The sequence below is a fragment of the uncultured Cohaesibacter sp. genome (genome assembly GCF_963556055.3).
Lineage (GTDB): Bacteria > Pseudomonadota > Alphaproteobacteria > Rhizobiales > Cohaesibacteraceae > Cohaesibacter.
This window is the reverse complement of the sequence record NZ_CAUVYE020000005.1, coordinates 1-55,061: the sequence shown is the minus strand read 5'-3', so window position 1 is coordinate 55,061 and position 55,061 is coordinate 1. Positions and strand designations below refer to the sequence as shown.

The following is a 55,061-nucleotide window of genomic DNA, read 5'->3' as shown; positions in this document are numbered from 1 at the left end:
AGGCAGTGTTTCCTTGGCGTCCCGCGCTTTGAATGCTGTCTCGACCATGGCTGGCAGGCGAGGATTGCAAACGGGCACATGTCATTCACTTGAGGTTCATGCCAAAGCCGATATTGCTTCTGTGAAACGACGGGATGCCGGGTGAGCTTAATGCAAAAGACAAACGCTCTTTTTACTTTACATGCGGCTGACCTTGAGAGGGTGGCATGATCATGGCAAAGACTGACACTTATCGAGGATAATCCCGAAAATGGGGCAGTATGCTCTTGCAAAGATGGCGTTTGCCTTTCAGGTGTAACAGGAACGCCAACGCAAAGGACCAGGACCAGCAAAGGTAAACGGGTCGGGAGACGAAAAATGGAACAAATCATCGCACGCATTGCTTCGGCAGCCGGGATTTCTGAAGAATTGGCACAGACCGCTGTCAAGGTCATCATGAATTTTCTGGCCAAGGAAGCCCCTTCGGACAAGATGAAAATGTTGATCGAAGCCTTGGGCGCAGAACATTTGATGGAAGAGGGCGCAGACAGCTCGGACAATTCCGGTGGCGGCCTTCTGGGCGGCCTTATGGGAGCAATCGGTGGCATGGGCGGCATGGGCGGCGCAATGGCTGCACTCAACGAATTGACAAGCTCCGGTCTCAGCATCGACGAAGTCAAAACGGTCGCAACCGAGTTTGTTTCCGCCGCCAAAGAGAATGCTGATGAATCGGTTGTGGATGAGCTTCTCGAATCTGTCCCGGGCCTGAGCCAAATCTTGTAACTTCTGCAAAGCTATACTTGCAGCATTGTTATTTTTATTACAAGCTACTGGTGGCGAAAAACAACTTGCTCGCCACCTGTGGTGGGGGCAACTGACGCCATGCAGAGCATGTCTGAGGCAGAGGTCGCAGATATTCAATAAAGGAGGCAAATCATGTCATCATATCCAATTGCAAAGATTGAAGGCATTGGACCGGTTTATGCTGAAAAGCTCAAAGCAGTCGGCATTTCCAATACCAAACAATATCTCGAACGCGCCAAGGATGCTGCGGGCCGCAAGCTGCTTGAGCAGGAAACCGGCATCGACCATGCTCGCATTTTGAAATGGGCCAACATGGCAGACCTGATGCGCATCAAGGGCGTTGGCGAAGAATATTCCGAGCTGCTGGAAGCTGCTGGTGTGGATACCGTCAAGGAGCTGCGCAACCGCAACGCCGCCAATCTGACCAAGGCGATGAAGGAAGCCAACGAAGAAAAGAAACTTGTTCGTCAGGCACCTGCGTTGAGCAACGTCGAAAAATGGGTTGTGCAGGCAAAAGAACTGCCTCCAATGATGACCTACTGACAGATGGCCTACTGACAAGGCATTTGAAGCGTCCTCACGGTGAGTGCGGTTTTTCACTTTCGGTTTTTCCATTTCGAAAAACCGAAAGGGGCGTGTCGTTGACTCCCGTGACCATGATGACGATTTGAAAATGACCACAAATTGAAAAAACCAGTCGACCCTGCGACTGGTTTTTTGTTTGCTCCAATGTCGATCCTGCTGCTGATTGCAATGGAGCCGTCCAAGGCAAGGCAAGTCGGATCAACTCTGTTGTTGCATCCATCTCATGCCGCCGCCCATGCCGCGACCATTGCCCCGGCCCATACCGCGACCCTGGCCATATCCACGATTTCCATTCATCTGAGCCTGACGTGGCCCAAAGTCGGCATCGGATACCTGGCCATCACCATTGCGGTCCATTCCATTTAGCCACAACTGGGTTTGCTTGATGAACTCGGCCTTCTCAACCTTGCCATCCTTGTTGATGTCATTGAAGGCGAGGGACATGCCAGACAGACCGCGCTGGCCATTGGTTGCGTCTTCTGGTGCCATTCTTTGATTGTTGAGGAATTCGGTGAATTCAGCCGCTACAAGGATGCCGTCTTCATTGTCATCAAGGGAGTCGAAATAGTCGCCGCGCCGTTCCTGAGCTTCCGCAAGGCTCACGATGCCATCTTCATTTTCGTCCCAGCTATCGACAAAGACAGGCTCGCCGGTCCGGTTGCCACCACGAGGTTGACCAAGAAGTCCGACGCCATTCGCCACCGGTTGACCTGATGGATTGGGGCGCACAAATTGACGCCCCATACCGCGGCCCCAACCTTGAGTGGTGTTGGTCTGTGCCTGTGTCTGTGCTTGTGTCTGTGTGTTGCTGATCCAGCGTCCCTGGCCCATGCCATAGCCATTCCCGAAAGCCATGGCGGTCGATGAAAGGGCGAGGGCTGCTATAAGAGTGCCTGCTGCAAGATATTTCATTGTGATCTCCCGTTGCATTTGAATATATTCGCATTTTAGCAACAAGGAGACCGGTTGACTTCAACCCGGCTCGAAATCTCGAACGTTAAGCCCACCTTTCGGGTATTGAAATGTAATGAAACACCCGACTACGACAGACAGTTACAAATGCTTCTAAAAAGCCTTCTTTGTGTCTGTGTGTTTCTGTGCGGAGCCGCAAATAGATGAGAGATGAAAATCTCTCATTCATATTTGTAAGTGTGCCAGCATCACCGAGATTAGCGCAGTTGGATCTGTCCGTAACGCATTGCCTCAACGACAGTCTGCGTTTTGTTGGATGCCTGCATTTTTTCGGAAGCATTCTGCAAGTGGGCATGAACCGTCCGCTGAGAAATCTGCAATTCCTCGGCAATGTCCCCGGCGGTCTTGCCCTCTGCCGTCAAACTCAGAACCAGTTTTTCCCGGCTGGAGAGTTCTCCTGGACGACTGGACAGAATTGGATGCACCGAATGCATTTCTGCGAGTTCGTGCTGGATTGTTGTCGAAAGGGCAGACAACTCGCGTTTGGAAACCGAAAGCTCCGCGCCAGCCACACAGATCGCCACCTGCATCACGTTGAAATGATGCACATGGATGCCAACAAACGACCGATAGGATCGAGGATTGACACCGCTTCTTTGCAGCAGGCTGATCAGAGAGGATTCCAGAATCCAGCTATTCTCACGATCATCCAGATTCCAATATGTCGGCTTGTCAAGAACTGCGATACGGCGCAGAAGAACGTCACTTCCGCGGACTTGAGCCAGATGGGCGCTCGACAAGACAATGTCGCCCCAATTTTGATAAAGCACAAGTTTGCCGAGATCTCTGCCGGGTAGAGGCAGACCTGTTATGAGCAGATGCTCGGCACCAAAGGAGCGAAAGCGATTGACAACGCTTTCGAAGAAGGCTTGAGGGGTTCGACCCTGTTGTCCGATGGATATCGGGTTTTCGCTGGGGCCCCAACGGGAATCAGTCATGTACAGCCACAGATATTTGTATGTTGAACCAGGCCAGACAAAGTTGCCTGACATTTTTACTTGGAATGATAAAAAGACCAATCGATCCGTGCCGATTCAGGCTTCCTCTCACTCTTCCCACTTTGACCCACTGCAAGATTGGACTATTGTCCAAGTTTGGGCAAGGAAAAAAATCAATAAGGAAAATGATTGATCTCTTTTTATTGTTTGCCATACAAAATCGGGTAAATTTCCCCACACTTACCCAGTGGAAATACGTAATTTCGAATTTTGGGAATATTTTGGGAAAAATCGCAGAGTAATTTTATTAAGGCGTTGAAATAAAAGATTATTTAATGAGTGGGTGCGTAAAATTGTCCGAGGTTGTCAAAAAAAATCGTTAAATTAACGAATGGAAAGAATCGCGATTAACAGCACCATTTGAACAGCTTGCGGCGAGCCTCGCTGAGGCATTAGTTTAGGCCTGAAGACTCTGCATGACTAAGCCTTAAGGATGGTTGCTCTGTTCGATCTTTGATCGACAAATTTAACAGATCTCAATGATTTGGCAGAAGAATGCACAATGTTCAAAAATTGGGGGGCAACTGCCCGAAGACATGAGATAAGACAAAGCGTGTTGGCATAAAGTCTATATCATTTCATCAGGGCGCTCGTTGAGGACGGTTTCATGGACTCGTGAACATGAAACGATGCGCTAAGGATTCAAGAGAAAAGAGTTGCGGTAAGGTTACCTGAAACTTTGCACTCTTCTTCTAAAAAGGGAGCGAAAAGAATGAGTGAAGCGCTCAGAATAGCCGAAACATTTGAAGGCTATTCCCGGGAAGACTGGGTCGCAGTCGCCGAAAAGGCACTGAAAGGAAGACCCGTCGATCGAATTACAACCAAGACTGTCGATGGTATTGAAATAAACCCGATATTCGAAAGAGCGACAGGCAAGGCCCCTCTGGCGATGCGGCCCGCTGATCATCCCTGGCTCGTGTGCCAGCGGATGGATCATCCGGATCCCGAAAAGGCCAATGAGCAATTGCTGACCGACCTTGTCAACGGTGTCAATATGGTGTCCATTCCCTTTGCGGGAAGCACTCTGGCGCGCGGTTACGGTCTTGCTGCCGACAAGGAAACCCTTGCAAAGGCCCTGAATGACGTTCTGCTTGATCTTGTCTGTTTCCGCCTTGAAGGCGGCGTTACCGGACGGGCTGCCGCAGCTTCCTTTGCTGAACTGGTTGCAGACAGAGGTATCGACCCTTCGACGCTGACCGTTGCGTTCGGCCTTGATCCTCTGGGAGCCTTCGCAACGACAGGTTCGATGGCCCCGGACTGGGCAGGTCGCTCCGCAGCCATGATCGACACGATCAAGGATCTGAAAGCCAAAGGCTTCAAGGGACCCTTCATCACGGCAGACGGACGCCCCTACCACGATGCCGGTGCAACCGACGCCGAGGAATTGGGCGCAGTGGTCGCGACCATCGTTGCCTATTGGAAAGCACTGGTCGATGCCGGTTTCGAAACGGCCGAAGCGATTGCCATGATCGACGTGACCCTTGCAGTCGAAGCGGATCAGTTTGCGTCCCTTTCGAAAGTTCGCGCGATGCGCCATCTCTGGGCAAATCTGCTGGACGCTGCCGGTGTTGACTTTGTTCCGCTGGCCATTCATGCCGAGACATCATGGTCCATGATGACCCGTCTCGATCCTTATGTGAATGTGCTGCGCGAGACAACAGCCTGCTTTGCTGCCGGTGTTGGTGGCGCAAACAGCCTTTGCATCCTGCCACATACATTGGCCATCGGCTTGCCGAATTCCCATGACCGCCGCATTTCCCGCAATCTGCAAACCATGCTGATTGAAGAAAGCAACCTTTATCGCGTGACCGATCCGTCCGCCGGTTCCGGTTATGTCGAAAGCCTGACCTTGGAAATCGGTGCTAAAGCCTGGGGTTTGTTCCAGGATGTTGAACAGGCCGGTGGCATCGTCGAAGCACTCAAGAAGGGCATGATCGCCGACGTCATCGCGCAGTCCAACGAAGCGCGCAACAAGTTGCTTGCCACCCGCAAGGCAGCGCTTACCGGGGCATCCGCTTTCCCGAACATTTCCGAGGCTGATGTCGCTACGCTGGATGTGGCTCCGATCCCTGTTGCCACGACGGCCAAGGGCGAAAGCTGCACACCGCTCAAGCCTCTCCGTTTCTCCGAAGCCTATGAAGCGCTTCGCGATGCGGCAAAGGCAGCTGGCAATCCGCCGGTCTTCTTCGCAAATATCGGCAAGATCGCCGATTTCACCGCGCGTTCGACCTGGGCGAAAAACTTCTTCGAAGCCGGTGGCATTAAAGCCATCTCGGAAACCGGTTATTTCGAAGCAGCAGAAGCTGTTGCCGCTTTCAAGGCATCCGGTGCAAGCATTGCCGCAATCGTCGGTCCTGACGGCCTTTATGAAGAAAAGGGCGAAGCCTTTGCCAAGGCCCTGAAAGAGGCCGGTGCCAAAATGGTTTATATCGCAGGGCGACCCAAGGAAATCATGGACGCCCTTTCGGCAGCCGGAGTTGATGCCTTCGCCTTTGAGGGCTGCGATGTCCTTGCCGAACTGACCAAAATTCACGCTGAACTGGGGATCGCCCCGGTCGCGACAGCTTGACGAATAAGGAGCTGGATAGATGAGCAAAATTCCAAGCTTTGCAGACATCCCCTTCAAGGCGGCCAGCCCTTCGGTGACCGCTGGCGATGCCATCTGGCATACGCCAGAAGGAATTGATGTCAAAGATGCCTATAGCGAAAGTGAAATCGCCAATTACGACTTCCTGAACAGTTGGCCGGGTCTTGCCCCGTTCATCCGTGGCCCATACCCGACCATGTATGCGCAGCGCCCCTGGACGATCCGCCAATATGCTGGTTTCTCGACCGCTGAGGATTCCAACGCCTTTTATCGGCGCAACCTTGCTGCTGGTCAGAAAGGCCTCTCCATTGCCTTCGACCTTGCCACGCACCGCGGCTACGACTCCGATCATCCCCGCGTTCCTGGCGACGTCGGCATGGCTGGTGTGGCAATTGACAGCATCTACGACATGCGCACCCTGTTTGACGGTATTCCGCTCGACAAGATGTCCGTGTCCATGACCATGAACGGCGCTGTTCTGCCGGTGATGGCTCTTTACATCATCGCCGCCGAAGAGCAGGGCGTGAAACAGGAGCAGCTGGCCGGGACCATTCAGAATGACATTCTGAAGGAATTCATGGTGCGTAACACCTATATTTACCCACCAACTCCGTCCATGCGCATCATTTCCGATATCTTTGCCTACACATCGCAGAATATGCCGAAATTCAACTCCATCTCGATTTCTGGCTATCACATGCAGGAAGCCGGTGCGACGGCCGATCTGGAACTGGCCTACACCATCGCCGATGGCCTTGAATATATCGGTGCCGGGGTTGAGACGGGCCTCGACGTGGATGCCTTTGCTCCGCGCCTTTCCTTCTTCTGGTCGATCGGCATGAACTTCTTCATGGAAGTCGCCAAAATGCGTGCAGGTCGTCTGGTCTGGGCCAAATTGGTGAAAGAGAAATTCGGGCCGAAAAATCCGAAATCCTATTCTCTGCGTACCCACTCCCAGACCTCTGGCTGGTCGCTGACCGCTCAGGACGTCTATAACAATATCGGACGGACTGCGATTGAAGCCATGGGCGCAACGCAAGGCCACACCCAGTCGCTTCATACCAACGCTCTTGATGAGGCTCTGGCACTGCCGACCGACTTCTCTGCCCGCATTGCTCGTAACACCCAGCTCTTCTTGCAGCAGGAAAGCGGCACATGCAAGGTTATCGATCCTTGGGGCGGATCCCATTATGTCGAGAAACTGACGGCAGAGCTGGCTGAAAAAGTTCTCGAACATATCAAGGAAGTGGAAAGCCTTGGTGGCATGGCAAAAGCCATCGAAGCCGGTATTCCGAAATTGCGCATCGAGGAAGCCGCTGCAAAAACCCAGGCGCGCATCGATGGCGGCAGCCAGACCGTGGTCGGGGTCAACAAATACAAACCCGATTTCGAAGAACAGATCGACGTTCTTCAGGTCGACAACACCGCCGTGCGTCAGCAGCAGCTCGACAAACTCAAACGCCTCAGAGAAGAACGCGATCAGTCAGAAGTCGATGCCGCTCTTGATGCATTGACCAAAGCTGCGGAAAGCGGTGAGGGCAACCTGCTTGACCTTTCCGTCAAGGCGGCTCGCGTCAAGGCAACCGTTGGCGAAATCAGCTACGCCATGGAAAAAGTCTTTGGCCGTCACCGCGCCGAGATCAAATCCATTTCCGGTGTCTATCGCAAGGAGGTCGGTGCCATGTCTGAGGCTGTCCAGAAAGTTCAGAAACTGGTTGAGGAATTTGAAGCCAATGACGGTCGTCGTCCTCGTATCCTGATCGCCAAAATGGGTCAGGATGGTCATGACCGTGGCCAGAAGGTGATCGCCTCTGCCTTCGCTGACCTCGGCTTCGACGTGGATATCGGCCCTCTGTTCCAGACCCCAGAAGAAGCAGGCCGTCAGGCCGTTGAGAACGACGTCCATGTCGTCGCCGCGTCTTCACTTGCTGCCGGTCACCTGACCCTCGTTCCTGCCTTGAAAAAGGTTCTCGAAGACGAGGGACGACCTGACATCATGATCGTTGCCGGTGGGGTCATTCCTCCGCAGGATTATGACGCGCTCTATGCCGCCGGTGCCTATGCGATCTATCCTCCGGGAACCGTGATTGCAGATGCCGCAGTTGATCTGATCGGTCAGCTCAACAAGCATCTGGGCTACACTCAGGAAGCAGCCGAGTAGGATATCGTCCGATATTCGCTTTCTGAAATTCAGAACAAGATAAGGAAAACCGGGCCTCGTGTCCGGTTTTTTGTTTGTGGCCGGTTTCTGGGTAGGTAGTATTCCAGCGTGGCAGGTTGCCAACTTTTGATGAAACGCACTTCCGTGCAAAAATGAGCCGAGTTATTTCATATTTTTGAGAAGAGAAGCTGTTATCTCTCTGAAATCTTTCGAGGAATATTGTCATGAAAAAGGCTCGTACTCATTTTGTTTTTTGGTTCATTGCCATTTTTTGCTCTTTGACCTTTCAAACATCTGCCGGAAGTATGCACTGGAGATTCACGAAACAGTACAGCGGGGCAATCGACATAAAGCTTTTTCCGATTGATCGTCCCGCTTATTCCTGGCCTGGAAAAGGCAAAGTTTATACCATGAGCAGTCCTGAGGAGTGGTATTTGGATATCTCCTGTCGGACAGGTGAAAAAATCTGCTATGGAGCATCGCCCCGGAATGGCCGTAAGATCTATTGGGGTGTGGGACTTAAAAACGAATATGGGTGCAAAGGCTGTTGCTACTTTTGCAATGGTGGAAAGACGCGCCTGATCGAACTGAGATAGAGATCGCTGCTTGAGCATACGACGGCATGAGACAGGCAGCCATCGAGCCGTAAAATTCCAGATCTCAAAATTGGTCGTCAGGGCTTGAACCGGAAGCAATCCTTCCCACGTTTGACACTGACAAGAAACTGATTTGAGAGGAAACCATCATGCTCATCACAAGCACGCCAAATGTCGAGGGTCATGCCATTGTCGACTATAAGGGTCTGGTCAATGGCGAGGCCATTCTCGGGGCCAACATCTTCAAGGATCTTTTTGCCGGTATCAGGGATATCGTCGGCGGCAGGTCCGGGGCCTATGAGGAAGAATTGCAACGGGCCCGCGAAATCGCGCTTGAAGAAATGACCATTCAGGCGCAACGCCTGGGTGCCAACGCGGTTGTCGGCGTCGATGTCGATTACGAAACGGTTGGACAGAATGGGTCCATGCTGATGGTCGCAGCATCAGGCACGGCTGTCGTCATCAAGTAACGAATCATGGATACTCTGGCAGGATGAATGTCAGACATGAGAATTTCCGATGAAAAATATCTGTGTTTTCTGCGGTTCTAGCTGGGGCCGCAGAAAAGAATTTGAAGATGCTGCGGTTGCCCTGTCGAAAGAAATCGCACGGCGCGGCATGGGCTTGGTGTATGGTGGCTCTTCTGCCGGGCTGATGGGGGCCTGTGCTGATGCCGCGCTTGCGGAAGGTGGCAAGGTTATTGGCATTCTCCCCCATTCTCTCAAGGCCAGGGAAATCGACCACAAGGGGCTTTCAGAGCTGCATCTGGTTGACAGCATGCATGAGCGCAAAGCCATGCTTGAAGACCTGTCGGATGGCTTCATCTCGCTTCCCGGTGGGATCGGGACCATGGATGAAATGTTCGAGATTTGGACGTCGGGCATGCTCAACTGGCATGAAAAGCCTTCGGCCTTGTTCAATGTTGCGGGCTATTACGACGACCTCATCAAATTCCTCGACAAAATTGCAGAGGAACAATTTGCCAAACAGGCCCATCGCGACATGCTGATTGTCGATACCGACGTCACCTCAATTCTGGATCGCATGGAAAGCTATGAAGCACCTCGAAATGTCGCCAAATGGATACCGAAGGAAGGCATGAAACAATGAGCCAGAACAGCGAGGCATATGAATTGGTCCGCCTGTCCGATTGTCCCGAGTTGGTCCCTCTGTGTGCAGGTTTTCATGCCAGACTGTCTGGTGATGACAGCGAAGAGGGACTGGCCATGAGACAGGCCGCCTTTCAGAGGCTTGCCCTTGATGGCGAAGAGGAAGACGGTCTCGTCGCACTGGTCAAAGATGCAGAACGGGCAGGGCAGGTGGCCGGAATGGGCGTTCTTGTGCGCACGGATATGGAAGCCTTTGAGGACCTGGGTCCCTGGCTGACCGGGCTGGCTGTTGGCAATGATGATGCGAATGAGACCCTGCGAGCGAGCTTGTGCAGGGAAATGGAACTGATCGCCGGGGAACTCGGCTATGAACATATTTTCGTGCAAACCGAAGATGCCCCCTTTTTCATGGCTCGAGGCTATGAAGAGGTCGAGCCCTTTGAAAAGGACGGAATGTCACGCTGGGTCTTGGTCAAAGCCCTCGCTTGAGACGGGCACCTGACGCGGGTTTTCGATTGGCGCTGCGGCCTGTCAGGAAAGAATGCCTGGCAGGCAGCAGAGAGAGTGTCTGAAGACCCTTATCTGGCCGTTCCCTTTCGGGGTCCTTTAGGCGTTTTGCACATGCAGGGGCTTCCAAAAGGAGCTTGATTGGGCAAAGCGCACTGGTCATGCGGAGCAGGGCCGAACTTGCAGAATCTCGCCATCGCCTTGTGAGGCTTTGCATTGGGAGCCGGTTTTTCAAACGGCTTCGGAGCTGGTCCGGGGCCTGAGTCCATGTTGTCATTGGGCGCAGGCATGGGAGCGGGGCCGGCTGCCATTGAAGCGGTCGATGTGCCTGCGAAGGCCGCAACGCAAAGCGCCGCGATCATCAGTTTGTATTTCATGATACGTCCTCAAGCTGGAAACAGAAAATGTCATAGGACAGGGTTTCTGATGACATGTGCTGCGACATTTATGGGCAAAATTGCCTATGAACACGCGCAATGAAGAGTTTCATTCGGAAGAGAAGCGGTCAAGCAGAGGAAAGGGATTGTTCCCCAGTATCGATGGCAAGATGTGTCTCTGTAAATACTGGGAAACCGAATTTATGTAAACGCGTCAAAAATGAGGCTGCTCTCGGTCGCCAGGTCTCCGGATCTGTTCGCAGCAGAATTTGCAGCAAAACTCGCAATAGAAAGAGAGCCGAGGCCCGGACATATGGCCAGGCCTTGCGCTACAGGAGAATGGAGTGTCCTCAATCAAGGGAATATATCGGCATTGTCCGATGCACACTCTCGGGAAAGCTTACAAGGTCAGCAAGCCGTTGAGGTCCTTGAACTGGGCAACCGGAGAGAGATCGCGATATTCGTCAAGGTCACCCGTTCGGTTGATCCAGACAGTGCGGAAGCCATAAGCCGTGGCTCCGGCGACATCCCATCGGTTGGACGACTGGAAGGAAATGGCTTCGGGGAAACAACGGAATGCTGTCATGGCCAAATCATAAACCACTGACTGGGTCTTGTAGGAGCGAACCTCGTCTGCCGACAGGATGTGGTCAAACATGCCGTCAAGATCATTTTTCGATACCGCAGCCTGAAGCATGTCCGGTGTGCCATTTGAAAGAATGGCAAGCTGAGCACCATTTTCCTTGAGGGCCTTGAGGACCGAGCGAACCTCTTCAAAGGCGTCAAGCTCATGATAGGCCCCCAGCAGGATTTCCCGTTTCGAACGATCCGCTCCGGGCACTCTTTCAAAGGCAAAATCAAGCGCGCGCTCTGTTAACGTCCAGAAATCCACATACCGCCCGGTCAAGGCACGAATCCAACTATATTCAAGCTGCTTGTAGCGCCAGATCTGGGAGAGTTTTTCAGCATCAGGACCCAAAGCTTCCGAATGACGGCGAACCGCTGAATGAACATCAAACAGGGTTCCGTATGCGTCAAATACATAAATAGAGCATGTGTCTGCACCAGCCATGCCTTGTCTCCTTGAAATGTCTTAAGATTGAGCCTCGAATTGGAAAGCCGAGGAAGCGTAAGAAGAATGAAGCCACTCTTGTTTTTAATTCGCACAAGACGCGCAGAAATGCAATGAAAGGAATAATAATAAAGATTGATGCGTATATGGAAAATATTGATGAAGAATTGCCAGAATTTAAGTCGCTTTTTGCATATTCTGGCGTTATAAGAGTGAAATTGATCGTTTCGATCATGAGATTTGGAACAGCTCGATCTTGTGCCATAGACTGACTTCCATCTTGGCGCAATCAGCATCGCTCCTTCCAACCTGTCCCTTTAGAATAACCAGCTTGTCAATTGCATAAAGACGGTTAGATAGTCGATTTGGCCAAAAGGGACGCTTTGTATCAAAGGCAGGCGGGGAAGGAAAAGTAACGGAATAAAAAGCAAGGAATATTGCTATGGCAGAATTTTCACAGACCTGGACCTGGTATAAAGGGGAATGGCTCGAAGGCAACCCGCCGATCCTGGGGCCACGCGCTCATGCATTTTGGCAAGCATCAACGGTATTTGATGGTGCCCGCTATTTCGAAGGCGTCATGCCCGACCTTGATCGCCATTGCGAACGCATCAACCGCTCTTGCAAGGCGCTTGCCATGAACCCGACCATGAAAGTCGGCGAAATCATGGAGCTGGCTGCCGAGGGCGTCAAGAAATTCGGTGGTAACGCAGTTTATATCCGGCCTACCTACTGGGGCCTTGGGAGCCTCAATACCGTTATCAATGTCGACCCGGAAGATGTTGAATTCGGCCTCACCCTGTTTGATGCTCCGATGCCAGCACCCGATGCAGGCTTCACGGTGACAACAACGAGCTTCCGGCGTCCGTCCTTTGAAACCATGCCAACCAATGCAAAAGCCTCCGGCCTTTATATCAACAATGCTCGCTGCCTCAAGGAAGCGGCGGCCAAAGGCTTTGACAATGCCATCGTTTGCGACATGATGGGCAACGTTGCCGAGCTGGCAACGGCAAACTTCTTCATCGTCAAGGATGGCATCGTCAAGACGTCTGTTCCAAATGGCAGCTTCCTCAATGGCATCACCCGCCAGCGCGTTATCCAGTTGTTGCGCGATGCTGGCGAAACCGTGGTTGAATGCACTCTGACCCTCGATGACTGCCGCGAAGCCGATGAGATGTTCTCAACCGGCAACTACTCCAAGGTCGTTCCGATCACCGCATTTGATGATCGTGAATATGGTCATGGACCATTCGCCAAAAAGGCACGCGATCTCTATTGGGATTTTGCCTTCAAGAAATAGCCCGAGAGGCACCGGCCACGTGAAATGGCCAGACAATTTGATGTGACAGAAAGGAGGGACGTGTCTCTCCTTTTTTTTATTTGGCTTTTGTGCGAGGGTGACAAAACAATCTTTCAAAAGTGAGCTCTGCCCTGCTTTTGACATTTTGCTCATTTACTTATTGTGTCTATTGTCCTGTTCCAGAGCAATGGCTCGGTATTGTGCGGTAGATCATGACAGGGATTTGCCACGAGGGTCGAAAGAACAGAACATTTGGCAATTAACATCATTTGCCTACCAACAAGGAGCGGACTTATGCTTCCGCCGTCAGATGACCTCAAAAAGACTATCAAAATCAGGAGCATGATAATGGCAAGTCAACGTCCGTTTTCGTTTCTGATCATCGCTAGTTTGTCAGCCCTCATTTGGGTGGCCGCCATTCCGACAGGGCATGCGGCTCCTCCGCGCGGCTTCGGTCCACCGGGCACGAATGATTCTCAACGCCCGCCAGAAGCTGCAATGCAAGCGCCAAGTCTGCCGCCTGAACAAATGGTGATGGCACAAAACAAGAATAGCGGGCCAAGCGCGGGCAATGCTGCCAGTATCCGTCCCAAGCCAAAACCCTCCAAATGCCTTGCTCTGGCGCGCGAAATCGGAGCATCTCGGGTATGGTGGGGACGCCATGTCGGAGCCAAGGAAGTCGAAAGCGATGACCTGTTTTTCACTTTCCGTGCCCGCAAAGTCGAATTTGACGATATCGGTTGTTTTCGCAGCAGAAAAGACTGTGAAAACTGGCTTTACTGGAAGCGTACCGAATATCCGCTTTTCAGTTCGATCAGCCCCTGCCGCAAAGGCCTGTAGGCCGTCTGAATGCTCTTGGGCATGAGCCGAACCGGCATGAAGGCAAGCGTTGATCAAAAGAAAACCCCGCCTCGATGAGACGGGGTTTCTTTATGGCTGCCAAAGGGATGCTCGCGCCTCCTCAAGGCACGCAAATCAGGATGCGGCTTCGAGCAGTTCGGCCACATATTCCCAGTTGACCAGATTGTCGAACCAGGTTTCGAGATATTTAGGACGCGCATTGCGGTAGTCGATATAGTAGGAATGCTCCCACACGTCGCAGCCAAGCAGCGGAGTGCCGCCATGTACAAGCGGGTTTTCGCCATTTGGTGTCTTGGTGACAACCAGTTTGCCATCGACCAGAGCAAGCCAGCACCAGCCGGAGCCGAACTGGGTGATGCCTGCATTGATGAAGTCGGCGCGGAATTTGTCGAAACCGCCAAGGTCTTCTTCAATTTTCGCAGCCAGAGCACCGGGAATACCGGCTTTCTGAGAAACAGGTTTCATCCATTTCCAGAAATGGACATGGTTGAAATGCTGGGCAGAGTTGTTGAAAAGACCTGCATTCTTGCCGAAGCTTTCCTTTACGACATCTTCAAGGCTCTTGCCTTCAAGGCCGGAATCCTTCAGCAGGTTGTTGCCGTTGGTAACGTAGGCAAGATGGTGCTTGTCATGGTGAAACTCAAGCGTTTCCGCAGACATGAAGTCGCCAAGTGCATCATAGGCATAAGGGAGTTCGGGTAGTTCAAAAGCCATTGAAATATCTCCATATTATTCAGGAATTGGCACCGGCGAATGAGTCGGTGAATTTTTTTGATCTGCATCAAAAATAAGTGCAAACCGTTTTGACAACAAGGGGATTGGGGCAAAGTTTCTTTAAAATAGTTCCAAATACACAAGCTTTCTTGTGTTCTTGCCTCACTCCCGGGTTCGGACTGGTCTGAAAGGCTAACATTTTAACTTGTCAAGTTCGAGGCGGTCTTTGGTTTCATCAAGAGAAGCTTGATGAGTCTGCTTTCGAAGATATCGGCACTGAAGTCCTCCTCGCGGATGCGTTCGAAACAGGATTTCTTGATCCGGGCGATCTGGCTCCTGTCTTCGATAAGCTCCTGAAGCTTGACGGCGAGCAAAAAGGCATCACTGATCGGCACTAGCGGCGCAACCATGCCGCCCTTGAGAATATCCATCGGACCACTGGCGCATGTCGAAAGGCAGGCGAGGCCTGCATCCATCACCTGGCATAGGGCAAAGGAGAAGGGGGCATGATGAGCCGGCAGGCAGAACAGATCGACTTGCTCGGCCATTTCCTCGGCATCAAGTGGGCCGACAAAATCGATGAAGGGGGCGATGTGGTCTGAAAGCTCCTTGAGGTCATGTTCAAGCGGGCCCTTGCCCGCGATAACGAATTTCACTTCCGGATGGCCTTCATGCACGAGTTGTGCGGCATGAATGAAGGTGCCAAGGCCATCCTCTTCCATGAAAGGGCCGCTCGCCCCGATGGTCAGTGCCTTGTCTGGATCGTCGTCAAGCGGTGTGATGTCACTGAACTGGCTGACATAAGGGTATGGCAGAATATCGACAGGGATTTCCTCCTCGTAGAACTCTTCGGCCAACTCGGCAGTGCTGGAATTGAGAATCAGAATCCGGTTTGCTGCGGCAAAGCCCTCGAAATTGTCATCATGGCACACACCAACCACCCGGCGGGCAATCTGGCTGAGACCACGGCAGGCATAGCCTTCATGGCTGAGCGCAATGTCAAAGCGATAGCGGCGCGTGGCTGTCAGAATTGGCCAGAGTTGCGGGGTGCGCTGCAAGAGTTTGCGAGCAAAGTCTGACATCGGATACATCCTGTATCCCATGCTTTTGGCTTCAGCAGCAAAAGGCGAGCCATTTGGCGCCATGATCGTGATGTCGAAAAGGTCGCTATGGGTGAGGTGATGCAAATAGATGTCATACGCTTCGAGAATTTGCAGATTGCTCCGTTCCGGGGCAAAAAACAGCAGTGATTTACGCTTCTTTTCCGATGAGGCGTCGCTATCCATTGTCAGTCTCAGTCCATTCGTGCAGTATTTTTTAAAGGGGAAAAACGTTAGCGAAGCCCTTTTTTGTGCGATTCTGCCCTATCGCCATGACTAGATTCTATGACAGGTTTCTGCCACTTCTGCAACATGGCACCACGAATATAGGCATCTGAGGCCAACAGGGGCACAAACGCTCAAAGCTTGCCTGATTTAACGAGCCATCTATCCTGAAATAGATCGCCGCGACAGCCATATTCGTCCCTCGTGTCCTCTTGCACAAAACCAGTCTTCCCGATCCCGACGGGAGAAGCCAAACAGGAAAAAACATGAGAACAACACTCAATTGGCATGCAGCCGAGCAAGCGGCAAAATCCATCACAGACAAATGGAAAGCGAATGAACCGGGAGGCGTCATTCTTGGCTTTGATGCAGCAGGGGTCCGGTTCAGCGTGGCCGGTGGGCTTGAAAGCCTGAATGGCGATGTCGCCTTCTCATCAACAAGCGTTGGACGCTTTGCCTCGGTAACCAAGCATTTTTTCTGCTCTTTGGTGCTTCGGCATCTCGATCTGATCAGCCTTGATGATCGTCTTGGACAGCATTTGCCTCAACTGCAAAAGCCTTTGGCCGATGTCACCGTGGAACAGGCGCTCAGCATGACAGGTGGTTTGCCCGACAACCGTGAATGCCTGACGCTCGTCGGGCTGTCTGTCTATTCGGAAACGAGTTCCAGGGGCAATCTTGACATGACAGCGCGTCAGACGCGGCTCAACTTCGCTCCGGGAACCGAAACCTCCTATTCCAACACCGGCTATCGACTGGTAGAGCATATCCTCGAGAAAAAGGGCGTTTATCTTAAGGATTTTCTTGAAGCGGAAATCAACAAGGATCTGGGCACTCATTTTGACGCGCCTCATGTTTGGGCCGATCCGGTAAGGGGGCTCGTTCCCGGTTACTGGTTCAACGGTCAGAAATGGCTACAAAGCGCGGCAGGTCTTCAGATTTCGGCAGCAGGCAGCGTGACAGCCAGCGTCACGGACATGAGCCTTTGGCTGCGTACTCTGATGGCAGGTGAAGGGAAATGGCTGGGGATCCTGGATCAGCTTGCGACGTCTCGCACACTTAACGATGGCACGCGCACCGGGTATGGCCTGGGCATGACCGACACGATTTTGGGAGATCGTACCTTTATCGGACATGGGGGCAGCCATCCCGGATACAAATCCTATATCATGATGGACAGGGATAACGGGCTCGGCTTGATTTTCCTCTCGAACCGCGAGGACACAGATGCCCGCGGCTCTGTGTCAAAGGTCATGGCAACGCTGCATGATCTGGCTTTGCCCAAGCCATCGGCAGATCGCTTGCCCGATGGGCTCTATGTCGCGGATTCCGGTTCTCTGTGGCTGGAAATCGAAGGCGAGACCGCAACCTGGCTCAGCGACAGTGGCGTTCTTTACGAGCAGGGAGAGAACGAAGTATCCACGCGCTCATCGACCTCTCAACTCAATTTGAAGCGAGAAGGCGACAGGCTTGTCGGCAAGATCGGTTTTGCAGATTGTGCGCTCTCTCCGGTCGGGCATGTGGATGTGCCTGCGAGCCTTGATGGCCTCTGGTATAACGAGGAGGGCGCCTTTGTGACCATCAAGAACGGCACCCTCACCATGGGTGCAGGCCCCAACCGCAAGGACATGGCTCTTCGTGCCTTGGGGAACGGTCGTTATCTCTTCACGCTGATCGATAGTCTCTGGACCAAGCGCGTTTGCCTCAATCAGCTTGATGAGGGCCGCTTCGAACTGGTCACAAGCCGGGCACGCATGATGGAATATTGCCGCGTCAAGCCATAAGTCGGGTAAAGTGGCAAAGCTGTCAGTGCCACAGAAAATGAAAAAGGCCGTCTTGCATCAAGGCGGCCTTTGTCTTTGATTTATGCTTGCTGCCAATGGCTCAGAGCTTGCCGCTGACCTTCAGCGCAAAGGCATATTCAAGAGCGGTTTCCTTGAGGCGATCAAAGCGTCCAGATGCGCCGCCATGTCCGCTCTCCATATTGATCTTGAGCAGCAGCAGATTGTCATCAAGACGCTTCTCGCGCAATCTTGCCACCCATTTGGCGGGCTCCCAATAGGTGACGCGCGGATCGGCAAGGCCTCCCACCGCCAGAATGGCCGGATAGCTTTGCGCACTGATCTGATCATAGGGGCTATAGGAGGCTATGGTCTGATAATCCTGCATGGATGCAATCGGATTGCCCCATTCAGGCCATTCCGGTGGCGTCAGAGGCAGACTGTCATCAAGCATGGTATTGAGGACATCGACAAAGGGAACAATGGCCAGAATGCCGGAGAACAGGGTAGGGGCCATATTGGCAACGGCGCCCATCAACATCCCGCCGGCAGAGCCGCCCTCTGCTACGATCTGGCCTTCAGACGTATAATTCTCGGCCACCAGAAAGTCCGCTGCTGAAATGAAGTCCTTGAAAGTGTTGGTCTTCTTCTCACGTTTGCCGTTTTTGTACCACGCAAAGCCCTTTTCCTTGCCGCCACGAATATGGGCAATCGCATAGACAAAGCCGCGATCAACAAGTGACAGTGCCGTGGTGGAGAAGCTTGCAGGAATGGCGATGCCATAGGAGCCATAGCCATAGAGCAGGCAAGGGGCCGAGCCGTCAAGCGCTGTATCCTTGTGATAAAGCAGGGTAACCGGCACCGTCTCGCCATCATGAGCCGGGGCCATCAGTCGCCGGGTCACATAGTCTGCCGCGTCATGGCCCGATGGAACCTCCTGTTCCTTGCGCAAGGTGCGGGAGCGATTGGCCATGTTATAGTCAAACACCCTGTTCGGGGTTGTCATGGATGAATAGGTGAAGCGCACGATCTCGGTGTCAAACTCAAGCGAGCCGTGAAAGCCGAGAGAGTAGGCTTCCTCTTCAAAGGCAATCGCATGCTGTTCCCCATTGGTGATGTTGCGAATCTGGATGCGCGGCAGGCCGTTTTCCCGTTCCATCCAGACAAGATAGTCCTTGAAAATGGAGTGGCTGAGAAGGAGCCGCCCTGTCTCATGCGGGACGAGGCCCTGCCAGTGATCCCGGCCCGGCTGATCAGGAGAGGTGGTTACCAACTTGAAGTCTTCGGCACCATCGGCATTGGTCAGAATATAGAAAATGCCACAGCCTTCATCGACGCTGTATTCGATACCTTCCTCGCGCCTTGCGATCAGGATCGGCTCAGAAGAGTTGTCACGGGCATCAAGGAAATAGCATTCGCTGGTCTCATGATCATGGCAGTCGATGAAAATCACTTCGCCTGACTGGCTCTTGCCAAGTCCGACGAAGAAACCGGCATCTTTCTCCTCATAGATCAGCTCATCCTCTTCTTGCGATGTGCCAAGCTTGTGGCGGAAAACCCGACATGGGCGATGGTTGTCATCAAGACATGTATAGTAGAGATGCGTGCTGTCTTCACTCCATATCGCGCCGCCAGTGGTGCGCTCCAGATGGTCGGACAGCTCCTTGCCGCTTTCTATGTCGCGCACACGAACCGTAAAAAATTCGGAGCCCTTGGTGTCGACCGCCCAGGCCAGTTTGCTGTGATCAGGGCTGTGAGCGGTTGAGGCGAGACGAAAGAAACTTTCGCCCTCCGCTTCCAGATTGCCATCAAGCAGGATGGTCTCTTGTCCGCCATCGCGAGGGGTGCGAACGACCAGCGGATATTGTCCTCCCGCCACGAAACGCGAGCTATAGGCATAAGGGCCATCGACGGCAGGAACCGTGCTGTCATCTTCCTTGATGCGTCCCTTCATCTCGTCAAAAAGCGTGCTTTGCAAGGCCTCGGTGTCTGCCATTTCCCTGGTCGTGTAGGCGTTTTCGGCATCAAGATAGGCTTCGATGGCATCGTCAAGCACCGCGCGGCCTTCATGCATCACCTCTTGCCAGTTATCCGCCCGCAACCAGGCATAATCATCAGATAGCTCAAGGCCGTGGTGGCTTGCTTGATGTCTGCGTTTCTCTGCGCGGGGAGCCTCTGACGGGAAAGCGGCTTTGATATGAGAAGAGGGGGAATTCTGGTTTGACATAAAAGTACCTTGTCACATGGCTTCAAATTTCCCTACAGGTATGACTTTCCGGCCAGATCTGCAAGACTATTCGGAATTCTCCTGATTGAAATAATGTTCACTTTATGTTCCTTCTTAACACGAACCAGAAAAGAGGAACGCCAAATGCTTCAATATCTGCCCACGCCCTATAGCTATTCCGCAGCCGTCAAGGCTGGTGATTTTGTTTTTCTTGGCTTGCATCGAGGCAAGGGAGACACTTTCGACACTCAGTTGAAAGACGCGACCAAGGCAATGAAGAAATCTCTGCAAGAGTTTGATTGTGATCTCGACATGTTGGTCAAAATCGAAGTCTATCTCAAGAACATTGGGGATCTCGGCGCAATGGAGATATTCTTCAAGGACCTGTTTGCCGAAGGCCGCTATCCGGCAAGGATGACCACCACCACTGAGTTTCACGACTCGGACTGTCTGGTTATGCTGTGCGGCATAGCATGCGCAGACAAAGACAAGTGACGTCGGCAGTGACAGGCTCGTTGCTTCAGGGTTTCGGGTGGCGGAAAACCAGATCCTCGGGCACATTGCGTTGAGCCTCAGGATCCAGCACCGCGCCTAGCCGCTCGGCCAATGCAATCGAACGCTCGTTTCGCGGCTCTATATAACTGACAAGGGTCTCAAGACCAAGCGTTCTGAAGGCCCAGTCGCGAAAGCAGAGGGCGGCTTCGAAGGCGTAGCCCTTGCCTTCGGCCTCTTCATAGACATACCAGCCCAATTCCTTTTCCATGTAGGAAGGACCGCCATTGATACCGACTTGCCCCAGACATGAGCCGGTTTCTTTGTCCTCAATCATCAAGGCACCATGGCCGAACAGATGCCACAGGGCGACATCATGGCAGAACATGCCCCAGGCAGCGCTTTTGCTGTGGGGGCCATTCATATATTGCGCGCGCTTGGAGGCCATCAAGTCGAAATATCGAGGCCAGTCCTCGAATGTCATGGACCTGAGCAGAAGGCGCTCTGTTTCAAGAGTTGGAATGTCAGCCATGATATGATCCTGTCCTTGACCTTTCTACTCCAAAGAGCAACACGGTATGAAATCGGTGGCCATGAAACCGATTGCAAAATGGTGCGGGAATGTTAGCAATAATGAAACCAACCAGCAAATGATGACGCAAAGGATTGAATGCATGCCGCATCTAGTCATTTCCTACGCTAAAACGCTTGAGAGCGAAATGGAAATCAAACCCCTTGTTCAAACCGTTTGGCAGGCCGCGGAAAAATCCGGTCTGTTCACGCCGAAAGCCATCAAGGCTCGGGCGCTGCCCTTTGATGACTATGTAACGGGGGGAACCGACCAGACTTTCATTCACGTCGAGGTGAGGCTGTTTGCAGGTCGAACCGAAGAACAGAAAGCCGCGCTGGTAAAGGGCATCTATGATGCGATGAAGGCGGCTGTGTCGCCAGATATCTCACTGAGCGTTGAAGCTCGAGACATGAACAAGGCCACCTATATCAAGGATTGAGAGAGCAACAAGGCCGGACATTGCTTTGCCCGGCCGTTTCTCATGCAGAAAAAATGGCAAGTAAAAGCTTCCTTGCGTCAGGTCGTGGTCTCTGCCTGATCAGGCTCCCTGCGGCGCAAGGAAATAAAGAACAACGCAAGGCATGTAAGGCCTATCACGAGGCCGACAGAAATAGCCTGCACGGGGCCGATCGTATCTGCCTTGCGCAGAACCGCATTGTCCGGCTTTTGCGGGTCATAATGAACCGTGACCACATCGCCTTGCTTTATGTCTTCAATTTCGGTTTCCGCCACCCCGCGCAAGGTGCGTTCGAGGTGGTGAAGGCTTAGCTGGGTGCCCTCATAGGTCTGTCCGGAAACCTCATAATGATATTTGACGCGCGGCTGATAGGTCTCTGCGCCTTCGCCCTTTTTGTCCGGATGGGAAATAACCTCTATCCCGCGCTCAACGATGGTGCCACTGGTTTCTCGCCACTGAGCCGGAATTTGCGCTTCGCTATAGCCGATCCATCCCAGAGCGGCATAAACAAAACCCCCAAGAGAAATGAAAAGCATCATGTAGGCCATCATGCGGGATGGGCGTTTGCGGTCGGAATCGGCTTGAGGCATCAGGCTGCTCCACAGTCAACAGGATTGCACGGACCATAATTGCAAACGGGCAAATTGCAAGCGTCAATGTCGGTCAGGTCCTTGCCCTTCCGACTTTCTTCTCGCATCGACGTTGCAACAGGCATGGTCAGGTTTCGTCATTCATTTTCGTCTGGTTCAAAGTGCAACGCCACCCCATTCATGCAATATCGCAAGCCTGTTGGTGCCGGGCCATCTTCAAATACATGCCCCAGATGTGATCCACAGGAAGAACAGCAGACTTCCGTCCTTTTCATGAAGAAAGACCTGTCGGAATGTTCGGAGACGGAATCCGTTCTGGCTGGCTGGAAAAAACTTGGCCAGCCACTTCCTGACTCATATTTTGTATCCGACGTATAGAGCAGATTTCCGCAAGCAACACAGAAATATTGTCCCTTGCGTTTTTCTTCGTTGAGGGGCGATGTGCCTGCCCGTTCCGTGCCCTTTTCGCGCAAAACGCGATATTCTTCATTTTTTAACAGTGCTTTCCACTGTTCTTCACTTTTTATTACCTTGGTCATACCTAATCTCTCACAAACTGGTTCGGTGAAGATTTGCAACTAAAGTTTGATTTTTACGTCTTGCTTGTTAATCCGGATTACTCGGTCTGGTTATTTCGGATGGAATCGGATAGATATGCAAAAACTTATCCTTAAGGCTAATATGGATGCTGGGGTGGCATTTCACAACAAGTACTTACGGGTATCTACGGCTCAAGACTTTCAGATAATTTCAATCGCTATCACGGTGTGCATAATGTGGTGCAGCTGGTCCACATCGTGGTGCGCGATGGTAATAAAGGCAAAGATGTCAGGCCTTTTACGCACGAAATATGGACCAACGGAAGGAATTTAAGATCATTTAGGCAAAAAAGCCTTGCTTGATGGTCGGATTTCAACAAAGAGATGAAGGCAATGGACAGGCCACGGGATGGACGGGGTCTTCATTTTATGTGTAGGTTTGCGGCGATAATCGGTCGTCGCAAGCTCGGTTAACATGCTGAATGAGGATTGGCGCATGGCGTTTGAATTCAGTGACGGTCTCCCTTGGGCAATGGCGTCTCCCTTTGCTGCTGCATTGGTTGCTCCTTATGCCAAGCGGATCATGGGGCACAATGCGGCTTGGCTGCTGGCTCTGGTTCCTGCCGGGATCTTCGTCTATTTATGCGGATTTATCGGAGCGGTTGCCTCCGGTCATGGTGTTCACTCAACCCCGATTGAATGGTTGCCGCAATATGGCATCCAATATTCTCTTTTTGCTGATGGTCTGGGGTTGGTCTTTGCGCTGCTGATTTCAGGCATCGGGACCTGTATCATCCTTTATTCGGGCGGCTACATGAAAGGGCATGGCGAGCAGGGGCGCTTCCTCAGCTTCATGTTCCTGTTCATGGGCTCGATGATCGGTGTGGTGCTTGCCGACAACCTGATCACTCTGTTTATCTACTGGGAGTTGACCTCGATCACGTCCTTCCTACTCATCGGCTTCAACCATCGTCACGAACGGTCCCGACGCGCAGCCTTGCAGGCGTTGATCGTGACCGGCGGCGGCGGTCTCGCCTTGTTGGCGGGTCTTATTCTGATGTCCCATGCTGGCGGATCGATGGAAATGAGCGAGCTGCTTGGCAAGGGCGATGCGATGCGCGACAACGGGGCCTATATGGCCATGCTTTTGTTGCTGCTCGGAGGGGCCTTCACCAAGTCCGCCCAGTTCCCGTTCCATTACTGGCTGCGCAACGCAATGGAAGCGCCGACCCCGGTCTCGGCCTATCTGCATTCGGCGACCATGGTCAAGGCGGGCGTCTATCTGCTGATGCGCGTCCAGCCGATTATGGGCGATACCACGCTCTGGATGACGATCCTGCCCATCTTCGGTGGTTTCACCCTGCTGATGGGCACCTGGATGAGCTTGCGTCAGACAGATCTCAAGCTGACCCTTGCATACACCACGGTAGCCTCTCTGGGCTTGCTGGTCATGTTGGTGGGAACCTCAAATGAGGTGGCAATCACGGGGGCAGTGCTTTATCTCTTTGCTCATGCCCTTTTCAAGGGTGGCCTCTTCATGATTGTCGGTACCGTCGACCATGAAGCCGGTACCCGAGATGTGACCCGGCTTGGAGGTCTGCGCAAACTGATGCCGGTTTCCTTCTATGCCGCAGTTGCCTGCGCGCTCTCCATGGGCGGCATCTGGCCATTCATCGGCTTCATCGCCAAGGAAGAAATCTATGGCGGCCTGATTGGTACGGATTTCTCGAACATCCTGTTGACCGTGACCGCTGTCGTCGGCAACGCAATGATGTTCGGTGCTGCCTTTGTCGTGGCGCTTAAACCGTTCCTTGGAGAAGAGGCCAGCACGCCCAAACATGCCCATGAAGGGCCGCTTCTGATGATTACCGGGCCGGTTCTTCTGTCGAGCCTCGGTTTCATTGCCATGTTGTTCGGCGGTTTCTTCGCCCATGGCCTGCTTTCGCCGATGGCCAATGCCGTCACCGGTCATCACGGGCATCTGGAAGTTGGTCTCGGGGCGGTGCACTTCAATTTTGCCTTCCTGCTCTCGTTGATCACCATTGCCGGGGGTGTTCTCTTCTTCCGCAAATATGAAACAATCCGGGAAGCCAGAGGCACCTTCATCCGCCTGATGGGTGAGGGACCTGACACTTTCTTCGATACCTTCATCGCAGGTCTGGTTCGTCTCGCGACGCTGATAACCCGCCGCATTCAGAGTGGCAATCTGGAACTCTATCTGACTGCAACCTTCATCGTCACGGCACTTGCCTTGCTGGTTCCGATGATCATGTTTGATGAACTGCCGAACTGGCCCGGCATCCCCGAAATGCATTTCTATGAATGGGGTGTGCTTGGTTTGGCTCTTGTTGGTCTGTTTGCCCTGCTCATTGCCAAAACACGCCTGACGGCGATTGTCTCCCTTGGCATTCAGGGGTTTTCCGTTGCCCTGATCTTCCTGCTGTTCGGTGCACCTGACTTGAGCTTCACCCAGTTCATGGTTGAAACCCTGTCGGTCGTCATCATTGCTCTGGTCATGACCCGGCTCTCTCTTGCCGAGCGCGACAAGCGTCCGTGGGGGCAGGTCATTGGTGATGCAACGGTCGCCATCCTGGTGGGTGCCGGCTTCGGTCTTCTGCTGATGTCGGTGACGCAAGGCCAGTTCAATGCGCATCTCAGTGATTTCTTTACCGACTATAGTCGTGTGATTGCCCATGGGCGCAACATCGTCAATGTGATCATCGTAGACTTCCGAGGCTTTGATACCTTGGGAGAAATCTCGGTTGTTACCATCACTGCACTTGCGGTTTTCACTCTTACGCGCGGCACGGCTCAAAGATACAAGGAGCATGCCGAGGGGATGAATGAACCAACCAATGGCAAGGACGCAACCGCAGCCAAGAAAGGAGCCGAGTCATGAGGACCCTTATTTTCCGAAGCACGGCCCCGTTTCTGGCGGCCCTTATGATCCTCTTCTCGGTTTTTGTGACGTTACGCGGCCACAATGATCCGGGTGGTGGCTTCATTGGTGGTCTGATCGCAGCCTCGGCCTTCATGATGTATGGTATTGCTGCGGGCGTGAAATATGTTCGCCGTGCGCTGCATTTCCATCCCCTGACAATCGCAGGCTTCGGGCTCACCCTGTCCGCCTGCTCAGGCCTGCTTTCGCTGCCCTTCGCCGAGCCTTTCATGACCAGCCAATGGGCGTTTCCGTCCATTCTGGGCGTCGAAATTGCCCTTTCGACCCCGATGTTCTTCGACATCGGTGTCTATTTCGTGGTGCTGGGTGGACTGTCATCCATCGCGCTCAAGCTAGAGGAGGAGTGATCGGTCATGGAAAACATGTTGTCCATACTCGTCGGGATCTTCTTTGCCGTCAGCGTTTATCTGATGATGTCCCGCTATACCATCCGGATCATCCTCGGCATTGCGGTGTTGGGGAACGCTGTGAACCTGTTGATCTTTGTCTGCGGTCGCCTGATGCGTGAAGTTCCGCCGATCATCGCACCGGGTGCTTCGGTCCCCGATGGACCAACTGCCAACCCTCTGCCTCAGGCGCTCATTCTGACGGCAATTGTGATTTCCTTTTCATTCCTGGCCTTCCTGCTCGTTCTGGCCTATCGGGCCTATCAGGAGCTTGGCACGGACGATACCGTTCAAATGCGCGTGGCTGAACCGGCTGATGAAGCCCTGCCGCCAGTAAGCTATTAAGGAGAGACTGCTATGGCTGGAAATGCTGAACATGCGGTCGATTTTGCCGCTGGCATGCTGGTCGCGCCAACGGCGCTGGCCGACTGGCTGATCATTGCGCCCTCGATCCTCACGATCATGGGGGGCGCATCCATACTGATGGTCCGGGAGCGGGCAAAGCTGCATGGCTATATGGCCTGCACCTATCTCACGCTGTTGGTCATCATTGACCTTCTTCTGCTGCGCCGAGTCAGTCTTGAAGGTCCGATCACCATGACAATGGGGCGCTGGTTGCCGCCCTTCGGAATTTCGCTCACCGTTGATGCCTTCGGAGCGCTGATGGCGACCATTGCCGCGATCGTTGCCCTTGCGGTCTGCGTCTATTCGCTGGTTGATATCACGGTTGCCGGGCGGCGGTTCGGTTTCTATCCGTTCCTGATGTTGCTGATGACCGGCGTTACCGGCTCGTTCCTCACCGGTGATATCTTCAACATGTATGTCTGGTTCGAGGTGATGCTGATTTCCTCCTTCGGTCTGCTGATCCTTGGAGGCGAGCGCATTCAGATTGATGGCGCGATGAAATATGCCATTCTCAACCTGATGGCGACGACATTGTTCCTCATCGCAACCGGCTTCCTTTACGGTGCAATCGGATCGTTGAACATGGCTGATATCGCCGTGACCTTGCGCAAAATGCCAAAGGGCGAGGCTCCGATGGCAACGATTGCCGCGCTCTATTTCCTGGCATTTGCCATGAAGGCCGCCGCTTTCCCGGTCAATTTTTGGTTGCCGGCGTCTTATCACACTCCGAAAATCGTCGTATCCGCCATTTTTGCAGGGCTTCTGACCAAGGTGGGTGTCTATGCGCTGATCCGCACGATGGTGCTTTTGATGCCTGAAAGCCGGGCCATGCTGAGCGACATCATTGCCTGGGTTGCTGCGTTGACAATGCTTCTTGGTGCCCTTGGCGCATTGGCACAGAATGATGTGAGACGCCTGTTCGGCTATCTGGTCATTGGCGGTATCGGCTCCGTTCTGGTCGGTGTCGCTGTGGGAACAGAAAATGCGATCACCGGTGCGATCCTGTATGCGGTCAATTCCATTCTCGTCATGACGGCCCTCTATCTCGCTCTTGGTATCCTGATGCGCATGAATGGCGGGAAATACAATCTTGCAGAACTTGGGGGCGGATACAAAGCCTCCAGTTGGCTGTCGATTCTGTTCCTGGTGCTGACTTTTGCCGCCTGCGGTTTGCCGCCCTTTTCAGGCTTCTGGCCAAAATTCATGCTGGTTGAAGCAAGTCTGAAAGAAAATTATGGCTGGCTTGCCATGGCTGTTCTGGTGTCCGGTTTCATCACGACCGTTGCCATGGGGCGTGTCTGGGCTCATGCATTTTGGCGGGGTGGGCCAATCGGAACCGAAGACGGCAAGGAAGCCGCTCCGCTCTACCAACTGGCAGGTTCGGTGCGTGCGCGCGTGTTCGCCCCTGTCTCTGTTCTGGTCTTGCTCATTACGGCGATTGGGGTTTTCCCGTTGCCTGTCGTCTCGATCGCTCAGTCCGGTGCAACGACACTGATCAATCCGGATCGTTATGTCGAGGCGGTTTTTGGCGCTGCGCGTGCTCAGCAGGAGATGCGGGCCAAAGAGCATGGCTCGACCGAGCCGGGCGGAGACCATGGCGAACAAGCCGAGCCAGCAGCACATAAGGAAGGAACCCACTGATGAAGAACTTGTTTCTGGTCAATATTCTTCTCGCCCTTGCCTGGGCGGCGGTGAGTGGATCTTTCACCGTTCCAAACCTGCTGTTCGGCTTTGTGCTGGGCATGGTGGTGCTGTTTATCATCAGGGAGCAGGTTGGCACCCTGAGCTATCTGAGCAAGGTCAGGCGGTTTGTTTCTCTGGTTTTGCTGTTTTTGGTTGAACTGGCAAAGTCCGCATTCAAAGTTGCCATGTTGGCGATCAGTCCCAAGCTCGATCTCAAACCCGGTATCTTCGCTTACGAGTTGAAGACGGACAGGGACGGAGAAATCACGCTTTTGGCAAATCTGATTACCCTGACGCCGGGCACCCTGTCTGTGGATGTGGCGGATGACAAGAAATATCTCTATGTTCACGCGGTGACCATTGATGACGTTGACGAGATGCGCGCCGACATTGAGAACGGTTTTGAGCGCAAGATCATGGAGGCCTTTCGGTAATGGTAATTGAAACCTTCTTGGATGTCGCCATCCTCATCACTTTGGCGATTCTCTCGATATCCTTTCTTCTCACTGCGGTGCGAATCATCAAGGGGCCGAGCCTTGCCGACCGGGTGATCGGTCTGGACATGCTGGTCGCTGTCGGTATCGGCTTCATCGCGGTGATCGGCGTGAAAACCGACTATTTTCTCTATATCGACATAGCCATTGCCCTTGGGCTGGTTGGCTTCCTGTCAACCGTGGCCTTTGCGAGATTTGTACTCAGGCACGGCGACGATTCGGAATTTGTTGATGAGGCAGCCGCAGCCAAGGCGACAGCCGAGGCGCAAAAGGCACTGAAAGGAGCAGATTGATGGTTGAATTTGTGTCAGATATCATCGTAGGACTCTTGTTGCTTGTGAGCGCCTGTTTCGTGCTGACGGCCTCCCTGGGATTGCTCCGTTTTCCCGATGTTTTCACGCGTATGCACTCCGCATCCAAGGCCGGAACGCTGGGATCTGGCGTTGCTTTGCTGGCCTTGGCGGTGCATTCGGCTGAATTGGACGTGGCAACGCGGGCACTTGCGGGCATTGTCTTCTTCTTGCTGACGGCGCCTGTCTCTGCCCATCTGGTCGCTCGGGCTGCCTATCTGTCGGGTACAAAACCGTGGAAGGGGACAGTAATTGACGAATATGGGGGCGATGAACAGAAGAAATAGCCCGCCGCGGCTTTCTCGTCTGTTTGAATGCCTAGTGAATTCTCATGAGGGAGTGCACAATTTGTGTGCTCCCTTTTCTTGTGTTTGTTACAATCTGAATAAAAATGCGTGTTACTACCAATTTTTTTACCTGAAAATAGGTTTCCCACAAGGATTCTAAGAAAACAGCATTAGTCCTTGAAGTAAAAACACACATATATTACGAATGGATAAAAAGGTTTTAAAAGCCAGCTGCTCTTGTTCGCATCAGTGAGTGTTGGTTTGCTCAGGTTGGTCCCCGTCATCTTGAGTGTCAATTAGAAAGAAAATCCGGATTATGTCAGATAACTCAGAAAATAACGTATTGATTGAGCTTACGGCCGATATTGTATCGGCCTATGTTAGCAATAATGCAGTTCCCGTCAACGATCTCTCAGGATTGATTGGCGATATCTACAAAGCACTGGAAGATACCAGAACTCCAGTGTCAGAAGAAGTGATTGAAGCGCCGAAACCAGCAATATCGGTCAAAAAATCCATCACGCCTGACTATATTGTCTGTCTCGAAGATGGCAAGAAGTTCAAATCCCTCAAGCGCCACCTGCGCACTCACTACAATCTTTCCCCTGAGGAATATCGTGAAAAGTGGGGCCTTGCCGCAGACTATCCCATGGTTGCTCCAAGCTATGCGGAAGCGCGCTCCAGCCTCGCCAAGAAAATGGGCCTTGGACAGCAGCGTCGCAAGAAATAGCAATATTCCGATTGAAAAGTGCGGGCAGCCTTCATGGCTGCCTTTTTGAGTCTTGCCCTCTTTCTTCCTCTGGTGCCTGAAATCGAAGTCTTTCTGCCGCCAGAGCCTGCCTGAGACCAATATGGCGCGTGAGCGAATAGCGCCAATGACCTGATCGCCCTCTGATCCTCTCGGCACGTATCGCGCGCGTGAGGGACTGAAATATGGCGAAAGGGCTGCGTCTTTCCATTGCCTCGATCTCGCCGGGAAACAAATGCAGAAGCCCCGGTAAATCGCGCTTGCGGACATAGTCTCGTTCTCCCGAGCGGATGGCATGGTACAGGATGCTGCTACCCGTGGCCGATCCTTTCCGTTTCCTGAAATCACATGGTCTTTGTTGAGAAGAGCCCTCAGCAGGCCTCTCCCGTGACAGTTCGTCATCTTCGCCAAGCGCAGAAGACACCGAAGCAGAATTGCCCAAAGGGCGTTTTGCCGGATGTTCCATGCCTCCCAGTCTCGACCAGATAAGCAGGGCGGGCATAAGGAGGATTAGGGGAATGCGTTCCAAACGAGGGTTCTACGCTGTTCGCATGGCAAAATCGCAGAATTTGGTCATGTCTGAATAGATCGAGATGTCATCTTTAAAAGAGGTCCAGATTTTTTATCTGGAATTTATTCCTATGCAACCAATGAGTTGTATAAGTTGTATGTGCAATCAAAAAGCAACTTTAGCGACTAAGCATAGGAGTGGGCGATGAAAGTAGAAGCACTAGACCTCAAAAACCTTGATGATCCGCAGCAAGAATGGCTGATGGAAACACAGCGTATGGGCGAAAACCGGCGTGTCGCCCTGTCCCTTGTCGATGAGTTGGTAGCCCGCACATTCAGGATGCCACGAACCGCATTACATGCGGGCACGCGTTGCCGCAAGAGTGTTGCCTTCGCACGTCAGGTTGCGATGTATCTCTCCCACGTCTGCCTGAGCTATCCTCTGAAGGACATCGCAGAGCACTATCGAAGGGATCGGACCACGGTTGCCTACGCGTGTCGTGTTGTTGAAGACAAGCGCGAGCAGGAAGAGACCGAGCTGTTGATCAACAGTCTTGAAAGCGCGTTGGAAACAATGATGCTCGTAACCCCTCTCACCAGCATGAAGAGGTAAGGGACCATGCCAAAGGGGACATCGGACAAGGAAATGGGGGGCAAAATGATCCGGCAATCTTACATGACCAGTCAGGAGGCGGCTTTGTTACGCCAGATCGCGCGAGGAAAATTCGACGCAAAGCCACAAGACGCTGACACACTGACCTTGCTGATACGTCGGGGTGCGATCATCTCGAAAGACGGCATGCATTACATCACGCCCGAAGGGCGTCAGGCTATGCGCCGTCACTTGCTCCGCAAAGAAGAAGACCAGATCTACGCCGCGCAACATCAATGGCAGGAGATCTGTCAAACGGGCAAGGATGATCAGTCGATCAGGGCAGATGATGTGCCGCGCCCGGACAAGTCGGCAGGGCAGGCTGCTGCAAAGGTTCAGCTGAGGTCGTCGGTCAGGGTCAAACGTGCAGAAAGCCCGCTTCAACAACTGGCGTCACGCACGCGTACCGACGGAAGCCGATACCTGACCGTGAGCCAGATACAGGCCGGAGAACGGTTGCGATCCGACTTCGAAAGAGGGCAGCTTGCAGGCAAGACGGGAATCAACTGGGACCGACTTGGAGAAACCGCTGGTGCCACGTCCAGAAATGCCCGCGTACAGAACAGCTCGGAATGTTTGAGCGGCGGTGCCCTGGATGCCCGGCAGCGCTTTCGCAAGGCAATGAGCCATGTTGGAGAGGAATTTGCTGATCCTCTGATTGACTTCTGCTGCTTTCTGAAAGGCCTTGAAGATATCGAGCGTTCTCGGCAATGGCCCGCGCGATCAGCCAAGCAGATCCTTGCAATGGGTCTGTCATGCCTTGCTCGCCACTATGGTCTGAGCGATAAAACGGAAGGGCCGCAAAGAAACCGTATCGAGCACTGGGGCACCGACGACTATCGTCCCTCCATCCGCTAGAAAAGCGGCATGACTGAAAAAGCATTCAAGGCAAAAGGGCCAGATACTAAGCCAGCGCTGCCTTGGCATCTGATTTGATACGGGCAATCATTGAGGCGAGACCGTTTGAACGTTGAGGGGTCAAATGCTCGTGCAATCCGATTTGGTCGAAAATCGGATCGACATCGATATCAAGGATTTCCCGGGCGGTTTTACCTGAAAAGATTGCAAGGGTAATCGCAACCAGGCCTTTGACGATATGCGCGTCACTGTCCCCCTGAAAGGTGAGCGTCGGGTTGGTGTCCTCGCCGCTGGCCTTGGTCGTCAGCCACACTTGAGAAACGCATCCCTGCACCTTGTTCGCCTCGCACATTGCCGCTTCTGGCAGGTCTTCAAGGTCTCTGCCCAGTTCGATGACATAGCGATAGCGTTCTTCCCAATCGTCGATGAAGGAAAAATTCTCAATAATTTCGTCAATTTGCAAGGGCATGAAATCTAGGTCCGGTGGCATGGTCATTCTATTCAGACCGACTTTAATGAAGCGCGCCGGAACGGGCAAGACTTGTGTTGGAAATCATTCTCAGCAAAAACACAAAGACGCCGAAATGAAGAAACTTCATTTCGGCGTGGCTTAGGGCCCAAGTCGGACGAGTACGGCCAGATCCTCGATAGTGTCCAGGGTGATGAGGTCGTCGTTAAACGGACAAGACCCTATCAAACATCTGACCAGGAGTTCAGACCACCCCATGGGGAAGGGCAGGGCTGAAATTTCTTGCATTTGAATGGTTATTGATTGGATCGAAGCAGGGCTTCCAGTTCCTGGCTGGGCAGAGGCACTTCATTCTTGGCCTCTTTCATCAAGCCTTCCACTGTCTCGACCGATTGGTTTTGTGCGATTGGTTGCTCCTTTTCGCTGTCTCCATCCAGATACATGTAAAGCTGCTTTGCACCATAACGTGCCTTGGCAGAAAAATTCTCGATCGCTACTTCCCCGGCCGCGCACACATCAGGTTGCCTCGTGCAGAAGGAAGTAAAGTCCTTCAGGGTTGCCTGTGCTGCTGTCAGGGCTTCCGTAGTCGAAAGCTTAGCGGACTCAGTCTCGCTTCCTGGGTCAGCAGGCAGAATAAGTATGACCAGCGAAAGCCAGAAAGCTGCTCTGATCAAAAATGACATATGATCGCCCTCTCAATACCCACACAACCGGTCCTGCAAACCGGATTTGTTCCGTCCATTCATCAGCATCGGACGCAATCTCTTCATGGATTGATCGACACCCTTTGGGATGTGTCCTCGCGCTGACATTCATAAGATATCGCAATCATGTCAAAAGCAGCTTGAAGGAAAGAATCAAAATAGACTCAAATTCGAGCTATCTGGAAACGCTTCGTTCACCATGAGCGAGAGGTCGCGGATTCCTGCGATTCCTAGCATTTTCAGCGATCTTGCCATCACTGAAAATGCAAGGACGGATTGCGGATTTTCGGGGAGTCTTTGAACAGTTTTTCAAAAGGACTAAACGGTTGAAACCTTAAGGAAAAATAGATTTGCGGTGTGAGTGCTGAAAGAGTCTGTTTACCATAAAGATGATTTCTTGCTCTCAGATCGTGAAAACGAATTGTTTAGCATGATTTGGGCATGACAAGCGGCTCGATTTTTAGCGTTCCTTAAAAGTCTGCATGGCACTGTATCGGACAAGCGGCCGAATGATAAAGGCCGACAACCTGTAATTGTTTTGCGTATGCTTGACGCCGCCTGTCGGAGACAGGGGGCTCAAGGCAGGTGAGGTTAGACGTGCAACAAACCTTTTGGGCCAACGGGCCCATTCAGTCTGTCATCAATGGCCTGCTACATCAGTCTGTCGAGGCGTCGCTGTCAGACAAAAAGCGTCATCAGCTGTTTATCGGCATTCATTTGGCTGTGGGCCTGTTGGCTCTGGCTGCCTTGCCGTTCGTGATCCTGTATCTTGGCGGTGACGCGTCTGCCCCGCAAATGCGTTTTCTCATGTTGCCGGTCTGGATGCTCGCACCACTGATTTCTGTTTTCTATCTGTCGAAAACCGGAAATCTTGCCAACGCCTTCCTTCTGACCGCAACACTTACCGCTGCCTTCGTTGTCTGGGTGGCTGCAATGACTGGTGGCCTGACATCTGCACATCTCATTTGGCTTGGCGTCATTCCACTGGAAGTGGCGCTGAGCGGCAACACTCGAATCATCAAGCAGGCTCTTGCGATCTGTCTTCTGGCAACTGGTGTACTGGCCGGCCTTGAGGCCAAGAACTGGATTGAACCGGTTGCGCTGAACGATGCCGGTCGCTCATTGATCGATACCATATCGGTTATGGTCGCAATCCTTTATGCCGGAATGCTCGCGATCCGCATCGAGTGGCTTCACCGTGGTCGCCTCCATATCGTTCAAGCCGAAGAAATGCGCTACCGTACCATAGCAGATACGGTTTCGGACATGATCACACGTCATGACAGCAGTGGCGATGTCACTTTCGCCTCTCCAACCGCCGAGATGCTTCTGCGCACAAAGCCCGATCAACTGTCTGGCAATGGCCTGTTCCAGCAGATTCATATTCCGGATCGTCCTGCCTATCTGCGCGCTCTGTCCGAATGCATGAACCTGCCAGCGGGCAGCCGCTCACCGGTCACAACCGAATTGAGAATCATGAAGTGCGCCGAGGGGGCTCAGGAAGGCCTCCGAGAAGAACAGCGCCAGGCCGCTCCATGCTGGTTTGAGATGAAATGTGCTCCCGAACGCAATGAGCAAGGGGTAATCATTGGTGTCATCGCGGCAACCAGAGACATCTCCAAGCGCAAGGAACAGCAATTTGCTCTGGAAGAGGCTCGTCAGGAAGCGGTGAATGCCAATGAAAGCAAGGTTCGTTTTCTTGCCAATGTTACCCACGAACTGCGCACGCCGCTGAACACGATTATCGGTTTCTCGGAAATTCTGCGCAACCCTGAACTGACCCAGTTCGGCGAAGAGAAAAAAGTGGAATATGCCGACCTCATTCACAAGAGTGGTCATCACCTTTTGCAACTGGTCAATGCATTGCTCGACATGTCTCGTCTCGAATCCGGCAATTTCGAGATCGAACCGCAAAGCTTTGATCTGTGTGACCTCACCGAAGGGTGTTGCAAGATGATGCAGGGCGATGCTGACACGCGAAAAATTGCGCTTTCCTGCCAATGTGAACCCGGCATGCCGGTTGCGAGGCTCGATCCGAGAGCCTGTCGGCAGATCCTGCTCAATCTCATTTCAAATGCGCTCAAATTCAGCGATCAGGAAGGCCGCGTAGACGTTTCCCTGGCATGGGCAAAGGATAAATGGGGCCGCAAGATCAAGGACGAAATTGAACTGCGTGTGAGTGATAACGGCATTGGTATTGACAAGGCCGACATCCCCAAATTAGGAAAGCCTTTCGTTCAAGCCGAGAACAGTCTGCAACGACGGTTCGAGGGGGCGGGGATCGGCTTGTCTATCGTTCGCGGATTGACCGAACTGCAACTCGGGCGCATGTCCATCACAAGCGAACTGGACAAAGGTACGAGCGTGGCTGTCACACTTCCGCTCGATATGACTGCAATCAAGGCGCCGGTTCATGGGGCAGCGGATGAGTTGGTTATCTCTCTCAATCCTGCCGGTTCCAGGCAAGGCGCGACAAAAAAACAGAACGGCTCAAACAACAAGGTTGCTTGAGCTGGCATGATCCCGGCTGTGTCAAAGCCGGGATTAGACAATGACTACAGATGAAAAGCACAAAGCAGCGCGAACCGCAAAAGAGGCAAACGGACATGTCCGAGACTTATGACGATTATGAAGACTGGGAAGAAGAGGGCAAAAGAAGCCCGCTTGCCCTGGTTGGCATTCTGGTCATGGCGTTCTCAAGTTTCGCCATCATTGCCAATGCCCTGTATATGCAGCCAAAATCGGCCGAGATCGAACTGATCAACAGCGTCGAGAAACTGGATCGCAACGCGCAAGCAAACGGTACGATTACCCGTCGTCCACTGGCAAACAAGACCAGACAATTCGGATCATCACCAGACGATAAAATGGCCGTCATGACGCGCGCCATTCAGCAGAAGTTGACAGATACGGCCTATTATGTCGGCCCGATCGATGGGGTGGAAGGCGCGCAGACCAAGGAAGCCATCTCCGCCTTTCAGGATGCGATGGGAATGCCAGTGACAGGCAAGGTGAGCACCAGGCTTTATGACATTCTGACCGGTCGCAAGGCTTATGATGCGGCGACCAGCGATGTGGCAATGACGGACGCTCCGAAGGGTAGCGATGCTCCTGTTTCAGAAGTGGCAGGGGACGCCATTGTGCTTGACGCATTACCGCGCTCAAAACCGGCCAACGGGAATTTGAAGCGTATCCGCACATTGCGGGTTGATCTCACACCTTCCCAAAAGAACGTGAGCGAGACGGTCGCCAGTGGTCCTGTTCCTCCCGAGCCGATTCCGAACAGGCAGGCTTCCAACAAGACCGGAGACCCAACCCTTGCAAAGGTGCAAGAAGCCCTCAAGGAATTCGGCTATAGCAATCTTGAGGTCGATGGCGTCATGGGTAGCCGCACCCAGTCGGCTATCTCCAATTTCCAACGCAGCCGTGGCCATCCTGTGACAGGGCAGGTCAATGACCGTCTCTTGCAGGAAATGATGATCATGGGATTTCTCGATCTGGGATGATCTCGGAACGGGCAAGCTGCCAAACCGGTCAAGCGGATAATCGATGCGCATAACATCCGAACTTTGGGTTTCGGCCTATCTGAAAATGAGAAATGGCAAGGACAAGCCCTCCGTGCTCATTCGCAGAGGTGCCAAAGAAGCGGGGGCGATCTTTGTTCGCATCGATCGGCTCGATGGCACCCACGATCTCTATGAGCCCGCCAGTCAGCTCTCATACAGCCAGAAAAATATCGATGAAGGGGACCGCCTGTTTCGCCATGCGCTCGGCCCGGTCACGACTTTCGACATCATGGACAAGCTCGACAGGGAACTCGGGTTCGATCAGGACATATGGGTCGTTGAAAGCGAATGCCCAGAAGCCAGCCATGATCTGATGCTGGCAACTGACTGATATTCACATCTCAGCTTTTTTGAGCGGAAAGGTGCGTGATCGTATCGCCAATCAGGTCATGTCAGCTGAGAAAAAAGCGCGCCAAAGCGTAAAGCTGGCGCAGCATGTTTCAAACCTCGCATGTCAGCGCTCGAACAGTCTTCCGCGAAAGTGGAAGCGGGGCAGTCAACCGCCCCGACTTGTGCGACGTTATTTCTGATCGCCGGGGCGCACGTGACGCCGACCGAATTCCGGCGTTGTCTTCTCTTCACTCTGGTGCCGGCTTTCAAGCCCGGTCGTGCGCAATCGCGCAGAAGCAATGCCAGCACCATCATCATGAAGGGTCTGATGCCTGATCTGGACGCGTCTTGGCGTTCCGAACAGTTGGGCAATGATCTTGTCCGCAGCTGCCGGATAAAGCTGATTGTAAAGCGTCATCAACTGCGCAACCTTGGCATAATCATGCGAAATCGCGTCCGGTCCGTGCAAGAGCATGGAGAGCGTGCTGCGGTCGTCCAGTCCGATGGAATAGAGATAGACGACGAGAGCCTCGCCCCCTTTGTCTTGCAGCAATTGTGTCATCTGCAAACGACGGTGGCCGGAAATGTCATGCATCAGATCGGCTGTACGGATTCGGTCATTGCTGAAGCGCGCAGACACCAACTCTTGCGCCTTGTCCTCATCGATTGCTCGCCATTGTCTGGCATTGGCAGTCTGTGCGGCCACATCGACCAGGCTTTCGGCAAGGATAGACTGCAACAGTGCCAGACGCGTTTCATCATCATAGGCGAAAAACGCATCTGCGATGCCTTCCGAAGCGCTAGATGTCTCGGGCAGAACAGGGAAGCTGATCGTATCTGCCTTTGGCGCACCGAGATTTGAGTCAGACTGCGTGATCTCTCGCTCAGACAGCGTGCGCCCCTCGCGCCGCGTATCCTGCATCTTCAGCTTGGCATAGTCTTCGGCATCGACCAGATGGTGGCCGGAAAGCTCGTTGAGCAAGGATATATCGTCTTTGTCAGATTCCGCCTTTTTCCCAGACTTGCGGCTGGCTGCAATTTGCTCGACAGCGACACGAACCGATTGATCCTCTATCTCGCTGAGCGAGATGACTTTGCCATTTTCGCGAATCTCCAGCTCAACCGGCTCCACAAGCTCAACGGCCGGGGTGGCCTTGCCTGCCTGTTCCAACAGCAAATCGGTTGCAGAAGGCAGGTCCGGTTCGGCTTCGACAAGGTCAAGTCCGCTGAATGAGATCATATCGGGCATGAAGCCGAGCGGAGCATGCTCGTGAATGAGTGGCTCGCTCTCGGACTGCGCTGCACGGACTGGCTTTTCCGCAGTTTCAGCAAGATCAACAAGGGGATCCGTCAGCGCAATTGCCGACATCAAGGGGTTGGATTCCTTTTCAACCGGAACAGATGGGGCCGACGTGATCTCATCGTCAAAGGCAAGTTCGGATTCGATTGCCTTGAAACGGTCGGAAACATCCAGGGCAGGGATATCGCTCAACCCGGTTGGTATGTCGTTGAGCGAAGCAACCGGATCCGAGAGTGGCATCTCCTTGGCCAATCCGGTCTCAGGATGAATGATGACAGGATCGCCTGTAAGGCTTGCAAGCGCCTTGTACCAATCATCCTCTGTTGCCGAGGTCAAAACAACGCTCGTCGGTTGTGTTTCCGGCGTTGCACTCCGTGTCTGCTTGCGATCGCTATCCTGAGAAGCCTTGCGAACCGTCAGCGTGATTTGCGGTTTGTTCTCCTCGCCCTTGTCCTTTTTGCTTTGCTTGATAAATGTATCAAGCGAACGTTCCAGTTCACTGCGAGTGGGCTCCGTCGGGCGGAGCTGGTCAATCGTTCGATCTGCCACGGCATCAAGGGGCGCGGATAGGGGCGTGCCGAAAGATGCGGTTTCAGGTAGAGTTTCGGTCTCAGGTAGAGAGGCAGAAAATGTTTCCGGTGCTTCCTGATGCGCATCATCCTCTTGATGCATTTCGCCTGCAAGGCTGACTGTGGGGGCCAAATCCAGACCATTCATTGGCTCTAGAGGAGCGGTGTCAGTCACGATGGGCTCTGAAGCTGTTTCGGCGCTATGAGACCATGGAGAGGACAAGACATCCCTATCGTGTGAAACGATATCCTCGATCCCCTTTTGCCCTGATTTGGAAGAAACTGGAGACACAGGAGACATCGGAGACACAGGGCGCTCCTCTACCGTCTCTTCAATCGACTTGAAGACAATGGTTGGCTCACGCTCCAGAGCGTCCAATTGGCTTCTAAGCGGAGGGATGGGAGCGTTTGACTGATCAAATGCACCAATCCGGAATGAGTTGGGGCCGATTTCTTCTTCGTCCGAACATGGGCTATCGCCGGTTTCGGAAGCCGCTTGAACAGGGTCAGACGAAACGGACTGCGCTTCTGCGGCCTTCTCGGCTTCTTCCTTTGCCAATTCCCTTGCCAGAGCCTCGACGGCTTCATCATCAAGCATTTCCCAATCGCTCTCGGACAACCGTTCAAGAATCTTGCGGTCTTCTTCGTCAAAAAACGGCTCGGGCACAACTGCGGCTCCTTCGAGAGCTGGGGCGGCCTCGTCACATGTCTCGGACAGGCTGTCGGCGGAGGGCTGTGTTTGTGTTTTTTCACTCATGCTATCCAACGCTTCTGGGTGGTAATGCTCGCACCATTCCTGTTCCATGGAAGAAACCAGTGCATCAAGCTTATCATTGTTTCCAGACATCGCCTTTGGTTCCGCTTTTTTGAGCATCGTGCCGGATACCCGTGCAATTCGCTCTGCCAACTGGTTAGAAAGCCCTGATTGCAGACTTATATTTTCAGACAATGCTTGCCCCACTGCTCTTTCCCTGAAGGTCAACAGCAGTGATACAAGCAACGCGCTCAGATCAGATCTTCGCGCAATCGCGACCCGTTTGGCGGAATTTCCCTGCATGATCTGCAATGTCAAATCGGATGCGTCAAGCAGCGGTGAGTTGGCCAGAACGGGAGCCGATACACACTCCGCATCGCAACAGAGCAGTTTGATCACGTCAAGGGGGGCAGTTCGCTGATTGCATAACAATCTGGCAATTGCCGCGCGGTCCTCAACAGGTGTCGATCCATGAAGTTTCTGAAAGAGTCTGGTGAACCGACCGCGAACCTGACGTCCAAACTGGCCCGCAGCAAGATATTGCTCGGTTTCCTGCAACAATCGCGATGTATCACTCTCAGATTTCAAATCGGAAACCTTAACTACTACGCGATGAGGTTACGGGTTGTGATCGTCAGGACGGCCCCCTAACCAAACGTCCTTTTGCCAAAAACTGTTTGCCACATCTTCGCGTTTATTCTTTAACATGCTGTTAACCATCATCGCGCTCAAGCATTTGTTCACTGTTGCCAAATTGAAAGTCAATTCAGCTGCAAACACTCCCAATTCTATGCTTGGCTTGAACTCACTTATACGGAACAATAAGAGCGTGACGATTCGGGCACAGACTATTATTTTAGTACCATGGACGATCGCAATCAACAGTCACGCCATCCGAAAAGGCTGCTAACTCTCTGAAAAGGCAATAATTTTATGAGATTAGTCAAATGTACAATGGCACCAAGGGTGAGGTCTGGCGCGGCAACTGCCCTGATGTTGATTGCACTTGCTGCGTGCAGCACGAGAGAGGGGGATCTGGGGCGTCCCGAAACGAACCCGTTCATTGAAGGGTTCATGAACACCGGAGGCAAGCTCCGGGCTCATGCCAATGGTGAATTGGTGTCCGGTTTCAACACGACCGACGAGGAACAGGTCATGCGAAACAGGGCGTGGGTACTCATTCGCCCCCCTCATGCGCAAGACTGGATTTCTGTTGATCTGTGGACCTTCATTTCATCTGTCCAGAATGTCAGTCTGCATTTTCTGACGGAAACCCAGAGTGCACGTCTGACACCGACCATCGACAGGGCGTTTGATCCCAAGCGTTATTACTGGGCCATGAGAGCGGAGAAATATTCATCTCATCACGCGCGCTACAACCGGGTCATCAACGACATTCGCTCAGATCGGGAGTCCCTTGGGCTGTTCGTTCCGGCGGCGGAACAGGTTATTGAAGTAGACAATCAGCGTATTGCCGCGGTGGCTCGAAAACCGGATCTTGACCCGCGAGAGATGAAAAACGCCTATGCCAGAGTGGACGAAAATCGCAGATTTCTGGAATGGGTCTGGCGGTCTCTGAAATATCGTATGGCGGCCTATGCCTACGCAATCAAAAAGCTGGAGATTGAAACCCCGTCGCCGCTGGTTGTTGACGCCAATCAAGAGCTCAAACTCCTCAATATGGAGTTTCAGAAGCAAAATGGCTATCTCTCCGCGGCAGGACCTCTGAACGCAGAGACAAAGCCAAGACCGTCACGCTATACAAGGCGCCAATGGGCAGCTGAAGATCCCAATCTGGTGAAGTGATTTTCGAAAGGCTTGTGCGTTTCTGGTGGCCGGAAAGGGCCATCTGCAACAGGCATGCGCATTTCAGACATCGCATTGCGGACCGGTTTTTGGTCTATTCTGTGTCCGCGTCATCCCACAATGGTTTACAAAGCACCCTGTCCAGACTGCGGGCGGTGGGGGGCCGATCCCGTTCCGATGCGATGAAGGCCCGAACCAGAAGAATGCCCTTGGAGTCCGTTGCGGTGATGACAATCGTGGTTTCGTCGATCAGATCCGGTCTTTCGGACAAAAGGCGTTGCTGTCCTTTGGTCGCGAGCACGGCATTGAGTTTCGGGCCGGAAATCTGGTTGGTCAGGCTGAACTGGCTTCGCCCCATTTGATCGACATAATCAAGGCTCCAGAAATCATTGGCAAATGTGCCTTTCATCAGCATGGGAGCTGCCGAAACGTCAACGCGGCACAGTCCAAAGGCAAAGGCGGGATCAAGATCCGCAGAGACTTTTACCGCTTCTGTTGGGGATGATATGACATACACACGGTTAAGGGGAGCCAGCTCGAGAACCTTGTGCCAAATGTCATTCTTGGCGAAATAGGGCAGCGAGAAAATCGTCCCGATGTGGATGATGGCTGCGGTTGTCAGCGCCGCACATATGAGCAGGATTGTCCGGATCATTGGCAACTCATCCATGCAATTTGGGGCAACCGGATTTCCGAATAACCATCTCCGCTCGCATGCGGCGTTTCATAGAGACGGAAAATCAGTTTGAACGGCTTGTTTGCCTCGCTTTTCAGCCAGTCGCCACCCGAAACATCTGGCCCGGTCACGATCTCGAATTCGCTCCCATTGATGCGTGCAACATTCTGGCTATGATACCCAAATCTCTCAGACGGATTTTCAACCAGAGTGCCATTCATGTTGGCAAGCGTGACGGTCCAGATCCTAGCCGGCAGTTCAGAGCCCGTGATGCGATACTGACACCCCCCATCCAGCGGCGTGCCTTCGTCGTCGGTCTCGGCAACAAAGGCAATTCCCTCCGCAGACCCCAGCATCAACGATCCCCGTCGGGCCTGGTCTGCTTTGGAATAGGGATTGGCTTTCGGGCTGGAAGCATCCGGCCAAGCATGCCATGGCCCTACCTTGAAGACGGCGAGTTTGTCCGCGTTGTTGATCGCCAGGTAGGAACTGCCTATGCCCAGCCCAACGGCAACCACTATGAAAAGAATAATGTCCCTAATCAGGCGCACGCGTCCAAGCTCTCGGTTCCGGTCGTTTAAATCAAGAGCATCTTCCGCCTCGGTTGCGACCTTTTCGGAAAATGCGGTCAAAAGAAATTCGGCGCTATCCTAGCATCAATATCCAACAAGGTCACAAGAAACGCGGCGAGAAAATCAGCTGTTCGACAAAATGGCAGCTAACCATGGCCAGACTTCAATCTGCAAACGCATTTTGTGCGACTGGCCTTGTCATGCAACGGCCAGATCATCGGGTTACCCGAAAAAAGTGATTCTGCTCTTTGGTCCCTGTTGGCGCAAACTGCCAAGTTTCTGATACAAACATCAAAATTATCCCTACAGGGATTTGGGCAAAGGTCAATTGTTGATTGAAGATTTCAGCAGTTAGTTTGGGAGGCTGTCACGATTGGCGAGCTTTGGCAGCCGGAGGCTAATTGTGTCTCCAGGCTCTGGTCAAGTCAGCCAGTCCGCTGATGGCTGGGCGCTTCATTGGCACAAGCCCGGAAAGCTGGTCGCTCTCATTCGCTTTGGTGTTGTCTGCTCCATCCGTAGAGGTCGAGCCTGCCGGTTGCGTAGACGAACCTACAGGGGCGCTGTCGCCACTCTTGAACAGCACCGAAAGCTGTTCAAGTTGATCGACCACTTGCGGTGCGAGGCGCTGGGACTTGCGTTCTTTCTTGATGTCCTTGATCCTGCCACTTGAAGCAAGCTGGATATTCTGGTGCGTTTTCTTGAAGATTTCGGGATCATCAATGAACGGTAAGGGTTTGAGTTCGACCTGCTGATGCGCTGCGGTCATGATCTTTTGCCAGGCCATCGCGGGCAGGCTGCCTCCGGTGACCCGTCTGGTCGAATGGTTATCGTCGTTGCCAAACCAGACCGCTGCCGAATAGTTGCCGGTAAAGCCGCAGAACCATGCGTCCTTGTAGGCCGATGTCGTGCCGGTTTTGCCCGCTGCGGTAATGCCTTCAAGATGCGCCCGACGCCCCGTTCCGGCCTCGATGACGGAAACCATCATCCTGTTCATGCCCGCAATGGTTTCTGGCGGGATTATCTGCTCGACCTTCACATCGCGCTTGTGGTCGTAGATCACGTGGCCTTTGGAATCCTGAATTTGCAAAACCGCATGCGGATCGGCCTTTTTGCCCCCGTTGGCAAAAACGGCATAGCCGGTCGCCATATCCATTACCGAGACTTCCGAAGACCCCAGTGGCAGAGAGCGCGTGATCTTGAGCGGGGAGGCGATTCCCATCTTGTATGCGGTCTCGACGATCTTGTCGCGGCCAATTGCCTGTGCCAGACGAACCGGAATGGTGTTGATGGACCGCCTTAGCGCATTGAGCAATGTGACGGGCCCTGAATAGGAGCGGCCATAGTTCTTGGGCGACCAGTTGCCGATGGTGATGGGCGCGTCCTGAACAACCGACTCGGGTGTGTACCCGTTCATCAGCGCCGTTGTGTAAACGAATGGCTTGAAGGAGGAACCGGGCTGGCGCTTCGCGTCGGTTGCACGGTTGAACTGGCTCTTGCCATAGTCCTTGCCGCCAACAATCGCAACAACGGCTCCGTCGGGTTCCATCAACACCGCCGCAGCTTCCGACACATCATATTGTTCGCCATTTTCACGCAGAATTCGGTCTATTGCCTGCTCGGACTGTTTCTGAACTGTCATGTCGATCGAGGTCTTGACCGTCAGCACCCTGTGCTTTCCACCCACGATTTTCTTGACCTCGTCAAAGGCCCAGTCAAGGAAATGGTTTGGCGTATCGGTGTCCACCTTGTCGATTGGTATTGCCGGATTTCGCAGGGCGCCGACGATTTGTCCCTCGGTCAGAAAACCGGCCTGCACCATGTTGATCAAGACTTCCTTGGCGCGCGCACGCGCCCTTGGCAGGTTGACATGGGGAGCATATTTGGTCGGGGCCTTGAAAAGACCGGCCAGCATTGCCGACTCCGCCAAGGACAGATCCTTGGCCGGTTTGCCGAAATAATATTTCGATGCGGCCGCAATGCCATAGGTGCCGCCGCCCATATAGGCGCGGTCAAGATAGAGCTTCAGGATTTCGCGTTTGGTAAGCCGTGCTTCCAGCCACAAAGAGAGAAAAGCCTCATCGATCTTGCGCTTGAGTGTGCGTTCGTTGGTCAGGAACAGGTTCTTGGCCAGCTGCTGGGTAAGGGTCGAGCCACCCTGCACGACACCACCGGCGCGCGCATTCTCGACAATCGCACGTGTCAGGCCGAAAAAGTCGATCCCGAAATGATCAAAGAAGCGACGATCTTCGGTTGCCAGCACAGCCTTGATGAAGTTTTCCGGCAGGTCCTGAAGTTCAAATGAGTCGTCCTGAAGAATCCCCCTTTTGCCGATTTCGTTACCGAACCGGTCCAGAAAGGTCACTGCATAATCTTCCTGAGGGGGAAGGCCTCTTGCCGTCAGATCGAAGTTTGTAAGGGCCAGAGAGGTGGCGAACAACGCGCCGAACGTCGCCATCGTCAAGCCACCCGAAAGCATTTGAACAAGCCAGAACCGCCACCCCGTGACCTTGAGGCCCCGCATGGATGCATTGGAAATATCCAGCGCTCTGGCAAGAGAGCCTCGAATCTTGTAAAGGCCCGTATCGATTGCGGCATCGAGTGCGAGCAGCCGGTATTTCCACCTGACTTTTGTCTTGGTTTGAAACGGATCTTTCACGGCGCTATGAACTCATTCTTCCCACATCTAGGGCACCCATAATACTTTCTTAACTCTTGTGCAACAAGAAGCAAATGGTCCCGTTTGCCAAAACAGACTTTAATCGCAGACTATGGTTAATTGCACCTGCCGACATGCCATCGACCAATCTTTTGCTTGACGTGTGCAGGCTTTGTGTTCGAGACAGGTGTAGCGGACAACGTAACGAATGTGCGAGCGGTAAAGAATGGAAAACAATAACAAAAATGTGAACACCCCGGTCCAAACTGCGAATGTCGATGAAACCGGTACCGACAAACCTTTCTGGCAAGTCAAATCCCTTTCCGAGATGACGACCAGCGAGTGGGAATCCTTGTGCGATGGCTGCGCCCGCTGTTGTCTCAACAAGCTTGAAGACTGGGATACGGGTGAAATTGTCTGGACCAATATTGCCTGTAGCCTGCTTGATGACCACAGCTGCCGCTGCAAGAATTACGAAAATCGTCTAGAAACCATTCCCGATTGCGTGCCGCTGACGCCGCAAACAGTTGAGGAGATCTCCTGGCTGCCAGCCACATGTGCCTACCGGCTGCTGGATGAAGGCTATGATCTGTATTGGTGGCATCCACTTGTCTCTGGCGATCCGGATACAGTGCATCAGGCGGGAATCTCGGTACGCGGCAGGGTCATTTCTGAAGAGGGAATGACGGTCGAAGACTATGAGAATCATCTTGTGCATTGGCCTGGGAAGACCCCGAAGATGATCCCGTGCCCCTTCCGGAGCGCTGAATTGTATAGGCATAAGAGGTTGATTTACATAGTTAATATCAATTTTAGATAGAAAAATACAACCAATGGGAGAAAAATCGCTTGACCTGCGAACGGTCGCAGGCTATAGATTAACTACAGTCGGAAAGGCGTGAATAACTTTGCGTCACCCATCTGTTTGCGTGTTTTATACCGCTTAATATCCAATCTGGAATGAATGTAACCGCTCGGTCCGCCGCAGCGGTTTTTTTTGTCTTCGGTTTCCATGCCATGTCTGTCTGACAGGTCTGGACGGGCAGATGATCTTGCAAGATCTGAAACCGAGCAAGGCCCAAAGCCAGGAATTCATATGCGAAAAAAACGGACAGCCAAACCGGATTGGTCTGCCATCCGCAAGGCTTGTGAAGATGGGGGGCAGAGCTTTCGTGAGATCGCTCGCCTTCATCAGGTGAGCGAAACCACCTTGCGCAAGAAGAGGAAGGAATGGGAGGCCGGGGCTTCGAATGCAAAAAGGCCTCCAGTTGAAGCAACCGCTCCTGATCCGGACAATTGCGAGCACCCGGAAAGCGCAGGGGATGCGCTCGATCATAAAGACATGGTCATGCGCCTTTATCAGGCGACAGACCAACAGATTCGTTATCTCGAAAAACAGTTGCAATCTGGAGAAGCAGCCTATGACGAAAAAGAGGCCCGGATGCTCGGGACCATCGCCCGAACGCTCGAGAAAATCATGGATCTCGATCCCGATCAGCCTTTGACCCAGCCAGACCAAGAAGAGGGCAAGAGTAGCGATGATGATGCAGCAGATGGATGTTCCATTGACTTCCTCCGCCAAGAGCTTACGAACCGCCTTGATCGGCTCAAGCAGGGAGCGGCAGGCGACGTTTCTGGCGACGCTGAGCGCAAGGGAACTGCAAACCCTGATCTATGACTGGGAAATATGGGCGCGGCAGGATCAGCTTCCCCCGCGAGGAGACTGGATCACGTGGCTGGTTTTGGGTGGACGCGGGGCTGGCAAGACAAGAACCGGCGCGGAATGGATTAAGGCGCTGGTGCAGGGCAGGGCTCCTTTTGCCGAAAGGCCTTATGGGCGGATCGCACTGATCGGAGAAACGCTCTCCGATGCACGAGATGTGATGGTGGAGGGCGTTTCCGGTCTTCTGGCCATTCATGCCAGGGAGGAAAGGCCGATTTGGCAGCCCTCCCGACGACGTCTACAGTGGCCCAATGGGGCGGTCGCGCAGATTTTTTCCGCAGAGGATCCCGAAAGCCTGCGCGGGCCTCAATTCGATGCGGCCTGGGGAGATGAATTGGCAAAATGGCGTCATGCGGAAGCGACATGGGACATGTTGCAATTCGGCTTGCGCCTGGGGACAAAGCCACGTCAGATCGTCACCACCACACCAAAGCCAACCCAATTGCTGAAGCGCTTGATGGCGGAGCCAAGAACGGCCATTTCCCGAGCCCCAACCCGCGCCAATCTGGCCAATCTGGCTCCGGGATTTCTCGACACCATCGTTCGGCGATATCAAGGCTCGCGGCTCGGCAGGCAAGAGCTGGATGGTGAGCTGATCGAAGACAGAGCCGATGCCCTCTGGAAACGCGAGCAACTGGATCGGCTGCGTGTGGATCGGGCCCCAGACCAGATGGCACGCATTGTCATCGCGATCGACCCACCGGCAACGTCCGGCAAGAGTGCTGACGCATGCGGACTGGTTGCCGCCGGCATCGATGCGGATGGCCTATGCTACATTTTGCGCGACAGCACGCTGTGTGAAGTCAGCCCGACAGGATGGGCGACCAAAGCCATTGCGCTTTACCATCGCCTTGCCGCTGACTGTCTTATCGCCGAGGTCAATCAGGGCGGAGAAATGGTCACGACCATTCTTTCAGGCATTGATCCGTCCGTTCCTGTGAGGGCCGTCCGGGCCAACAGGGGCAAATATCTAAGAGCCGAACCGGTGTCCGCCCTATATGAGCAAGGCCGCATTCGCCATGTCGGAAATATGGCCGAGCTGGAAGATGAAATGTGCGACTTCGGGCTGGATGGGCTCTCGTCCGGCAAAAGCCCCGACCGGCTGGACGCCATGGTCTGGGCGGTGACGCATCTGTGTCTGGGTGAACAGCCCGAGCCCAAAGTGCGGGCAATCTGACAATTCATGAAAAAGGAAGGAAGAGGCTTATGCTTCGCTGGACCTCTAAGGGATCGGCGCGATCGCGCATGTCCGAAGCCCAAACGCAACCAGCCGCCGCTGGCGGTAAAGCTCTGGAAGCAAAGCAATCCCTGACCGGAGCGCTTCTGGCTGTTCACAATGTCAATCGGCCACGCTGGACCCCGAGGGATTATGGCGCACTCGCCCAACAGGGCTATGCCCGGAACCCGATCGTCTATCGCTCGATCCGCATGATATCGGAAGCCGCGGCCTCCGTACCGATTTTCTGCCTTCAGTCTGGTGAGCGGCTGTCCGAACATCCGATACTTTCGCTCCTTGACCATCCCAACGCGCGACAGGCCGGCGCCACCTTTCTTGAAAGCCTGTTTGGCCACCTTCTGGTCTCCGGCAACGCCTATCTCGAGGCGGTTTATGGCGCGAACAGCCTCAGAGAGCTGCATTGTCTGCGGCCTGATCGCATGAAGGTCATTCCGGGACTGGATGGCTGGCCCGAGGCCTTTCAATATACGGTGGGAGGCAAGTCGGTGCGCTTTGATCAAAATGATGAAACGCTGCCGGTGCCGCCAATCCTGCATATCACCCTGTTTCACCCTCATGATGATCATTATGGCTTGAGCCCGCTCGAAGCCGCGCAAACCAGTCTCGACGTTCACAACGCAGCCGCCAGCTGGAACAAGGCACTGCTTGACAATTCCGCCCGGCCGTCCGGGGCGCTCGTCTATGCGGCTTCGGAGGCGGGCAATCTCAGCGATGAGCAGTTCGAGCGTCTCAAGAAAGAGCTGGAAGACGGCTATCAGGGCGCCATGAATGCCGGTCGGCCCTTGCTTCTGGAAGGGGGGCTTGACTGGAAAAGCATGAGCATGTCCCCCCGTGACATGGATTTCATTGATGCCAAAAACAGCGCCGCACGAGAAATCGCCCTCGCGTTTGGTGTGCCGCCGATGCTGCTGGGCATTCCCGGTGACAACACCTATGCCAATTATGCCGAAGCGAACCGCGCCTTCTGGCGTCAGACGGTGCTGCCCCTTGCCGCCCGATGCTTGCAGAGCATGGCCCGCTGGCTCTCCCCGGCCTACGATCTGCCTTTCGAACTCAAGGTCGATCTCGATCAGGTCACGGCTCTGGCAAGCGAACGCGAGGCCCTTTGGCAGAGGGTCGGTAATGCCAGTTTTCTGGACGAAAACGAAAAGCGGATCGCCGTCGGCTATAGCCCGCGTTCCGATGACCAGCAAGTTGACGCCGTAACCGAAAAGGGGGGGATCTGATGTGGGAGACGCTCTGCAAATTGTCGCCGAGAAAGGGGATCTTGCCCATGTTGCGCTCTTTCTTTGGGCGAGTGCCGCAAGCGGGCTTCTTGTCTGGAGCCTGCGTGAACAGGCCGCCAGCAACAAGCGTTTTCAGGATTTTGTCGAGGAAATCGCCCGTCTCACCAGCCTCCTTGATGGCTAGGCCTCCCCTAGTTTCGAGCGAACACCGGATCGAGCCAAATCACAGGCTTGTCTTTGCGCATTTTGCCCGGGCACTCGCCGGGCAAGTCAAAAGCGGCACGGTCGCCCGCGTCCGCCTGATATCGAGCTAACCGTCAATAGGCTGATATAACATGCTGAAATCAAATAATTTTCAATGTTCGACAAAATCCCGTTCCCTGTCGGAAACCGAGAAAAAGGCGATGCCGTCCGCCCTCGCCAAGGTTGCCGAGGATGGCTTGTTCGAAGGCTATGCCTGTTTGTTCGGCGAGGAGGATCTGGGGCACGATGTCATTTGCGCCGGTGCCTTTGCGAGCAGCCTTGCGCAGCGCGGACTTGGCGGCATCAAACTGCTCTATCAGCACGACCCGACCCAACCGATCGGTCACTGGTTGTCGATCCGGGAAGATAGCAAGGGCCTGTTTGTGCGTGGCCAGCTTGCAACCGATGTTGCCAAAGCGCAGGAAATCCACTCCATGATGAAGGCGGGCATTCTTGATGGATTGTCCATCGGCTTCAAGACGATCAAGGCCCGCAAGGATGCCAAGACCGGTATCCGGCATCTGCTGGCGCTCGATCTTTGGGAAATTTCTGTCGTCACCTTTCCCATGCAGCCCGACGCACGCATTTCCTCGGTCAAGGCCGCGAGCCTCTCGCCGCCCTTCAGCAAACGCGAATTGGAACGAAAGCTCATGCAAGACGCTGGGCTTTCTCGTTCCCAGGCCCGAGCCCTCATGGCCCGCGGCCTTTCTGGTCTTACCGGCAAGCAGGACGCTGTCCATGTTGGACCCTCAAATGAACTGGCCCGCCTTCGCATCATGACCCGAACCATGCTTCAGGCCACGCGCAAAGGCACAGGCCATCTGTCGAAATGACAGCTATTCCCACTTCAAAAAGGAAAGCTCATGAAAGACCTATCCAACGCCTCTCCGGAGACGAAATCGATCATGGATGCAGACCTCTCGTCCGCATTTGACGATTTTCTCGTTTCCTTCGACGCTTTCAAACACGCCAATGATGAACGCCTTGACGAGATCGAAAAACGCTCTGCTGACGTTCTGACTGAACACAAGGTAGACCGCATCTCAAAGGCCCTTGATGAACAGCAGACCGCGCTCGACTCCCTGATCCTCAAGGCACGCCGTCCAAGTCTCGCGGATGGCCTGTCAACGGGCCGTCACGCAGCACCACTTTCGGCACGTGCATTGGAACACAAAACCGCTTTCAACCGCTATATCCGCTCCGGTGTCGAGCAGGATCTGCGCGATCTGGAGGCCAAGGCCATGTCCATCAGCTCCGATCCGGACGGCGGATATCTCGTGCCTGAACAAGTCGAGGCAGAGGTCGGCAAGCGCCTTGCCGCGATCTCTCCAATCCGCTCAATCGCTGATGTGTGCGAAATCTCCGGCTCTACCCTGAAGAAACCCTTCGCCACCTCCGGGCCGGAAACCGGTTGGGTAGGGGAAACTGCTGCGCGCCCGCAGACGAGCGCTTCGACCCTTGCCGAGCTTTCCTATACCGCGATGGAGCTGTATGCGATGCCAGCGGCAACGCCGAGCCTTCTTGAAGACGCGGCCATCAATGTCGAGGAATGGATTGCCGCCGAGGTCGAAACCGCCTTTGCTCAGCAGGAAGGCACCGCCTTTATAACCGGCAACGGCACCAACAAGCCTAAAGGCTTCATGGCAGAAACTGTCGTGGATGAAGGGAGTTGGAGCTGGGGGAATCTGGGATCGATTTCTACGGGCACTTCAGCGGCATTCAGCGCAACCGATCCGGGAGACGCTCTCATTGACCTGATCTACAGCCTCAAGGCCGGCTATCGTCAGAATGCACAGTTCGTGATGAACCGTACCAGCCAGGCCGAAGTGCGCAAGCTCAAGGACGATGATGGCAACTATCTCTGGCAGCCGCCTGCCGGGATTGGAGCCAAGGCATCGCTTCTCAACTTCGCCATCACGGAAGCCGAAGACATGCCCGACATCGAGGCCGATTCATGTGCCATTGCCTTCGGCGACTTCAAGCGTGGATACATGATTGTGGATCGCCTCGGGCTGAGCATTCTGCGCGATCCATTCTCAGCCAAGCCATATGTCCTGTTCTATGTCACCAAACGAGTGGGCGGCGGTGTGCAGGACTTCGACGCGATCAAGCTGCTGAAATTCTCTGCCTGATCGCGGGCATTGGCTCCCTGCGGGTGAAGGTCTCTTCACCCGAACCGGTGTCCTTGTCGGGATCTCCTCCCTCCCGGCAAGGGCATCCCTTCTTGACGGTGCAGATTTTGCGTCTTTTGGCACGCCTCCTGAATTTGATCGGGGAAAAGAATGACAACAACCCTTTTGACACCACCGGCCCTTGAGCCGGTCAGCCTTGCCGAAATCAAGGCCTATCTGAAGCTCGATATCGACAAGGAAGACGATCTTTTGCGCGCCTTTCTGACCGCTGCTCGTGTTCATCTGGAGCATTTGACAGGTCATCACTTCATCACCCAGACATGGCGCTTGCTGCTGGAAGGCCCCCTCGGGGAGACCTTCCGTTTGCCTCTTCAACCGGTAACGGACATCGTTGCTGCTGCGGTGGTGGATATCGAAGCAAACATCACTTCGCTCGATGTGACGGGGCTCTCGATTTTCCAGGCACAGGATCCGGCAATCCTTGCCAACATCGACGGTTTTCTTCTGGCCAGCAATCAGCGGCTGCAACTGGATGTCGAAACCGGCTTCGGACCGGCTGCCGAGGATGTTCCCGAACCGTTGCGCCTCGCCATCAAGATGGTGGTTGCCGAATGGTATGAGAGGCGGCTGATTGCTGATCCGAGCCAGCTCCCCACACTCGCCAAGTCGCTTCAGCCCCTCATTGGTTCCTATCGCAGTTTGCGGCTTTGATCGCACCTTGCAGTGCAAATCTCTGTTCGCTGAAAGTCAAGCCAGAAAAGGAATAGCCAATGACACAAGAGGGCCTTGAAACCTTTCTTTTCGACCCTGCCAATCTGAGGCATCGTATCACTTTGGCCGAACCCGTTTATGACAGTGATGCACCATGGAATGGTGTCCAGTCCCATAACATCGTCGCCGAGGTCTGGGCCGGTATCTTGCAGTTGGAAGCAAACGAGCGAAATGACGCCGAACAGGCGTCAAACAGTCTCACCTTGCGCTTTGTCATTCGCCATCGCGATGATCTCTCAAGCATAACGCGTCTGATTTATGGTGGCGAACCCTATGATCTTCTGACCCTTCATGACCCGGATCAACGCAAGAATTGGCTGGTGGTTGAGGCCAAAGGGAGCCTGGGCCATGAGTAGCGCGGAGACGGCTAGCCGAGCATTGCAAACCCGGATCCTGTCAAAGCTGCTGCCCAAGCATGCAGATGCCATCAGCATGGCGGCCTCGCAGGAAGGACTTGATATCGAGGTCAGGCATCAGATCAACGGGGATGACGGACAGATCGAAATCTCGGGCGCAGACCTTCTGTCCCGCCATTTTGGCTCCCGCGAGAGCGAACCAGGCGGATTGATCTCGCGGCTTCTGGCAAGTCTCTCCGAGCAAAGGAGGCAATTGTGACAACTCTCGCATCGCGCAGTCTTGAACAGGCCCTTCTGGCACTCTTCAAGACTGATGAAACCCTGATCGCCCAGTTGGGCGGCACAAGGCTTTATGACGAGCCGAAGCGGGATTGCCCGTTTCCCTATATCACGCTTGCAACTTCATATTCCCGTGACTGGAGCACTGGCACCGAAAAAGGTGATGAACACCGGGTCATCATAACTTTGTGGACCGGGGCCAATGATCGTGAACGACATCAGGAAATTTGCGCCAGACTGCGGAGCATTCTGGAAGCGGCAGAGCTTTCGTTGACCGACCACACGCTGGTCAATCTGCAAATAGAGCGTCTGGACATCCGCTCTGATCGCAAGGCCCATCTATTGCAGGGCGTGATGCAGGTGCGGGCGGTGACCGAAGAAAGCACTGGCTGACGAAACAGCTCTCCCAAACACGCCCACTTTCTCAACGACCATTTCCCATCGTGCCTGACCGACCCTGTCGGGCATTGGCTGTTTAATTCAAGGAGAATTGATATGACTGCCCAAAAAGGCAAGGACTTGCTGCTCAAGGTCCGCAATGACGATGACAGCGCCTATGTAACGGTAGCGGGCTTGCGTGCCCGCTCGCTTTCTTTCAACGCCGAGAGCGTTGATATTTCCCATTCGGAGTCGTCCGGTCGCTGGCGCGAACTGCTGGAAGGTGCTGGCACGCGCCATGCCAGTCTGTCGGGCAGTGGTCTGTTCAAGGATAGTGACAGCGATGAACGCATCCGCGCCCTGTTCTTTGATGGCACGATTGCCGCGTGGCAGGTCATCATTCCCGATTTTGGCACGCTCGAAGGCAATTTCCAGATCACCGCGCTCGAATATTCCGGTCAGCACGACAACGAACTGACCTTCGAAATTGCGTTGGAATCTGCTTCAGCCCTGACCTTTGCAACATCTTGACATGAGGAACCATGACCGATGGCAAACAAGAGACGGGGTGAGGTATCCCTTCGCCTCAATGACCAGAATTATCGCCTGTGCCTGACTCTTGCCGCGCTCGCCGAGCTAGAGGATAGCATGGAGCTGGACAATATCGGCGCACTTGCAGACCGCTTTGCTTCGGGCAAGGTGAAAAGCAGCGATCTGGTCAAGATACTCGGTGCGGCCTTGCGTGCAGGTGGGGCCGAGGTCACGGATCGAGAGGCCGCATCAATGCATTGCGAAGGCGGTGCGGTGGCGCTTGCGTCCGCCCTTGTCGAGCTTTTGCAACAGACCTTCAATCCGAACGCCCTGGGAGAGATGGCGAACCAGTCCAAAGGGGGGGCGGAGGGAACCATAAACCCCAGCTAGGCCGGTCCCGAAAGAATGGATCGGCCACAAGCAGCAAAGCGGCAAACAACCTCTTTCCGTGGGATGTCGTTTTCTCTCTCGCAGCGCAAAGACTGGGGTGGTCGCCTGACGTTATCTGGTCAGCAACCCCAAAGGAAGTCCTCAGCGCGGCCCTCGTTCCCGAGGCGCAAAAGGCTCACATGAGCTTGCAAGAATTCTGGACCTTGTGCAGCGCCTACCCCGATGAGCAAAATCCGTTTGGATCTTCCTCATGACCCCATGAAATACACCATGAAATCAAGGAAGGACTCTGATCATGACCTCAGAGGTCGTAGAAACTGCGGTCGTCAAGGTGGAGGCGGACATGAAATCCTTCACCAAGGAAATCACCGCAGCCAAGAAACAAGCCGAAAAACTCGGCGATCAAGTGGCAAATGCGCTTGAAGAGGCGATTGTCGGAGGCAAAAGTCTGGAAGAT

At 53.6% G+C, this 55,061-nt stretch carries 57 protein-coding genes and 1 pseudogene; 41 read left to right on the top strand and 17 right to left on the bottom strand.

Annotation, left to right across the window (positions count from 1 at the left end):
* Nucleotides 1-357: 357 nt before the first annotated feature.
* Nucleotides 358-762 carry a DUF2267 domain-containing protein gene (locus ACHZB8_RS01050; RefSeq protein ID WP_316858123.1) on the top strand — a complete coding sequence of 135 codons (405 nt, stop codon included), beginning with the start codon at nucleotides 358-360 and terminating at the stop codon, nucleotides 760-762.
* A gap of 153 nt (nucleotides 763-915) precedes the next feature.
* Nucleotides 916-1,326, top strand: a complete 411-nt coding sequence (locus ACHZB8_RS01045) for a DUF4332 domain-containing protein (RefSeq protein ID WP_316858122.1) — start codon at nucleotides 916-918, stop codon at nucleotides 1,324-1,326.
* A gap of 34 nt (nucleotides 1,327-1,360) precedes the next feature.
* Here ACHZB8_RS01045 and ACHZB8_RS01040 read toward each other — a convergent pair whose 3' ends face one another.
* From ACHZB8_RS01040 to ACHZB8_RS01030, 3 genes are all read right to left on the bottom strand, one after another.
* On the bottom strand, nucleotides 1,361-1,588 hold the full coding sequence (locus ACHZB8_RS01040; protein WP_316858121.1) for a hypothetical protein: 228 nt from the start codon (nucleotides 1,586-1,588) through the stop codon (nucleotides 1,361-1,363).
* On the bottom strand, nucleotides 1,567-2,280 hold the full coding sequence (locus ACHZB8_RS01035; protein ID WP_316858120.1) for a hypothetical protein: 714 nt from the start codon (nucleotides 2,278-2,280) through the stop codon (nucleotides 1,567-1,569). Before ACHZB8_RS01035 ends, ACHZB8_RS01040 begins: the two co-directional genes overlap by 22 nt.
* A 257-nt stretch (nucleotides 2,281-2,537) precedes the next feature.
* On the bottom strand, nucleotides 2,538-3,278 hold the full coding sequence (locus ACHZB8_RS01030; protein ID WP_316858119.1) for a LuxR C-terminal-related transcriptional regulator: 741 nt from the start codon (nucleotides 3,276-3,278) through the stop codon (nucleotides 2,538-2,540).
* A 772-nt stretch (nucleotides 3,279-4,050) separates the two neighbouring features.
* Here ACHZB8_RS01030 and ACHZB8_RS01025 point away from each other — a divergent pair.
* From ACHZB8_RS01025 to ACHZB8_RS01000, 6 genes are all read left to right on the top strand, one after another.
* Nucleotides 4,051-5,907: a methylmalonyl-CoA mutase subunit beta gene (locus ACHZB8_RS01025; RefSeq protein WP_316858118.1), complete on the top strand. Its 1,857-nt coding sequence runs from the start codon at nucleotides 4,051-4,053 to the stop codon at nucleotides 5,905-5,907.
* Nucleotides 5,908-5,926: 19 nt separating this feature from the next.
* Nucleotides 5,927-8,086 (top strand): methylmalonyl-CoA mutase, encoded by a 2,160-nt coding sequence (gene scpA, locus ACHZB8_RS01020; protein ID WP_316858117.1) that lies wholly within the window; start codon nucleotides 5,927-5,929, stop codon nucleotides 8,084-8,086.
* Between the two features lie 224 nt (nucleotides 8,087-8,310).
* Nucleotides 8,311-8,682 (top strand): hypothetical protein, encoded by a 372-nt coding sequence (locus tag ACHZB8_RS01015; protein WP_316858116.1) that lies wholly within the window; start codon nucleotides 8,311-8,313, stop codon nucleotides 8,680-8,682.
* A gap of 149 nt (nucleotides 8,683-8,831) precedes the next feature.
* Nucleotides 8,832-9,152 (top strand): heavy metal-binding domain-containing protein, encoded by a 321-nt coding sequence (locus ACHZB8_RS01010; protein WP_316858115.1) that lies wholly within the window; start codon nucleotides 8,832-8,834, stop codon nucleotides 9,150-9,152.
* 49 nt (nucleotides 9,153-9,201) lie between these two features.
* Entirely contained in the window at nucleotides 9,202-9,792 is a 591-nt protein-coding gene (locus ACHZB8_RS01005; protein WP_316858113.1) for a TIGR00730 family Rossman fold protein, read from the top strand.
* Nucleotides 9,789-10,280 (top strand): hypothetical protein, encoded by a 492-nt coding sequence (locus tag ACHZB8_RS01000; RefSeq protein WP_316858111.1) that lies wholly within the window; start codon nucleotides 9,789-9,791, stop codon nucleotides 10,278-10,280. The genes ACHZB8_RS01005 and ACHZB8_RS01000 overlap by 4 nt, the downstream gene beginning before the upstream one ends.
* 795 nt (nucleotides 10,281-11,075) lie before the next feature.
* Here the strand turns inward: ACHZB8_RS01000 and ACHZB8_RS00995 are convergent.
* Entirely contained in the window at nucleotides 11,076-11,747 is a 672-nt protein-coding gene (locus tag ACHZB8_RS00995) for a haloacid dehalogenase type II (RefSeq protein WP_316858109.1), read from the bottom strand.
* Nucleotides 11,748-12,189: 442 nt separating this feature from the next.
* Here ACHZB8_RS00995 and ACHZB8_RS00990 point away from each other — a divergent pair, with 442 nt between their 5' ends.
* Nucleotides 12,190-13,047: a branched-chain amino acid aminotransferase gene (locus ACHZB8_RS00990; protein ID WP_316858107.1), complete on the top strand. Its 858-nt coding sequence runs from the start codon at nucleotides 12,190-12,192 to the stop codon at nucleotides 13,045-13,047.
* A gap of 348 nt (nucleotides 13,048-13,395) precedes the next feature.
* Nucleotides 13,396-13,887, top strand: a complete 492-nt coding sequence (locus tag ACHZB8_RS00985; RefSeq protein WP_316858105.1) for a hypothetical protein — start codon at nucleotides 13,396-13,398, stop codon at nucleotides 13,885-13,887.
* 135 nt (nucleotides 13,888-14,022) lie between these two features.
* Here the strand turns inward: ACHZB8_RS00985 and ACHZB8_RS00980 are convergent, their stop codons facing one another.
* Nucleotides 14,023-14,622 carry a superoxide dismutase gene (locus tag ACHZB8_RS00980; protein ID WP_316858104.1) on the bottom strand — a complete coding sequence of 200 codons (600 nt, stop codon included), beginning with the start codon at nucleotides 14,620-14,622 and terminating at the stop codon, nucleotides 14,023-14,025.
* 200 nt (nucleotides 14,623-14,822) lie between these two features.
* Entirely contained in the window at nucleotides 14,823-15,908 is a 1,086-nt protein-coding gene (locus ACHZB8_RS00975; protein ID WP_316858102.1) for a glycosyltransferase family 4 protein, read from the bottom strand.
* Between the two features lie 305 nt (nucleotides 15,909-16,213).
* On the opposite strand from ACHZB8_RS00975, the gene ACHZB8_RS00970 reads away from it, so the two are divergent.
* The gene (locus ACHZB8_RS00970; RefSeq protein ID WP_316858101.1) at nucleotides 16,214-17,731 is read left to right on the top strand and encodes a serine hydrolase domain-containing protein; all 1,518 of its coding nucleotides are present in this window, start codon (nucleotides 16,214-16,216) and stop codon (nucleotides 17,729-17,731) included.
* A 100-nt stretch (nucleotides 17,732-17,831) separates the two neighbouring features.
* Here ACHZB8_RS00970 and ACHZB8_RS00965 read toward each other — a convergent pair whose 3' ends face one another.
* Nucleotides 17,832-19,955, bottom strand: a complete 2,124-nt coding sequence (locus tag ACHZB8_RS00965; protein ID WP_316858099.1) for a S9 family peptidase — start codon at nucleotides 19,953-19,955, stop codon at nucleotides 17,832-17,834.
* Between the two features lie 144 nt (nucleotides 19,956-20,099).
* Between ACHZB8_RS00965 and ACHZB8_RS00960 the strand changes: the two genes are divergently transcribed.
* On the top strand, nucleotides 20,100-20,450 hold the full coding sequence (locus tag ACHZB8_RS00960; RefSeq protein ID WP_316858097.1) for a RidA family protein: 351 nt from the start codon (nucleotides 20,100-20,102) through the stop codon (nucleotides 20,448-20,450).
* Between the two features lie 25 nt (nucleotides 20,451-20,475).
* Here the strand turns inward: ACHZB8_RS00960 and ACHZB8_RS00955 are convergent, their stop codons facing one another.
* Nucleotides 20,476-20,979: a GNAT family N-acetyltransferase gene (locus ACHZB8_RS00955; RefSeq protein ID WP_316858095.1), complete on the bottom strand. Its 504-nt coding sequence runs from the start codon at nucleotides 20,977-20,979 to the stop codon at nucleotides 20,476-20,478.
* Between the two features lie 142 nt (nucleotides 20,980-21,121).
* Between ACHZB8_RS00955 and ACHZB8_RS00950 the strand changes: the two genes are divergently transcribed.
* Nucleotides 21,122-21,457 (top strand): 5-carboxymethyl-2-hydroxymuconate Delta-isomerase, encoded by a 336-nt coding sequence (locus tag ACHZB8_RS00950; RefSeq protein ID WP_316858092.1) that lies wholly within the window; start codon nucleotides 21,122-21,124, stop codon nucleotides 21,455-21,457.
* 77 nt (nucleotides 21,458-21,534) lie between these two features.
* Here ACHZB8_RS00950 and ACHZB8_RS00945 read toward each other — a convergent pair whose 3' ends face one another.
* Together ACHZB8_RS00945 and msrB are read right to left on the bottom strand one after the other, a co-directional pair.
* Nucleotides 21,535-22,065, bottom strand: coding sequence for a DUF3592 domain-containing protein (locus ACHZB8_RS00945; protein WP_316858090.1), 531 nt, complete (start codon nucleotides 22,063-22,065; stop codon nucleotides 21,535-21,537).
* A gap of 137 nt (nucleotides 22,066-22,202) precedes the next feature.
* Nucleotides 22,203-22,604, bottom strand: a complete 402-nt coding sequence (gene msrB / locus ACHZB8_RS00940) for a peptide-methionine (R)-S-oxide reductase MsrB (RefSeq protein WP_316858235.1) — start codon at nucleotides 22,602-22,604, stop codon at nucleotides 22,203-22,205.
* Nucleotides 22,605-23,100: 496 nt separating this feature from the next.
* Between msrB and ACHZB8_RS00935 the strand changes: the two genes are divergently transcribed.
* The 8 genes from ACHZB8_RS00935 (at nucleotide 23,101) to ACHZB8_RS00900 (ending at nucleotide 29,898) form a co-directional block, all read left to right on the top strand.
* Nucleotides 23,101-25,503, top strand: coding sequence for a putative monovalent cation/H+ antiporter subunit A (locus tag ACHZB8_RS00935; RefSeq protein WP_316858088.1), 2,403 nt, complete (start codon nucleotides 23,101-23,103; stop codon nucleotides 25,501-25,503).
* On the top strand, nucleotides 25,500-25,910 hold the full coding sequence (locus ACHZB8_RS00930) for an MnhB domain-containing protein (protein WP_316858087.1): 411 nt from the start codon (nucleotides 25,500-25,502) through the stop codon (nucleotides 25,908-25,910). The genes ACHZB8_RS00935 and ACHZB8_RS00930 overlap by 4 nt, the downstream gene beginning before the upstream one ends.
* Before the next feature lie 6 nt (nucleotides 25,911-25,916).
* Complete coding sequence (locus ACHZB8_RS00925) at nucleotides 25,917-26,294, top strand: Na+/H+ antiporter subunit C (RefSeq protein ID WP_316858085.1); 378 nt, start codon at nucleotides 25,917-25,919, stop codon at nucleotides 26,292-26,294.
* A gap of 12 nt (nucleotides 26,295-26,306) precedes the next feature.
* Entirely contained in the window at nucleotides 26,307-27,995 is a 1,689-nt protein-coding gene (locus ACHZB8_RS00920) for a Na+/H+ antiporter subunit D (protein WP_316858083.1), read from the top strand.
* On the top strand, nucleotides 27,995-28,471 hold the full coding sequence (locus ACHZB8_RS00915; RefSeq protein ID WP_316858081.1) for a Na+/H+ antiporter subunit E: 477 nt from the start codon (nucleotides 27,995-27,997) through the stop codon (nucleotides 28,469-28,471). The genes ACHZB8_RS00920 and ACHZB8_RS00915 overlap by 1 nt, the downstream gene beginning before the upstream one ends.
* Entirely contained in the window at nucleotides 28,471-28,824 is a 354-nt protein-coding gene (locus tag ACHZB8_RS00910; RefSeq protein ID WP_316858079.1) for a cation:proton antiporter, read from the top strand. Before ACHZB8_RS00915 ends, ACHZB8_RS00910 begins: the two co-directional genes overlap by 1 nt.
* A complete protein-coding gene (gene mnhG / locus ACHZB8_RS00905) occupies nucleotides 28,824-29,168 on the top strand; it encodes a monovalent cation/H(+) antiporter subunit G (protein ID WP_316858077.1) in 345 nt (114 codons plus the stop codon). Before ACHZB8_RS00910 ends, mnhG begins: the two co-directional genes overlap by 1 nt.
* Before the next feature lie 316 nt (nucleotides 29,169-29,484).
* Nucleotides 29,485-29,898, top strand: coding sequence for a MucR family transcriptional regulator (locus ACHZB8_RS00900; protein ID WP_316858075.1), 414 nt, complete (start codon nucleotides 29,485-29,487; stop codon nucleotides 29,896-29,898).
* Nucleotides 29,899-29,929: 31 nt separating this feature from the next.
* On the opposite strand, the gene ACHZB8_RS00895 is transcribed toward ACHZB8_RS00900, so the two are convergent.
* The gene (locus tag ACHZB8_RS00895) at nucleotides 29,930-30,382 is read right to left on the bottom strand and encodes a DUF6477 family protein (protein ID WP_316858073.1); all 453 of its coding nucleotides are present in this window, start codon (nucleotides 30,380-30,382) and stop codon (nucleotides 29,930-29,932) included.
* Between the two features lie 249 nt (nucleotides 30,383-30,631).
* On the opposite strand from ACHZB8_RS00895, the gene ACHZB8_RS00890 reads away from it, so the two are divergent.
* Both ACHZB8_RS00890 and ACHZB8_RS00885 read left to right on the top strand, forming a co-directional pair.
* Nucleotides 30,632-31,039, top strand: coding sequence for a helix-turn-helix domain-containing protein (locus ACHZB8_RS00890; RefSeq protein WP_316858071.1), 408 nt, complete (start codon nucleotides 30,632-30,634; stop codon nucleotides 31,037-31,039).
* 6 nt (nucleotides 31,040-31,045) lie between these two features.
* Nucleotides 31,046-31,936 carry a DUF6456 domain-containing protein gene (locus tag ACHZB8_RS00885; protein WP_316858069.1) on the top strand — a complete coding sequence of 297 codons (891 nt, stop codon included), beginning with the start codon at nucleotides 31,046-31,048 and terminating at the stop codon, nucleotides 31,934-31,936.
* A gap of 46 nt (nucleotides 31,937-31,982) precedes the next feature.
* Here the strand turns inward: ACHZB8_RS00885 and ACHZB8_RS00880 are convergent, their stop codons facing one another.
* Both ACHZB8_RS00880 and ACHZB8_RS00875 read right to left on the bottom strand, forming a co-directional pair.
* On the bottom strand, nucleotides 31,983-32,405 hold the full coding sequence (locus ACHZB8_RS00880) for a SufE family protein (RefSeq protein ID WP_316858068.1): 423 nt from the start codon (nucleotides 32,403-32,405) through the stop codon (nucleotides 31,983-31,985).
* A gap of 296 nt (nucleotides 32,406-32,701) precedes the next feature.
* A complete protein-coding gene (locus ACHZB8_RS00875; RefSeq protein WP_316858066.1) occupies nucleotides 32,702-33,088 on the bottom strand; it encodes a DUF5330 domain-containing protein in 387 nt (128 codons plus the stop codon).
* Between the two features lie 618 nt (nucleotides 33,089-33,706).
* On the opposite strand from ACHZB8_RS00875, the gene ACHZB8_RS00870 reads away from it, so the two are divergent.
* From ACHZB8_RS00870 to ACHZB8_RS00860, 3 genes are all read left to right on the top strand, one after another.
* On the top strand, nucleotides 33,707-35,620 hold the full coding sequence (locus ACHZB8_RS00870; protein ID WP_316858064.1) for a PAS domain-containing sensor histidine kinase: 1,914 nt from the start codon (nucleotides 33,707-33,709) through the stop codon (nucleotides 35,618-35,620).
* 95 nt (nucleotides 35,621-35,715) lie between these two features.
* Nucleotides 35,716-36,615, top strand: a complete 900-nt coding sequence (locus tag ACHZB8_RS00865) for a peptidoglycan-binding domain-containing protein (protein ID WP_316858062.1) — start codon at nucleotides 35,716-35,718, stop codon at nucleotides 36,613-36,615.
* 43 nt (nucleotides 36,616-36,658) lie between these two features.
* Entirely contained in the window at nucleotides 36,659-37,006 is a 348-nt protein-coding gene (locus ACHZB8_RS00860) for a DUF1491 family protein (protein ID WP_316858060.1), read from the top strand.
* A gap of 189 nt (nucleotides 37,007-37,195) precedes the next feature.
* Here the strand turns inward: ACHZB8_RS00860 and ACHZB8_RS00855 are convergent, their stop codons facing one another.
* Nucleotides 37,196-40,216: a DUF2336 domain-containing protein gene (locus tag ACHZB8_RS00855; protein ID WP_316858058.1), complete on the bottom strand. Its 3,021-nt coding sequence runs from the start codon at nucleotides 40,214-40,216 to the stop codon at nucleotides 37,196-37,198.
* Between the two features lie 405 nt (nucleotides 40,217-40,621).
* Here ACHZB8_RS00855 and ACHZB8_RS00850 point away from each other — a divergent pair, with 405 nt between their 5' ends.
* Complete coding sequence (locus ACHZB8_RS00850; RefSeq protein ID WP_316858056.1) at nucleotides 40,622-41,434, top strand: hypothetical protein; 813 nt, start codon at nucleotides 40,622-40,624, stop codon at nucleotides 41,432-41,434.
* Between the two features lie 94 nt (nucleotides 41,435-41,528).
* On the opposite strand, the gene ACHZB8_RS00845 is transcribed toward ACHZB8_RS00850, so the two are convergent.
* The 3 genes from ACHZB8_RS00845 to ACHZB8_RS00835 all read right to left on the bottom strand — a co-directional run bounded on the left by ACHZB8_RS00845 (nucleotide 41,529) and on the right by ACHZB8_RS00835 (nucleotide 45,338).
* The gene (locus ACHZB8_RS00845) at nucleotides 41,529-42,089 is read right to left on the bottom strand and encodes a hypothetical protein (RefSeq protein ID WP_316858054.1); all 561 of its coding nucleotides are present in this window, start codon (nucleotides 42,087-42,089) and stop codon (nucleotides 41,529-41,531) included.
* Complete coding sequence (locus tag ACHZB8_RS00840; RefSeq protein ID WP_316858052.1) at nucleotides 42,086-42,742, bottom strand: DUF1214 domain-containing protein; 657 nt, start codon at nucleotides 42,740-42,742, stop codon at nucleotides 42,086-42,088. Before ACHZB8_RS00840 ends, ACHZB8_RS00845 begins: the two co-directional genes overlap by 4 nt.
* A gap of 337 nt (nucleotides 42,743-43,079) precedes the next feature.
* Nucleotides 43,080-45,338 carry a penicillin-binding protein 1A gene (locus tag ACHZB8_RS00835; RefSeq protein ID WP_316858050.1) on the bottom strand — a complete coding sequence of 753 codons (2,259 nt, stop codon included), beginning with the start codon at nucleotides 45,336-45,338 and terminating at the stop codon, nucleotides 43,080-43,082.
* 226 nt (nucleotides 45,339-45,564) lie between these two features.
* Here ACHZB8_RS00835 and ACHZB8_RS00830 point away from each other — a divergent pair, with 226 nt between their 5' ends.
* From ACHZB8_RS00830 to ACHZB8_RS00765, 14 genes and pseudogenes are all read left to right on the top strand, one after another.
* A complete protein-coding gene (locus ACHZB8_RS00830; RefSeq protein ID WP_316858048.1) occupies nucleotides 45,565-46,158 on the top strand; it encodes a YcgN family cysteine cluster protein in 594 nt (197 codons plus the stop codon).
* A 276-nt stretch (nucleotides 46,159-46,434) separates the two neighbouring features.
* Complete coding sequence (locus ACHZB8_RS00825) at nucleotides 46,435-47,016, top strand: hypothetical protein (RefSeq protein WP_316858046.1); 582 nt, start codon at nucleotides 46,435-46,437, stop codon at nucleotides 47,014-47,016.
* Complete coding sequence (locus ACHZB8_RS00820; RefSeq protein ID WP_394706060.1) at nucleotides 46,904-48,238, top strand: DNA-packaging protein; 1,335 nt, start codon at nucleotides 46,904-46,906, stop codon at nucleotides 48,236-48,238. The genes ACHZB8_RS00825 and ACHZB8_RS00820 overlap by 113 nt, the downstream gene beginning before the upstream one ends.
* Before the next feature lie 68 nt (nucleotides 48,239-48,306).
* Nucleotides 48,307-49,524 (top strand): phage portal protein, encoded by a 1,218-nt coding sequence (locus tag ACHZB8_RS00815; protein WP_316858044.1) that lies wholly within the window; start codon nucleotides 48,307-48,309, stop codon nucleotides 49,522-49,524.
* A 1-nt stretch (nucleotide 49,525) separates the two neighbouring features.
* Nucleotides 49,526-49,708 (top strand): hypothetical protein, encoded by a 183-nt coding sequence (locus tag ACHZB8_RS00810; RefSeq protein WP_316858042.1) that lies wholly within the window; start codon nucleotides 49,526-49,528, stop codon nucleotides 49,706-49,708.
* 151 nt (nucleotides 49,709-49,859) lie between these two features.
* Nucleotides 49,860-50,600, top strand: coding sequence for an HK97 family phage prohead protease (locus ACHZB8_RS00805; protein ID WP_316858040.1), 741 nt, complete (start codon nucleotides 49,860-49,862; stop codon nucleotides 50,598-50,600).
* Between the two features lie 30 nt (nucleotides 50,601-50,630).
* Nucleotides 50,631-51,899, top strand: a complete 1,269-nt coding sequence (locus ACHZB8_RS00800) for a phage major capsid protein (RefSeq protein ID WP_316858038.1) — start codon at nucleotides 50,631-50,633, stop codon at nucleotides 51,897-51,899.
* Nucleotides 51,900-52,049: 150 nt separating this feature from the next.
* Nucleotides 52,050-52,610: a phage head-tail connector protein gene (locus tag ACHZB8_RS00795; protein ID WP_316858037.1), complete on the top strand. Its 561-nt coding sequence runs from the start codon at nucleotides 52,050-52,052 to the stop codon at nucleotides 52,608-52,610.
* 59 nt (nucleotides 52,611-52,669) lie between these two features.
* The gene (locus tag ACHZB8_RS00790) at nucleotides 52,670-53,026 is read left to right on the top strand and encodes a phage head closure protein (protein ID WP_316858034.1); all 357 of its coding nucleotides are present in this window, start codon (nucleotides 52,670-52,672) and stop codon (nucleotides 53,024-53,026) included.
* The gene (locus tag ACHZB8_RS00785; RefSeq protein WP_316858032.1) at nucleotides 53,019-53,285 is read left to right on the top strand and encodes a hypothetical protein; all 267 of its coding nucleotides are present in this window, start codon (nucleotides 53,019-53,021) and stop codon (nucleotides 53,283-53,285) included. Before ACHZB8_RS00790 ends, ACHZB8_RS00785 begins: the two co-directional genes overlap by 8 nt.
* Nucleotides 53,282-53,698 (top strand): DUF3168 domain-containing protein, encoded by a 417-nt coding sequence (locus ACHZB8_RS00780; protein ID WP_316858030.1) that lies wholly within the window; start codon nucleotides 53,282-53,284, stop codon nucleotides 53,696-53,698. The genes ACHZB8_RS00785 and ACHZB8_RS00780 overlap by 4 nt, the downstream gene beginning before the upstream one ends.
* A gap of 102 nt (nucleotides 53,699-53,800) precedes the next feature.
* Nucleotides 53,801-54,214, top strand: a complete 414-nt coding sequence (locus tag ACHZB8_RS00775; RefSeq protein WP_316858028.1) for a phage major tail protein, TP901-1 family — start codon at nucleotides 53,801-53,803, stop codon at nucleotides 54,212-54,214.
* Between the two features lie 18 nt (nucleotides 54,215-54,232).
* A complete protein-coding gene (locus ACHZB8_RS00770; protein ID WP_316858026.1) occupies nucleotides 54,233-54,604 on the top strand; it encodes a gene transfer agent family protein in 372 nt (123 codons plus the stop codon).
* A 65-nt stretch (nucleotides 54,605-54,669) separates the two neighbouring features.
* Nucleotides 54,670-54,858 (top strand): annotated as a pseudogene (locus ACHZB8_RS00765) (phage tail assembly chaperone); the annotation flags it as partial.
* Between the last annotated feature and the right edge of the window lie 203 nt (nucleotides 54,859-55,061).

What these genes read in the sequence shown, in the direction of transcription:
- ACHZB8_RS01000 (WP_316858111.1), top strand. Translation starts at nt 9,789, where the DNA reads ATGAGCCAGAACAGCGAGGCATATGAATTGGTCCGCCTGTCCGATTGT.
- msrB (WP_316858235.1), bottom strand. Translation starts at nt 22,604, where the DNA reads ATGACCAAGGTAATAAAAAGTGAAGAACAGTGGAAAGCACTGTTAAAA.
- ACHZB8_RS00975 (WP_316858102.1), bottom strand. Translation starts at nt 15,908, where the DNA reads ATGGATAGCGACGCCTCATCGGAAAAGAAGCGTAAATCACTGCTGTTT.
- ACHZB8_RS00825 (WP_316858046.1), top strand. Translation starts at nt 46,435, where the DNA reads ATGCGAAAAAAACGGACAGCCAAACCGGATTGGTCTGCCATCCGCAAG.
- ACHZB8_RS01025 (WP_316858118.1), top strand. Translation starts at nt 4,051, where the DNA reads ATGAGTGAAGCGCTCAGAATAGCCGAAACATTTGAAGGCTATTCCCGG.
- ACHZB8_RS00995 (WP_316858109.1), bottom strand. Translation starts at nt 11,747, where the DNA reads ATGGCTGGTGCAGACACATGCTCTATTTATGTATTTGACGCATACGGA.
- ACHZB8_RS00910 (WP_316858079.1), top strand. Translation starts at nt 28,471, where the DNA reads ATGGTAATTGAAACCTTCTTGGATGTCGCCATCCTCATCACTTTGGCG.
- ACHZB8_RS00945 (WP_316858090.1), bottom strand. Translation starts at nt 22,065, where the DNA reads ATGCCTCAAGCCGATTCCGACCGCAAACGCCCATCCCGCATGATGGCC.
- ACHZB8_RS01015 (WP_316858116.1), top strand. Translation starts at nt 8,311, where the DNA reads ATGAAAAAGGCTCGTACTCATTTTGTTTTTTGGTTCATTGCCATTTTT.
- ACHZB8_RS01005 (WP_316858113.1), top strand. Translation starts at nt 9,202, where the DNA reads ATGAAAAATATCTGTGTTTTCTGCGGTTCTAGCTGGGGCCGCAGAAAA.
- ACHZB8_RS01040 (WP_316858121.1), bottom strand. Translation starts at nt 1,588, where the DNA reads ATGGATGCAACAACAGAGTTGATCCGACTTGCCTTGCCTTGGACGGCT.
- ACHZB8_RS00795 (WP_316858037.1), top strand. Translation starts at nt 52,050, where the DNA reads ATGACAACAACCCTTTTGACACCACCGGCCCTTGAGCCGGTCAGCCTT.
- ACHZB8_RS00815 (WP_316858044.1), top strand. Translation starts at nt 48,307, where the DNA reads ATGTCCGAAGCCCAAACGCAACCAGCCGCCGCTGGCGGTAAAGCTCTG.
- ACHZB8_RS00895 (WP_316858073.1), bottom strand. Translation starts at nt 30,382, where the DNA reads ATGGAACATCCGGCAAAACGCCCTTTGGGCAATTCTGCTTCGGTGTCT.
- ACHZB8_RS01010 (WP_316858115.1), top strand. Translation starts at nt 8,832, where the DNA reads ATGCTCATCACAAGCACGCCAAATGTCGAGGGTCATGCCATTGTCGAC.
- ACHZB8_RS00985 (WP_316858105.1), top strand. Translation starts at nt 13,396, where the DNA reads ATGGCAAGTCAACGTCCGTTTTCGTTTCTGATCATCGCTAGTTTGTCA.
- ACHZB8_RS00955 (WP_316858095.1), bottom strand. Translation starts at nt 20,979, where the DNA reads ATGGCTGACATTCCAACTCTTGAAACAGAGCGCCTTCTGCTCAGGTCC.
- ACHZB8_RS00920 (WP_316858083.1), top strand. Translation starts at nt 26,307, where the DNA reads ATGGCTGGAAATGCTGAACATGCGGTCGATTTTGCCGCTGGCATGCTG.
- ACHZB8_RS00935 (WP_316858088.1), top strand. Translation starts at nt 23,101, where the DNA reads ATGGCGTTTGAATTCAGTGACGGTCTCCCTTGGGCAATGGCGTCTCCC.
- ACHZB8_RS00845 (WP_316858054.1), bottom strand. Translation starts at nt 42,089, where the DNA reads ATGATCCGGACAATCCTGCTCATATGTGCGGCGCTGACAACCGCAGCC.
- ACHZB8_RS01035 (WP_316858120.1), bottom strand. Translation starts at nt 2,280, where the DNA reads ATGAAATATCTTGCAGCAGGCACTCTTATAGCAGCCCTCGCCCTTTCA.
- ACHZB8_RS00930 (WP_316858087.1), top strand. Translation starts at nt 25,500, where the DNA reads ATGAGGACCCTTATTTTCCGAAGCACGGCCCCGTTTCTGGCGGCCCTT.
- ACHZB8_RS00805 (WP_316858040.1), top strand. Translation starts at nt 49,860, where the DNA reads ATGCTGAAATCAAATAATTTTCAATGTTCGACAAAATCCCGTTCCCTG.
- ACHZB8_RS01045 (WP_316858122.1), top strand. Translation starts at nt 916, where the DNA reads ATGTCATCATATCCAATTGCAAAGATTGAAGGCATTGGACCGGTTTAT.
- ACHZB8_RS00880 (WP_316858068.1), bottom strand. Translation starts at nt 32,405, where the DNA reads ATGCCCTTGCAAATTGACGAAATTATTGAGAATTTTTCCTTCATCGAC.
- ACHZB8_RS00900 (WP_316858075.1), top strand. Translation starts at nt 29,485, where the DNA reads ATGTCAGATAACTCAGAAAATAACGTATTGATTGAGCTTACGGCCGAT.
- ACHZB8_RS00860 (WP_316858060.1), top strand. Translation starts at nt 36,659, where the DNA reads ATGCGCATAACATCCGAACTTTGGGTTTCGGCCTATCTGAAAATGAGA.
- ACHZB8_RS00960 (WP_316858097.1), top strand. Translation starts at nt 20,100, where the DNA reads ATGCTTCAATATCTGCCCACGCCCTATAGCTATTCCGCAGCCGTCAAG.
- ACHZB8_RS00850 (WP_316858056.1), top strand. Translation starts at nt 40,622, where the DNA reads ATGTTGATTGCACTTGCTGCGTGCAGCACGAGAGAGGGGGATCTGGGG.
- ACHZB8_RS00990 (WP_316858107.1), top strand. Translation starts at nt 12,190, where the DNA reads ATGGCAGAATTTTCACAGACCTGGACCTGGTATAAAGGGGAATGGCTC.
- ACHZB8_RS00980 (WP_316858104.1), bottom strand. Translation starts at nt 14,622, where the DNA reads ATGGCTTTTGAACTACCCGAACTCCCTTATGCCTATGATGCACTTGGC.
- ACHZB8_RS00865 (WP_316858062.1), top strand. Translation starts at nt 35,716, where the DNA reads ATGTCCGAGACTTATGACGATTATGAAGACTGGGAAGAAGAGGGCAAA.
- scpA (WP_316858117.1), top strand. Translation starts at nt 5,927, where the DNA reads ATGAGCAAAATTCCAAGCTTTGCAGACATCCCCTTCAAGGCGGCCAGC.
- ACHZB8_RS00790 (WP_316858034.1), top strand. Translation starts at nt 52,670, where the DNA reads ATGACACAAGAGGGCCTTGAAACCTTTCTTTTCGACCCTGCCAATCTG.
- ACHZB8_RS01030 (WP_316858119.1), bottom strand. Translation starts at nt 3,278, where the DNA reads ATGACTGATTCCCGTTGGGGCCCCAGCGAAAACCCGATATCCATCGGA.
- ACHZB8_RS00770 (WP_316858026.1), top strand. Translation starts at nt 54,233, where the DNA reads ATGGCAAACAAGAGACGGGGTGAGGTATCCCTTCGCCTCAATGACCAG.
- ACHZB8_RS00970 (WP_316858101.1), top strand. Translation starts at nt 16,214, where the DNA reads ATGAGAACAACACTCAATTGGCATGCAGCCGAGCAAGCGGCAAAATCC.
- ACHZB8_RS00890 (WP_316858071.1), top strand. Translation starts at nt 30,632, where the DNA reads ATGAAAGTAGAAGCACTAGACCTCAAAAACCTTGATGATCCGCAGCAA.
- mnhG (WP_316858077.1), top strand. Translation starts at nt 28,824, where the DNA reads ATGGTTGAATTTGTGTCAGATATCATCGTAGGACTCTTGTTGCTTGTG.
- ACHZB8_RS00800 (WP_316858038.1), top strand. Translation starts at nt 50,631, where the DNA reads ATGAAAGACCTATCCAACGCCTCTCCGGAGACGAAATCGATCATGGAT.
- ACHZB8_RS00915 (WP_316858081.1), top strand. Translation starts at nt 27,995, where the DNA reads ATGAAGAACTTGTTTCTGGTCAATATTCTTCTCGCCCTTGCCTGGGCG.
- ACHZB8_RS00965 (WP_316858099.1), bottom strand. Translation starts at nt 19,955, where the DNA reads ATGTCAAACCAGAATTCCCCCTCTTCTCATATCAAAGCCGCTTTCCCG.
- ACHZB8_RS00830 (WP_316858048.1), top strand. Translation starts at nt 45,565, where the DNA reads ATGGAAAACAATAACAAAAATGTGAACACCCCGGTCCAAACTGCGAAT.
- ACHZB8_RS00775 (WP_316858028.1), top strand. Translation starts at nt 53,801, where the DNA reads ATGACTGCCCAAAAAGGCAAGGACTTGCTGCTCAAGGTCCGCAATGAC.
- ACHZB8_RS00885 (WP_316858069.1), top strand. Translation starts at nt 31,046, where the DNA reads ATGCCAAAGGGGACATCGGACAAGGAAATGGGGGGCAAAATGATCCGG.
- ACHZB8_RS00875 (WP_316858066.1), bottom strand. Translation starts at nt 33,088, where the DNA reads ATGTCATTTTTGATCAGAGCAGCTTTCTGGCTTTCGCTGGTCATACTT.
- ACHZB8_RS00950 (WP_316858092.1), top strand. Translation starts at nt 21,122, where the DNA reads ATGCCGCATCTAGTCATTTCCTACGCTAAAACGCTTGAGAGCGAAATG.
- ACHZB8_RS00785 (WP_316858032.1), top strand. Translation starts at nt 53,019, where the DNA reads ATGAGTAGCGCGGAGACGGCTAGCCGAGCATTGCAAACCCGGATCCTG.
- ACHZB8_RS01050 (WP_316858123.1), top strand. Translation starts at nt 358, where the DNA reads ATGGAACAAATCATCGCACGCATTGCTTCGGCAGCCGGGATTTCTGAA.
- ACHZB8_RS00925 (WP_316858085.1), top strand. Translation starts at nt 25,917, where the DNA reads ATGGAAAACATGTTGTCCATACTCGTCGGGATCTTCTTTGCCGTCAGC.